Origin of the sequence: Okeania sp. KiyG1, from assembly GCF_014132355.1 — a bacterium.
Classification (GTDB): Bacteria; Cyanobacteriota; Cyanobacteriia; order Cyanobacteriales; family Microcoleaceae; genus Okeania.
In genome coordinates this window covers 1-57,671 of the sequence record NZ_BLZO01000058.1, presented here as the reverse complement: position 1 = coordinate 57,671, position 57,671 = coordinate 1, and the positions used below count along the sequence as shown (strand labels likewise).

General features: G+C 36.5%; 49 protein-coding genes and 7 pseudogenes. 25 read left to right on the top strand and 31 right to left on the bottom strand.

Annotated features, from left to right (window positions below):
- Nucleotides 1–50: 50 nt before the first annotated feature.
- A complete protein-coding gene (gene mraY, locus SAGCYANO_RS11080) occupies nucleotides 51–1,136 on the bottom strand; it encodes a phospho-N-acetylmuramoyl-pentapeptide-transferase (protein WP_202220127.1) in 1,086 nt (361 codons plus the stop codon).
- A 218-nt stretch (nucleotides 1,137–1,354) separates the two neighbouring features.
- Complete coding sequence (locus SAGCYANO_RS44565) at nucleotides 1,355–2,830, bottom strand: DUF3134 family protein (protein ID WP_237396055.1); 1,476 nt, start codon at nucleotides 2,828–2,830, stop codon at nucleotides 1,355–1,357.
- A 742-nt stretch (nucleotides 2,831–3,572) separates the two neighbouring features.
- Between SAGCYANO_RS44565 and SAGCYANO_RS11070 the strand changes: the two genes are divergently transcribed.
- Nucleotides 3,573–4,157 carry a PAP/fibrillin family protein gene (locus SAGCYANO_RS11070; protein ID WP_202220126.1) on the top strand — a complete coding sequence of 195 codons (585 nt, stop codon included), beginning with the start codon at nucleotides 3,573–3,575 and terminating at the stop codon, nucleotides 4,155–4,157.
- Between the two features lie 119 nt (nucleotides 4,158–4,276).
- Here SAGCYANO_RS11070 and SAGCYANO_RS11065 read toward each other — a convergent pair whose 3' ends face one another.
- From SAGCYANO_RS11065 to SAGCYANO_RS11055, 3 genes are all read right to left on the bottom strand, one after another.
- The gene (locus tag SAGCYANO_RS11065) at nucleotides 4,277–4,855 is read right to left on the bottom strand and encodes a hypothetical protein (protein WP_202220125.1); all 579 of its coding nucleotides are present in this window, start codon (nucleotides 4,853–4,855) and stop codon (nucleotides 4,277–4,279) included.
- A gap of 426 nt (nucleotides 4,856–5,281) precedes the next feature.
- Nucleotides 5,282–6,376: a ParM/StbA family protein gene (locus tag SAGCYANO_RS11060; RefSeq protein WP_202220124.1), complete on the bottom strand. Its 1,095-nt coding sequence runs from the start codon at nucleotides 6,374–6,376 to the stop codon at nucleotides 5,282–5,284.
- Between the two features lie 1,055 nt (nucleotides 6,377–7,431).
- The gene (locus tag SAGCYANO_RS11055; protein WP_202220123.1) at nucleotides 7,432–7,617 is read right to left on the bottom strand and encodes a hypothetical protein; all 186 of its coding nucleotides are present in this window, start codon (nucleotides 7,615–7,617) and stop codon (nucleotides 7,432–7,434) included.
- Nucleotides 7,618–8,323: 706 nt separating this feature from the next.
- Here SAGCYANO_RS11055 and ftsH2 point away from each other — a divergent pair.
- From ftsH2 to SAGCYANO_RS11030, 7 genes and pseudogenes are all read left to right on the top strand, one after another.
- Complete coding sequence (gene ftsH2, locus SAGCYANO_RS11050) at nucleotides 8,324–10,210, top strand: ATP-dependent zinc metalloprotease FtsH2 (protein ID WP_202220122.1); 1,887 nt, start codon at nucleotides 8,324–8,326, stop codon at nucleotides 10,208–10,210.
- A gap of 1,546 nt (nucleotides 10,211–11,756) precedes the next feature.
- Nucleotides 11,757–13,067, top strand: a complete 1,311-nt coding sequence (locus SAGCYANO_RS11045; RefSeq protein ID WP_202220121.1) for an aminopeptidase P N-terminal domain-containing protein — start codon at nucleotides 11,757–11,759, stop codon at nucleotides 13,065–13,067.
- A gap of 412 nt (nucleotides 13,068–13,479) precedes the next feature.
- A pseudogene (locus tag SAGCYANO_RS44560) lies at nucleotides 13,480–14,954 on the top strand (GAF domain-containing protein); the annotation flags it as partial.
- 51 nt (nucleotides 14,955–15,005) lie between these two features.
- Nucleotides 15,006–15,410: a histidine kinase dimerization/phospho-acceptor domain-containing protein gene (locus SAGCYANO_RS44555; protein ID WP_375339918.1), complete on the top strand. Its 405-nt coding sequence runs from the start codon at nucleotides 15,006–15,008 to the stop codon at nucleotides 15,408–15,410.
- Nucleotides 15,411–15,492: 82 nt separating this feature from the next.
- Entirely contained in the window at nucleotides 15,493–15,756 is a 264-nt protein-coding gene (locus SAGCYANO_RS44550; RefSeq protein WP_307785870.1) for an ATP-binding protein, read from the top strand.
- Between the two features lie 44 nt (nucleotides 15,757–15,800).
- Nucleotides 15,801–16,220 carry a response regulator gene (locus SAGCYANO_RS11035; RefSeq protein ID WP_237396053.1) on the top strand — a complete coding sequence of 140 codons (420 nt, stop codon included), beginning with the start codon at nucleotides 15,801–15,803 and terminating at the stop codon, nucleotides 16,218–16,220.
- Between the two features lie 1,068 nt (nucleotides 16,221–17,288).
- Nucleotides 17,289–21,683, top strand: coding sequence for a response regulator (locus SAGCYANO_RS11030; RefSeq protein WP_202220120.1), 4,395 nt, complete (start codon nucleotides 17,289–17,291; stop codon nucleotides 21,681–21,683).
- 385 nt (nucleotides 21,684–22,068) lie between these two features.
- Here SAGCYANO_RS11030 and SAGCYANO_RS11025 read toward each other — a convergent pair whose 3' ends face one another.
- From SAGCYANO_RS11025 to SAGCYANO_RS11015, 3 genes are all read right to left on the bottom strand, one after another.
- Nucleotides 22,069–22,260 carry a hypothetical protein gene (locus SAGCYANO_RS11025; RefSeq protein ID WP_202220119.1) on the bottom strand — a complete coding sequence of 64 codons (192 nt, stop codon included), beginning with the start codon at nucleotides 22,258–22,260 and terminating at the stop codon, nucleotides 22,069–22,071.
- Nucleotides 22,261–23,011: 751 nt separating this feature from the next.
- Nucleotides 23,012–23,380 carry a translation initiation factor gene (locus SAGCYANO_RS11020; RefSeq protein ID WP_202220118.1) on the bottom strand — a complete coding sequence of 123 codons (369 nt, stop codon included), beginning with the start codon at nucleotides 23,378–23,380 and terminating at the stop codon, nucleotides 23,012–23,014.
- A gap of 628 nt (nucleotides 23,381–24,008) precedes the next feature.
- A complete protein-coding gene (locus SAGCYANO_RS11015; protein ID WP_237396051.1) occupies nucleotides 24,009–24,233 on the bottom strand; it encodes a hypothetical protein in 225 nt (74 codons plus the stop codon).
- A 149-nt stretch (nucleotides 24,234–24,382) separates the two neighbouring features.
- Between SAGCYANO_RS11015 and SAGCYANO_RS11010 the strand changes: the two genes are divergently transcribed.
- The gene (locus SAGCYANO_RS11010) at nucleotides 24,383–24,718 is read left to right on the top strand and encodes a DUF760 domain-containing protein (protein ID WP_202220116.1); all 336 of its coding nucleotides are present in this window, start codon (nucleotides 24,383–24,385) and stop codon (nucleotides 24,716–24,718) included.
- A 365-nt stretch (nucleotides 24,719–25,083) separates the two neighbouring features.
- Here SAGCYANO_RS11010 and SAGCYANO_RS11005 read toward each other — a convergent pair whose 3' ends face one another.
- The 17 genes and pseudogenes from SAGCYANO_RS11005 to SAGCYANO_RS10925 all read right to left on the bottom strand — a co-directional run bounded on the left by SAGCYANO_RS11005 (nucleotide 25,084) and on the right by SAGCYANO_RS10925 (nucleotide 40,100).
- Nucleotides 25,084–25,788, bottom strand: coding sequence for an ROK family protein (locus tag SAGCYANO_RS11005; protein ID WP_202220115.1), 705 nt, complete (start codon nucleotides 25,786–25,788; stop codon nucleotides 25,084–25,086).
- Between the two features lie 90 nt (nucleotides 25,789–25,878).
- Nucleotides 25,879–26,532, bottom strand: coding sequence for a YqiA/YcfP family alpha/beta fold hydrolase (locus SAGCYANO_RS11000; RefSeq protein ID WP_202220114.1), 654 nt, complete (start codon nucleotides 26,530–26,532; stop codon nucleotides 25,879–25,881).
- A gap of 698 nt (nucleotides 26,533–27,230) precedes the next feature.
- A complete protein-coding gene (locus SAGCYANO_RS10995; RefSeq protein ID WP_202220113.1) occupies nucleotides 27,231–27,695 on the bottom strand; it encodes a Spy/CpxP family protein refolding chaperone in 465 nt (154 codons plus the stop codon).
- Nucleotides 27,696–28,176: 481 nt separating this feature from the next.
- On the bottom strand, nucleotides 28,177–29,520 hold the full coding sequence (gene gor, locus SAGCYANO_RS10990; protein ID WP_202220112.1) for a glutathione-disulfide reductase: 1,344 nt from the start codon (nucleotides 29,518–29,520) through the stop codon (nucleotides 28,177–28,179).
- A 1,037-nt stretch (nucleotides 29,521–30,557) separates the two neighbouring features.
- A complete protein-coding gene (locus tag SAGCYANO_RS10985) occupies nucleotides 30,558–31,514 on the bottom strand; it encodes a class I SAM-dependent methyltransferase (protein WP_202220111.1) in 957 nt (318 codons plus the stop codon).
- Nucleotides 31,515–31,833: 319 nt separating this feature from the next.
- The gene (locus SAGCYANO_RS10980) at nucleotides 31,834–32,118 is read right to left on the bottom strand and encodes a class I SAM-dependent methyltransferase (RefSeq protein ID WP_237396049.1); all 285 of its coding nucleotides are present in this window, start codon (nucleotides 32,116–32,118) and stop codon (nucleotides 31,834–31,836) included.
- Nucleotides 32,119–32,439 carry a class I SAM-dependent methyltransferase gene (locus SAGCYANO_RS10975; protein ID WP_202220109.1) on the bottom strand — a complete coding sequence of 107 codons (321 nt, stop codon included), beginning with the start codon at nucleotides 32,437–32,439 and terminating at the stop codon, nucleotides 32,119–32,121. It abuts the gene before it with no gap.
- Nucleotides 32,440–33,868: 1,429 nt separating this feature from the next.
- The gene (locus SAGCYANO_RS10970) at nucleotides 33,869–34,150 is read right to left on the bottom strand and encodes a ferredoxin (protein ID WP_202220108.1); all 282 of its coding nucleotides are present in this window, start codon (nucleotides 34,148–34,150) and stop codon (nucleotides 33,869–33,871) included.
- A gap of 12 nt (nucleotides 34,151–34,162) precedes the next feature.
- On the bottom strand, nucleotides 34,163–35,143 hold the full coding sequence (locus SAGCYANO_RS10965) for a cysteine synthase A (RefSeq protein ID WP_202220107.1): 981 nt from the start codon (nucleotides 35,141–35,143) through the stop codon (nucleotides 34,163–34,165).
- A gap of 34 nt (nucleotides 35,144–35,177) precedes the next feature.
- Nucleotides 35,178–35,717: a Uma2 family endonuclease gene (locus SAGCYANO_RS10960; protein ID WP_202220106.1), complete on the bottom strand. Its 540-nt coding sequence runs from the start codon at nucleotides 35,715–35,717 to the stop codon at nucleotides 35,178–35,180.
- A gap of 60 nt (nucleotides 35,718–35,777) precedes the next feature.
- A pseudogene (locus tag SAGCYANO_RS10955) lies at nucleotides 35,778–36,321 on the bottom strand (Uma2 family endonuclease).
- Between the two features lie 63 nt (nucleotides 36,322–36,384).
- Nucleotides 36,385–36,969: a Uma2 family endonuclease gene (locus SAGCYANO_RS10950; protein WP_202220105.1), complete on the bottom strand. Its 585-nt coding sequence runs from the start codon at nucleotides 36,967–36,969 to the stop codon at nucleotides 36,385–36,387.
- Nucleotides 36,970–36,984: 15 nt separating this feature from the next.
- A pseudogene (locus SAGCYANO_RS10945) lies at nucleotides 36,985–37,528 on the bottom strand (Uma2 family endonuclease).
- Between the two features lie 63 nt (nucleotides 37,529–37,591).
- Nucleotides 37,592–38,176, bottom strand: coding sequence for a Uma2 family endonuclease (locus SAGCYANO_RS10940; RefSeq protein WP_202220104.1), 585 nt, complete (start codon nucleotides 38,174–38,176; stop codon nucleotides 37,592–37,594).
- Nucleotides 38,177–38,191: 15 nt separating this feature from the next.
- Nucleotides 38,192–38,735: pseudogene (locus tag SAGCYANO_RS10935) on the bottom strand (Uma2 family endonuclease).
- A gap of 63 nt (nucleotides 38,736–38,798) precedes the next feature.
- A pseudogene (locus SAGCYANO_RS10930) lies at nucleotides 38,799–39,342 on the bottom strand (Uma2 family endonuclease).
- 119 nt (nucleotides 39,343–39,461) lie between these two features.
- Complete coding sequence (locus SAGCYANO_RS10925; protein ID WP_202220103.1) at nucleotides 39,462–40,100, bottom strand: peroxiredoxin; 639 nt, start codon at nucleotides 40,098–40,100, stop codon at nucleotides 39,462–39,464.
- A gap of 137 nt (nucleotides 40,101–40,237) precedes the next feature.
- Here SAGCYANO_RS10925 and SAGCYANO_RS10920 point away from each other — a divergent pair, with 137 nt between their 5' ends.
- Complete coding sequence (locus SAGCYANO_RS10920) at nucleotides 40,238–40,540, top strand: hypothetical protein (protein ID WP_202220102.1); 303 nt, start codon at nucleotides 40,238–40,240, stop codon at nucleotides 40,538–40,540.
- Between the two features lie 255 nt (nucleotides 40,541–40,795).
- Here SAGCYANO_RS10920 and SAGCYANO_RS10915 read toward each other — a convergent pair whose 3' ends face one another.
- Nucleotides 40,796–41,755, bottom strand: a complete 960-nt coding sequence (locus SAGCYANO_RS10915; protein WP_202220101.1) for an alcohol dehydrogenase catalytic domain-containing protein — start codon at nucleotides 41,753–41,755, stop codon at nucleotides 40,796–40,798.
- A 461-nt stretch (nucleotides 41,756–42,216) separates the two neighbouring features.
- On the opposite strand from SAGCYANO_RS10915, the gene SAGCYANO_RS10910 reads away from it, so the two are divergent.
- The 4 genes and pseudogenes from SAGCYANO_RS10910 to SAGCYANO_RS10900 all read left to right on the top strand — a co-directional run bounded on the left by SAGCYANO_RS10910 (nucleotide 42,217) and on the right by SAGCYANO_RS10900 (nucleotide 45,791).
- Nucleotides 42,217–42,636 carry a hypothetical protein gene (locus tag SAGCYANO_RS10910; RefSeq protein WP_202220100.1) on the top strand — a complete coding sequence of 140 codons (420 nt, stop codon included), beginning with the start codon at nucleotides 42,217–42,219 and terminating at the stop codon, nucleotides 42,634–42,636.
- A 66-nt stretch (nucleotides 42,637–42,702) separates the two neighbouring features.
- Complete coding sequence (locus SAGCYANO_RS10905) at nucleotides 42,703–44,232, top strand: caspase family protein (protein WP_202220099.1); 1,530 nt, start codon at nucleotides 42,703–42,705, stop codon at nucleotides 44,230–44,232.
- 942 nt (nucleotides 44,233–45,174) lie between these two features.
- Nucleotides 45,175–45,285: pseudogene (locus SAGCYANO_RS44545) on the top strand (Uma2 family endonuclease); the annotation flags it as partial.
- 50 nt (nucleotides 45,286–45,335) lie between these two features.
- Entirely contained in the window at nucleotides 45,336–45,791 is a 456-nt protein-coding gene (locus SAGCYANO_RS10900; RefSeq protein WP_202220098.1) for a pentapeptide repeat-containing protein, read from the top strand.
- 603 nt (nucleotides 45,792–46,394) lie between these two features.
- Here SAGCYANO_RS10900 and SAGCYANO_RS50205 read toward each other — a convergent pair.
- From SAGCYANO_RS50205 to SAGCYANO_RS10880, 4 genes and pseudogenes are all read right to left on the bottom strand, one after another.
- Nucleotides 46,395–47,654 (bottom strand): annotated as a pseudogene (locus tag SAGCYANO_RS50205) (RNA-guided endonuclease InsQ/TnpB family protein).
- 74 nt (nucleotides 47,655–47,728) lie between these two features.
- Nucleotides 47,729–47,884 (bottom strand): hypothetical protein, encoded by a 156-nt coding sequence (locus SAGCYANO_RS10890; RefSeq protein ID WP_202220097.1) that lies wholly within the window; start codon nucleotides 47,882–47,884, stop codon nucleotides 47,729–47,731.
- A gap of 48 nt (nucleotides 47,885–47,932) precedes the next feature.
- Nucleotides 47,933–48,982 carry a mannose-1-phosphate guanylyltransferase gene (locus SAGCYANO_RS10885; RefSeq protein WP_202220096.1) on the bottom strand — a complete coding sequence of 350 codons (1,050 nt, stop codon included), beginning with the start codon at nucleotides 48,980–48,982 and terminating at the stop codon, nucleotides 47,933–47,935.
- A gap of 447 nt (nucleotides 48,983–49,429) precedes the next feature.
- Entirely contained in the window at nucleotides 49,430–50,209 is a 780-nt protein-coding gene (locus SAGCYANO_RS10880; protein WP_202220095.1) for an RNA-guided endonuclease TnpB family protein, read from the bottom strand.
- A gap of 1,926 nt (nucleotides 50,210–52,135) precedes the next feature.
- Between SAGCYANO_RS10880 and SAGCYANO_RS10875 the strand changes: the two genes are divergently transcribed.
- The 11 genes from SAGCYANO_RS10875 to SAGCYANO_RS10825 all read left to right on the top strand — a co-directional run bounded on the left by SAGCYANO_RS10875 (nucleotide 52,136) and on the right by SAGCYANO_RS10825 (nucleotide 56,378).
- Complete coding sequence (locus tag SAGCYANO_RS10875; RefSeq protein WP_202220094.1) at nucleotides 52,136–53,470, top strand: LCP family protein; 1,335 nt, start codon at nucleotides 52,136–52,138, stop codon at nucleotides 53,468–53,470.
- Between the two features lie 422 nt (nucleotides 53,471–53,892).
- Complete coding sequence (locus tag SAGCYANO_RS10870; protein WP_202220093.1) at nucleotides 53,893–54,045, top strand: hypothetical protein; 153 nt, start codon at nucleotides 53,893–53,895, stop codon at nucleotides 54,043–54,045.
- Nucleotides 54,046–54,126: 81 nt separating this feature from the next.
- Nucleotides 54,127–54,279 (top strand): hypothetical protein, encoded by a 153-nt coding sequence (locus tag SAGCYANO_RS10865; protein WP_202220093.1) that lies wholly within the window; start codon nucleotides 54,127–54,129, stop codon nucleotides 54,277–54,279.
- A gap of 81 nt (nucleotides 54,280–54,360) precedes the next feature.
- On the top strand, nucleotides 54,361–54,513 hold the full coding sequence (locus SAGCYANO_RS10860; RefSeq protein ID WP_202220093.1) for a hypothetical protein: 153 nt from the start codon (nucleotides 54,361–54,363) through the stop codon (nucleotides 54,511–54,513).
- Between the two features lie 81 nt (nucleotides 54,514–54,594).
- Nucleotides 54,595–54,747 (top strand): hypothetical protein, encoded by a 153-nt coding sequence (locus SAGCYANO_RS10855; RefSeq protein ID WP_202220093.1) that lies wholly within the window; start codon nucleotides 54,595–54,597, stop codon nucleotides 54,745–54,747.
- Nucleotides 54,748–54,828: 81 nt separating this feature from the next.
- Nucleotides 54,829–54,981 (top strand): hypothetical protein, encoded by a 153-nt coding sequence (locus SAGCYANO_RS10850; protein WP_202220093.1) that lies wholly within the window; start codon nucleotides 54,829–54,831, stop codon nucleotides 54,979–54,981.
- An 81-nt stretch (nucleotides 54,982–55,062) separates the two neighbouring features.
- Nucleotides 55,063–55,215: a hypothetical protein gene (locus SAGCYANO_RS10845; RefSeq protein ID WP_202220093.1), complete on the top strand. Its 153-nt coding sequence runs from the start codon at nucleotides 55,063–55,065 to the stop codon at nucleotides 55,213–55,215.
- A gap of 81 nt (nucleotides 55,216–55,296) precedes the next feature.
- Nucleotides 55,297–55,449, top strand: coding sequence for a hypothetical protein (locus tag SAGCYANO_RS10840; protein ID WP_202220093.1), 153 nt, complete (start codon nucleotides 55,297–55,299; stop codon nucleotides 55,447–55,449).
- Nucleotides 55,450–55,530: 81 nt separating this feature from the next.
- On the top strand, nucleotides 55,531–55,683 hold the full coding sequence (locus tag SAGCYANO_RS10835) for a hypothetical protein (RefSeq protein ID WP_202220093.1): 153 nt from the start codon (nucleotides 55,531–55,533) through the stop codon (nucleotides 55,681–55,683).
- Between the two features lie 81 nt (nucleotides 55,684–55,764).
- Nucleotides 55,765–55,902 (top strand): hypothetical protein, encoded by a 138-nt coding sequence (locus SAGCYANO_RS10830; RefSeq protein ID WP_202220092.1) that lies wholly within the window; start codon nucleotides 55,765–55,767, stop codon nucleotides 55,900–55,902.
- A gap of 5 nt (nucleotides 55,903–55,907) precedes the next feature.
- Nucleotides 55,908–56,378, top strand: coding sequence for a transposase (locus SAGCYANO_RS10825; protein ID WP_202220241.1), 471 nt, complete (start codon nucleotides 55,908–55,910; stop codon nucleotides 56,376–56,378).
- 247 nt (nucleotides 56,379–56,625) lie between these two features.
- Here the strand turns inward: SAGCYANO_RS10825 and SAGCYANO_RS10820 are convergent.
- A partial coding sequence (locus SAGCYANO_RS10820) for a penicillin-binding transpeptidase domain-containing protein (protein ID WP_255502531.1) occupies nucleotides 56,626–57,671 on the bottom strand: 1,046 nt, incomplete at its 5' end.

The window sequence follows — 57,671 nt, the reverse complement described above, 5'->3', positions numbered from 1 at the left end:
AGAATTTAGGAAAACAAAAAAGCTGATAGTTGATAACTGAATACTTATTTCTAAAATAAGCAAAAACTAGCCAAAATTGCACTAACTAAATAAAAACATCCAACCACTTGAGTTTCCGACCAACCAGATAATTCTAAATGATGATGAAAAGGAGCCATTTTAAATAAGCGCTTACCTACACCATCGGGTCCTTTTGTTGCCTTGTAATAACCCACTTGAGCAATAACCGAAAGAGTTTCTATTAAAAAAACCACACTAAGAATTAACAATATCCATAAAGTATTAGTTAGTAGAGCAACTGCAGCTAAACCTCCACCCAAAGCTAACGACCCTGTATCACCCATAAACACCTTAGCAGGATTGCGGTTATGAACAACAAAACCAAGACAACTACCACTCATACAAGCACAAAAAATCATTAACTCCGGAGCAGTAGGACCTAAATAAGCAGCTAACCCGAAAAATGCCACCGCTCCCAAACCTCCCATCAAACCATCAACACCATCCGTAAGATTTGTAGCATTACTTTCTGCAACTAAAACAAAACCTGCCAAAGGCCAAAATAGAAATCCTAAAGATAATTGTAAACCAAATGGTAAAGCAATATTAGTAACCGTGCTAGGTTGACTCCATGCTAGCCATCCACAAAATAGCATTGCAAAACCCACCTGCAAAGCCAATTTCATTTTCGGAGATATTCCCTTATTAGACTTACGTTGCAAAATTTTCCAATCATCCAGCCAACCAATAAAACCATAAGCTAGAGTCATTGCAGATACTGCCATGACATCTGGATGAAATTTCGAGAATAACAGAGCGATCGCTACTCCTACCGGTACAAAAAATATACCTCCCATAGTTGGAGTACCCGCTTTTTGTAGATGTGCTTGGGGGCCATCCTCCCGGATTATTTGTCCAGCTTTAAGTCTTCTAAGTATGGGTATAACCCAATACCCCAAACTTGCAGTTGCTAAACCACATAGAATTAGAGGTAAACTCAGAGATTCTATACCGATATTTCGATTAGCCATGCTATCTAAAATTAGGGCAAAAGAACTTAATCCTAAACCCAGACCCAAGAATAAGTTTTCTCCCGATAAAGTAATAGATTTGTTAACAATGAGCTTATTTTGCATAAAAAAAAATCTCCTCCACACACACTTTTTAATAATTTAGGTTTGATTAAATAATTATCAAATTCAGCTTTTAACTAAATAGCTTTTTGGTAATTACCGAATAATTAAGCTTTAAAGCCTCTCCTTTAAATGAGAAAAAATTTTCCCTACCGCGTCAATCCTATCCGTTTTCAAGGAGAGGTAATAATTAATTATTAATTATTAATTGTTGAAAATATCTATTCACCTGAGTCATCGTCATTTCCTTCCAAAACATCATCATCACTAAAATTGTCATCTACAGCTATCAATTCTGAAATTTCCTCTTCCTCTTCTAGATAATTGTCTGATTCTGAAGGATCTCTAGGTAACATTCTGCCTGATGTTTCTAACCAGTCCACTATAGATGAGTCTCGTTGGGTAGGGATTACATCTGCCGGTTCATGGCGAGGTATTAGAAGCAGGGAGGGGTTGTAAACTAGAACTGGTTGTGACTGAGGTTGGTTATTTCTACGACTAATAACTCCTACTGGTTGTCCTACTGGTTGCTCCACCTGGCCCTCTACCATACTTGGTGACAAAACTACAGGTTGTGGATTTACTGTCTCCTGTACCGTAGTTGGCTGTTGTACTACAGGCTGTGGATTTACTGTTTCCTGTACCGTAGTTGGCTGTTGTACTACAGGTTGTGGATTTACTGTCTCCTGTACCGTAGTTGGTTGTGGCACTACAGGTTGTGGATTTACTGTCTCCTGTACCGTAGTTGGTTGTGGCACTACAGGTTGTGGATTTACTGTCTCCTGTACCGTAGTTGGCTGTTGTACTACAGGTTGTGGATTTACTGTCTCCTGTACCGTAGTTGGTTGTTGTACTACAGGTTGTGGATTTACTGTCTCCTGTACCGTAGTTGGTTGTTGTACTACAGGTTGTGGATTTACTGTCTCCTGTACCGTAGTTGGTTGTTGTACTACAGGTTGTGGATTTACTCTTTCCTGTACCGTAGTTGGTTGTTGTACTACAGGTTGTGGATTTACTGTCTCCTGTACCGTAGTTGGTTGTTGTACTACAGGTTGTGGATTTACTCTTTCCTGTACCGTAGTTGGTTGTGGCACTACAGGTGTTTCCTGTACCGTAGTTGACTGTGGTACTACAGGTTGTGGATTTACTGTTTCCTGTACCGTAGTTGGCTGTTGTACTACAGGTTGTGGATTTACTGTCTCCTGTACCGTAGCTGGTTGTTGTACTACAGGTTGTGGATTTACTGTCTCCTGTACCGTAGTTGGTTGTTGTACTACAGGTTGTGGATTTACTGTCTCCTGTACCGTAGCTGGCTGTTGTACTACAGGTGTTTCCTGTACCGGAGTTGGTTGTGGCACTACAGGTGTTTCCTGTACCGGAGTTGGCTGTGGTACTTGTGGATTTACTGTTTCCTGTACCATAGTTGGCTGTGGTACTACAGGTTGTGGCACTACAGGTGTTTCCTGTACCGTAGTTGGTTGTGGTACTACAGGTTGTGGATTTACTGTTTCCTGTACCGGAGTTGGTTGTGGCACTACAGGTGTTTCCTGTACCGGAGCTGGTTGTGGCACTACAGGTTGTGGATTGACTGTTTCCTGTACCGGAGCTGGTTGTGGCACTACAGGTGTTTCCTGTACCGGAGTTGGTTGTGGCACTACAGGTTGTGATTGGCTGTTTGTTTGTTGTTTTTCTTCCATATATCCTCAGTCAAGGAATTTTAGTAAGTTTATCCTAATATCTTTTAGATTTACTCATCTCCTCTATCCGGTCTATTGGATTTTAGGGGATTTTGTTTGAAATTTGCTAGCAAATAATATATACAAATGTTTTTCCTGTCCTAATTTAAAAGATTAGATGAATACTTGCATCAAATCTTGAAGAAGTAGTCAGTAGTCAAAATGATATAAACTGGGGTATTAAACCCATTAAGGAAAAGAGAATTTCATAGGTTGAGTAAAGAAGCAAGATGGATAATTTTGCACCGAGAAATAATCTAAAATCTAAAATTTTTCAATTAATTCAAACAAAAGACCTCTTGCAAAAGTTTTAATTAAATCTATTCCACCTATGAAATTGTTGATTTCATCAAAATAATTGGGTTGCGCCACCCCGCCTTTTAAGGCGAAATATTTTTTGAGGGGGACTCAAATCCCCGTTACAAAAATAACTTCTAATTTTTGACTTTTGACTTTTGACTTTTGACTTTTGACTTTTGACTTTTGACTTCGTTAACTTCCTATTCCCTGACAACTGCTGCGAAGTCTCAAGTAAAATCAATCCAAGTAGTAAGCCGATCTAAATTTTTTGCTACTGTTAAGGATATCGTTAAAATTGCTTAAGACCCGGATACCCGAAGAATGTTTTTGAAATTTTCTTCTTCTGCAAATAAAGAAAAATTGTCAGCCTAGAATCAACAAAGATTGACAATAAACAAAAATTATGATTTATAAATCCAGATTAATAGAGACACTTACAGGCAAAAATCGTGGTTTACTAGCAAGTAAAAATGACCAACAAGTAATTCTAGCAGCGATCGCTCAAGTAGAAGATTATAATCCCAACCCTAGTCCCTTTGAAGCAAAAGAACTATTAAATGGCAATTGGCGATTACTTTATACTACCAGTCAAGAATTACTACGCATTGATAGCTTTCCTTTCCTGAAACTAGGGGAGATTTATCAATGTATCCGAGTCCAAGATACAGCAGTCTATAATATTGCTGAAGTATCTGGTTTGCCTTTTTTAGAAGGAATAGTTAGTGTTGTTGCTCAGTTTGAAGCTGTGTCAGAAAAGCGAGTAAATGTTAAATTTAATCGTTCAATTTTAGGTTTACAAAGTTTAATAGGTTATCGATCGCCTAATAAATTAATTGCCGAAATAGAATCAGGAAAAAAATTTACTGCTATTGATTTTAATATACAAAACCGAGAACAAAAAGGATGGTTAGATATTACATATTTAGATGAAGATTTACGCATTGGAAGAGGCAATCAAGGCAATGTATTTGTACTAATTAGAGTTTAAGTTCAAGAATGCGCGAATTTAGAATTACCTCTTCTTATCAATAAGAGCATTGGATAAAAGAATTTTTTTTCTTTTTTCTCCATGAATGGAGAGGCTTTATACCTGAATTTTTCGGTAACTTAGAAATCTTCTATTAGAGAACTTAAGCGCTGCAATAAAGGATCTGCATCCGTTGTTGATTCTTTAACAGATAAATCTTCTTCTGCTGTTGATTTAGTAGAAGTTAATTCTTCTGAATCTTCTTGAGCTGATTTAGTAATAGGTATTTCTATCTGTGACAACTCTGTTTTAAAAGTCTCCATAACTTCAATTAATTTAGCATCTAAATTTAATTGAATTTGACTCAACTGTTGATTCAATTGATTCAAGTGTTTTTTTAACTCATTTTCATTTGATTGAACTGTATTATTAGATTTATTCAATTCTTCAGAAACAAACTTTGTTTCTAACTCAGAAAAATGTTTGGTAAGCCTCTCATAAATTCTGTGTTCTAGCCTTTGTAAATTAGATGCAGATTGAGCTAACTCTGTCGATGATGAAGATACATCCAAAAATTGCCATAGAGCTTGTTTACAAAGATTGCTAAAAGTTCGATATTTGTGAGAATTTAACTCTTTTTCTATAGCTGCCAATAATTGCTTATCTGCTGCCTCTTCGGTAAAAAAGACTTCTTTTTTCTGATTTTTTTCCCAAAGCATCAGGTAATATTTTTGTTAATTTAACACGGGGACAGAGAAAATTAATTTTCTACTGTGCCCCCGTTATTTTTTAATTTCAGACCTAGAAAAAACTACACAGGAACTCAGTGCAATACTCAATTATAAACTGGATTTTAGCACCTGGGGCTATGTAAAATTGCTTAGATTATACAACACCAAATATCTTTGTAATGTTAACTAGCTATCAGCTATTAGCTAGCCTCCTGGGTCGGAACTACGTTAACAGCTATTAGCCCAAAAAGGCAGTGCATAGATAATGGTATCTGTTTGCGGAGCATTCCGGAACGTCCAAGCTTGGGTTGCTCATCCCCTTAACGCAAAGCTGTTTGCGTAGCATGACCTAGGAAACGCTGATTGCTGAAATGCTGTTTGCGGAGCATTTGGTAAGGAAATGCTTTTTAAAACTTATCTAGATATTGCTAGTTGAGCCTCTCCATAAATATATTGTCCCAGAGCATTTGCTTCTCTAGATGGTTTAGCTAAATGAGCATTGAGACCTGCCTCTTGTAATAACCTTTCCAAATCTTCCTGAAAAAATTCTGCACCACCGCCAGTCATAACAACATCTGTCACCCTTTCTGGTAGCCACTTAATCAAACGGTCACAGAGTTTAGCTGCAAAAACCTTGCGCAACTCAGGCACAACACCATCAAGATTAATCGGTTTTGTCGCTCCTTTGGGACGATAAGAACGCTGGCCTTCTGGTTTATGGACTGCTTCTAGCAAATACAAAGACTGAGCATCTGCTCCCTCAATCTTAGAAGCCACATCTTCATAAAATTGGCTCATAGCAAAAGGTTCACTCTTAGAAGCAGCTCTAGCAAACCGAAAACGGTCTACCATTAAAAAGTCTGTAGTCTGATGGCCAATATCAACAACAGCAAGAGATAGTTTAGGTAACTCTGGCTTAAATTCCTTGCCATTGTTAGCTTCACACCATAGCAAACTACCATACCCCTCTGGCATGACCCAAACCTTATTAATTCTAATTTCGGCAGGATCGCCACCTCGATAGGACATTTTATGAAGACATTGTAATTGACTAACAATCTGTTCCTTTTCCTTTTCAAATTGCTCTTGGGAATAAAATGGTAAACCCATCACAATTGAAAATTCTCCCTTGATCTGAAAGTAACCAGCACAGGCCAAGATTTTAATTAGAGCATCTTCTACTTTGGACTTGGCAAAAGAGCGTTCATCACCGAATAGATTGGCCCCAAAATCAGCAGCCAACTGACCGACAGCGTATCCAGAGCCTTGATATTCCAACCACATATCTAATAATGGGTCTGTAGGTTTAGACTCAAAATTACCCGATCTGACTTGTTCTAAACTTAATTGCTTGACATTAGCTGGAATAAAAACTACACCATTAGGAGTTCGACTAACACAAGCTTTACTAGCTGTTCGTCCTAAGTCCACACTTAGGATTGTTTTTTTACCGACATTTGCTGGTTTCTGGGTCAGCATTGCTGCTGTTGCTGGCTGTTTAATAACCATTAGGCTGTATTACCTCACTAAACTTTTAAATCAAAATACTGACGTTGTTATAAATCCTAATAAATCCTAAGTTATAGATTAATTAAGACCTACGGCATTAAGCGAATAAAATCGCTGAATAAAATTAACATAGAAAGTAGAAGTAAAGTACTTTCAGAAGTTTCAGTCAACTGGAGAATATACACTCTATAACTTTTACCAAAAAATGAGGTCCATGCGCCTCCCCTTTTAAGGGGATGAAAAGCGGTCGTTAGCGGAGCTTCCCGTAGGGTGGGATGGCGAGGAAACCTGCGCCATATCCAATCGACCAAGAGAATATTCAGTTCAGTATTTCAAGCCTCCGGCTTTAGTCGAAGGTACTGATAACTGATAACTGATAACTGATAACTGATAACTGATAACTGAAATGACCCTTCACTTCTGCAGCAGGAGGAGATTCCCATATCAGGTGTGAGACCTTCCTCCATTTCACACTTGTTTTAACAAGGGAGTATTTTCGACCGCTCGGTTGAAAGGTGGAGATTTTCAGACTTTATCTAGATAGGTTTTTAGTCAAACCTGTTATTTTGAGCCGAGGGCATATAGCTAACTAAATATAATATTAGATATTAGTCCGGTCAAAATTATTATTAAAGCATCGTTTCACGAAACTCCTTCCATTAATTAAAAAGTTAATGATACTTTGCAGGAATTGCGATCGGAATTTCTAAGTTAATGAAAATAACTCTCCATGAATTTAGCATCTTAAGTTAAAAATGTTTAGTACAAATAAAGGAAAAGGAAAAAAGTTGATTTTTTGACTGTGCCTCTCTTCACTTCTTATTCTTAGGTAAGCAAAACATCTAGGCAACTAGAGTAATTCCCTACTTTTAACAAAATGACTTTATATTCATTTAAAGATTTAACCTGAAATTAATATTTCCTTCTTAAATATTCCTAATAATACCCTTCGCTTATTTTTTCATCAAAACCGTAGAATTTCACTATTCCCTCCTCAATAGACATCTCCCAAAATCAAAAATCAAAGCAATTACGATCTATAAATCGTCAATTATTCAATTATTTGGTAGTACTGCATGGTAATGGTAAGAATATATATTTTTTAATTTCTCCCGCACTCCCCATCCCCCCACACTCCCGGCAGGGCTAATTCTTTGTCGCCAGAGAATATTCATCAGAAATACATTTAATTGTGCAAATATACGAATCTCCCCATCCCCCCACACTCCCCATCTCCCCATCTCCCTAATTTAGGGCCTGACCGATCTAATCTAAAAGCATTGACAGATAAAGACAAGTGCCTTTTTGGGGTCGAATTGCAATGCAAATTTTTCAGCTCTTCATGCTCAAATTTGAGGGTATTTTAGGCCATAGTAGGGCAGAAAAATCCCAAATTGACAATTGTTACTCCTACCTCCTCGCTCATTCCCCGTTCCTCCTGTCTCCCCCTCCTGGCTCCCTCCTAGGAGGGGCGGGGGTGGGTTGGGTTAGGGGTAGGTTGTCTCCTGACTCCTGTCCACTGACTCCTGTTTGCTGTCTACTGACTCCTAACTCCTGTCTTCTGTCTCCTACTCCTACTAAAATACTTTTTCAGCAAACCCTAATTTATTTGTGTCAATGCCAGGAGATTTGTTCTGGAAGTCCAAGTAGTTGCCCTAATGTCTATTGTTAAGTTACATTTAGTTAAGATTATGAGTATTTCTTGGTCGCTGAACTAGCGGTGTCAGTGCCAGTAGCTCATGAGCAAACCCCAAGACCGCGCTGACTTACCTGTGAAGCCAACCTTTAGACCTGAAATGGTCTACCCCAAAAAAGGCAGATGCATTCTTAGCCTTTGCCTAACATTCCGTAGGAAAGCTCTCCCAAATCAGGTAGGTAAAGATGTCAAGGGTGTAAAAATTACACTAGCTATTTCAATTCAATTTTACTAAAAGAGGCCAATAATTTATGAAAATTTCTTGGAGAACAATTGTACTTTGGAGTTTACCAGCTCTAGTCATCGGCTTTTTTATCTGGCAAGGAGCATTCTCCCCAACAGTAGCAAACATGGGTAGCAATACCGCCAGTACCCGGATGAGCTATGGTCGATTCTTGGACTACTTACAAGCAGACCGAGTTACAAGCGTAGACCTTTATGAGGGTGGCCGTACAGCTATTGTTGAAGCAGTAGATCCAGAACTAGATAATCGAGTCCAACGATTACGAGTAGATTTACCAGCCAATTCCCCAGACCTAATTTCTCGTCTACGAGAGGCAAATATCAGCTTTGACAGCCATCCCCCACGCAATGAAGGGGCAATATGGGGCTTATTAGGAAATTTGGTTTTCCCAGTTTTATTAATTGTCGGTCTATTTTTCCTCTTCCGTCGCTCCAGTAACGTTCCTGGTGGCCCTGGACAAGCAATGAATTTTGGTAAGTCTAAGGCCCGCTTCTCAATGGAGGCGAAAACAGGTGTACTGTTTGATGATGTGGCTGGAGTTGATGAGGCCAAGGAAGAATTACAAGAAGTTGTGACTTTCCTCAAAAAACCAGAAAGATTTACTGCAGTGGGAGCGCGAATTCCTAAAGGTGTGCTGTTAGTTGGCCCTCCGGGAACTGGTAAAACTTTGTTGGCCAAGGCGATCGCTGGTGAAGCTGGTGTTCCATTTTTCAGTATTTCTGGTTCGGAATTTGTGGAAATGTTTGTGGGTGTGGGTGCTTCCCGCGTTCGTGACCTGTTCAAAAAAGCAAAGGAAAATGCTCCCTGTATTATCTTTATTGATGAAATTGATGCGGTGGGTAGACAACGTGGTGCTGGTATCGGTGGTGGTAATGATGAAAGGGAACAAACTCTTAACCAGTTGTTGACAGAAATGGATGGTTTTGAGGGTAACACTGGTATCATTATTATTGCTGCTACTAACCGCCCTGATGTATTAGATTCTGCATTATTACGTCCAGGTAGGTTTGACCGTCAAGTTGGTGTTGATGCTCCCGACATTAAAGGTCGTTTGTCAATTCTGGAAGTTCACGCTCGCGACAAAAAAATCAGTGAAGAAGTATCCCTAGATGCGATCGCTCGTCGTACTCCTGGTTTTACAGGTGCAGATTTGGCCAACTTGTTGAATGAAGCGGCAATTCTCACTGCTCGTCGTCGTAAAGAAGCAATTACTATGCCGGAAATTGATGATGCTGTAGACCGGGTGGTCGCAGGTATGGAGGGAACTCCACTTATGGATGGTAAGAGCAAGCGGTTAATTGGTTATCACGAGGTTGGTCATGCGATCGTTGGTACTTTGATGAAAGAGCATGACCCCGTGCAAAAAGTTACTTTGATTCCCCGTGGTCAAGCTCGTGGTCTCACCTGGTTTATGCCTAGTGAAGACCAAGGTTTAATCTCGAGGTCACAAATTTTGGCTCGTATTACTGGCGCTCTTGGTGGTCGTGCTGCTGAGAAGGTTATTTTTGGTGATGCTGAGGTGACAACTGGTGCTGGTAATGACCTCCAACAGGTTACAGGGATGGCACGTCAAATGGTGACTCGTTATGGTATGTCCGATCTTGGTCCGATGTCTCTGGAAACTCAACAAAGTGAGGTGTTTTTGGGTCGCGACCTAATGACTCGTTCAGAATATTCTGATGAGATCGCTTCTCGTATTGACGATCAAGTTCGCACTATTGTTGAGCATTGTTATGAGCACGCTTGTAATATAATGCGTGAGAACCGGGTTGTTATAGATCGTTTAGTCGATCTGCTCGTTGAGAAAGAAACTATTGATGGTGATGAGTTCCGACAAATTGTCGCTGAGTACACTAATGTTCCAGAAAAAGAACGTTTTGTTCCCATCATGTAATTAAAGAAGCACTTCAGCGGTTAGCTATCAGCTATCAGCGTAATTGAGGTTTTACACTTCAGTTAATTTAGTAGGTTTATGATGATACATTACCTAATTTACTAATAGTTGAAGTGTGAAATATAGTGTCTTAAAAAAGAACTGAAAGTTAAGTAGTTTTTGTGCTTAATTTTTGGTTCTTTTAATATAGCGGGAAGAAGGAAAAAGGAAGAAGGAAGGTTTTAGTTCTCTAGGAGACAAAGAAGAAGAAAGAAGGAAGAAGGAAGAAGGAAGAAGGAAGAAGGAAGAGGAAAGAAGTAAGTCTTTAGTTATCTAGGAGATAAGGAAGAAAGAATAAGGGGTTGGTGATTAGGTAATGCCCTTCAATATTTATGAACAGTACAACTATGAGTTTTTTTATAGAGATTTAAAACAAAAGCATTACTGAATTATTAATAATTAATAATTAAATAATTCGCGCCTTGAAGCCTCCCCTTTAAGGGAAAAAGCGGTCGAGGGATGGATGGGTTTCCTCGCCATATCCAATCGACCAAGAGAAGAAATAATTTATATTTCCTTATATTCAATTCCGTAACGGTTAAAACCCGAGGTAATTATCAATTATCCATTATCAATTATCAATTAATGAAGCATTCACCAATGCCAGGAATAATACCAGTTTGATAAATCTTTGCTACAAATATTTAGGTGACTGCGATTGAGTCAACCCACCCCTCGCCCCTCCCCTCCCAACCCACCCCTCGCCCCTCCCCTCCCAACCCACCCTCGCCCCTCCTCCCAGGAGGGGAGGGAGGGGAAGATAGGAGGACAGAGTCGTATTCTTATGTAGTAATTTATCTTTTTCGTCCAATAGATATTTCCTACAAATTATTTTAATACTGCTTATTATTTGTAACATTCTTTTTTCACCCTTGGTATAAAAGAAAAAATCTGGTGTTGTCTGAGTTTTAAGCTTTTGAACTTTTCATATCAAATCCGGTGGGGTTGCACATAGAATCCGGTTATATAATAGAGTTGTCGCTAAATAAAGGAAAAAAATCGCTCTAACCTAGACAGAGGAATAATTCCAAGCATTTTTACTCTCCCATAGCTACAATTATTACAGAACAAGGTTTTTGGGGATTTTTTAAGTTATAAAACGACAAGTCTAATATCTGTTTATAATTTCTTAAATTACTTCAATATTAGACATCTCCTTCATGCATAGTAGGGATGCTCTTATGCAACGTCCCTACAGGGAAATAATTTATAATTTCTGTACGATATAGATATTGATTTTTTATTATTGAAGATGTCTATTTAATCTCCCCTACTCCCCCACTCCCTCTTCCCCTCCACGGTCGGGGTTAGGGTGGGTCCCCCACTCTCAACTATATAATAAGTATTCAACCGGATTTGAGCTCATGCCCTTTCCTTCAACCGCTATATGAAATAGAATGTTAATGCTATAGTTTGAAATAGCAAAAATTTGGGTATTTAATATAAATATTTATCCCAAAATCAAAATATTTTCCTTCTTTCTGATTCTTTCTTACTTCTAAAAAATATGGCAATTTCAACAGAATATAAACAAAGACGCAAACAATTAATGACAAAAATTGGCAATGGTACGGCTATATTTAGAAGTGCGCCGATGGCTGTCATGCACAATGATGTAGAATATGCTTATCGTCAAGATAGCGATTTTTTTTATTTAACTGGTTTTAATGAACCGGAAGCTGTGGCAGTTATTGCACCACACCATGAAAAGCATAAATTTGTTCTGTTTGTGCAACCAAAAGACCAATTAAAAGAAACTTGGAGTGGTTATCGCGCTGGTGTGGAAGTTGCTAAGGAAAAGTATGGTGCTGATGCAGCTTTTTCTATTAATGAACTGAATAAAAAGTTACCTGAATATTTGAAAAAGGCAGATAAAATTTATTATCGCTTAGGACGCGATCGCAACTTCAATGAAACAATTCTTCGACATTGGCAAAATTTGATGCGGGTCTATCCGAGAACTGGTACTGGACCGATCGCTATTCAAGATGCGGGTACGGTTTTACATCCGATGCGTTTGCTGAAAAGTACTGCGGAATTAGAACAAATGCGGAAAGCTGCTGATATTGCTGTTGATGCTCATAACCATGCGATGAAGTTTGCTCAAGTGGGGCAGTTTGAATATCAAGTTCAATCTGAAATGGAGTATATTTTTTCTTGTCATGGAGCTACTCCTGCTTATCCTTCTATTGTTGCTTCTGGTGCTAATTCTTGCATTCTTCATTACATAGAAAATAATCGGCAAATGCAAGAAAATGATTTGTTGTTAATTGATGCTGGAGCTGCCTACAATTATTATAATTCTGATATTACTCGGACTTTTCCTATCAGTGGAAAATTTACACCGGAACAAAAGGTTATTTATGAGTTGGTTTTAAGAGCGCAACAAGCAGCAATTGCTGAAGTAAAACCAGGAAACCCTTATAAACAATTTCACGATACAGCAGTACGAGTATTAGTGGAAGGTTTGATTGATTTAAAATTGTTAAAAGGTAATATTGATGAAATAATTGAAAAGGAAAAATATAAGCATTTATATATGCACAGAACCGGACATTGGTTAGGTTTGGATGTACATGATGTGGGTGTTTATCAGTGGGGAGAAGAACCGCAAAATTTACAACCAGGGCAAGTTTTAACTGTGGAACCTGGTATTTATATAGGACCGAATATTAAATCAGTTGAAGGTCAACCGGAAGTGTATGACCGTTGGCGTGGAATTGGAGTTAGAATTGAGGATGATGTTTTAGTTACTGCTGAAGGAAATGAAGTATTAACTGCGGGAGTTCCAAAATTAATTGAGGAATTAGAGGATTAAATAGTCAGGGTGTGGGGAGTGCTGGGAGTGTGGGAGGTGTGGGAGATGAGGTTAAAAGTAGGAAAAATTTAATCTATACTAATCGACTAATAATTGTCAAAAAAAGACTTTGATTCTTGGTAAATATTTGACTGTTGAAGTATAGCATTAATAGATAGAAATTGGTGTCATATCATGTCCGGATAATCAGTGATAAAAAAACCTTACTCCTTTTAACTTTTTCTTCCCTTCTGCCTTCCTTCCTCTAAAGTATAAGTATTTAACCAGACATGATATTACCTAAAAATTGAGGCTTTAAACCAGAATTATTTAATTATTAATTATTAATTATTCGGTAATTCTAAATTCTAAATTCTAAATTCTAAATTCTTGAACTCTCTTCCTTCTTTATACCAACTTAAAACTAGAAGTAATGAGCAATAAAACTGAAATTATAACTGCAGAAACAGTAAATTTAACTAATTGCGACCGCGAACAAATTCATATTCCTGGTTCGATTCAACCTCATGGGGTATTGCTAGTTTTACAAGAACCAGAATTGGATATTATTCAAGTTAGTAGTAACACAGAAAAATGGCTAAATATTCTCCCAGAAAATCTACTAAAACAAAATATAAAATATCTATTAGAAAATCGACAAATAGATTGTATTCGTAATAGTTTAACAGGAGATTTTGAATATTTAAACCCACTAAAATTATCTATAAAATGTGGGAATGAAACCAAAATTTTTAACAGTATTGTACATCGCAATAACGGGGTAGTAATTGTAGAACTTGAACCTTGTAAAATTGAATCAGAACAAGATTTTTTCCAATTTTATAAACTCACTTGCCACACTATTACTCGGATTCAGAAGTCTGCAAACTTACAGGAGCTTTGTTCAATTGTAGTTAGAGAAATTCGTCGATTGACAGGGTTAGACCGGGTGATGATATATAAGTTTCATGCCGATAATTCAGGAGAAGTTATTGCTGAAGATAAACAAGAAGAATTAGAGCCATATTTAGGTTTACATTATCCCGCGACTGATATTCCTCAACCAGCAAGACATCTTTACAATGTTAATTATCTGCGAATTATTCCAGATATTAACTATCAATCTGTGGAGCTGTTGCCTAAAAATAATCCTTTGACCAACCAACCCCTAGATTTAAGCTTTTCTGTGTTGCGGAGTGTTTCCCCAATTCATATAGAATATCTCCAGAATATGGGTGTAAAAGCTTCTATGTCAATCTCTTTATTAAAAGAAGGAAAATTATGGGGATTGATTGCTTGTCATCACTACTCAACTAAATATATTCCCTACAATTTACGAACAGTTTGTGATTTTTTTGGACAAGTAATGTCTGTTCATATTACGACAAAAGAACAACATGATAATTTAGATTATAAAATTCATCTAAAATCCATACAATCTCAAGTAATATCAGCTATTTCTGAGTCTGAAAATTTATTGATGGCCTTCAAAAATATTGGAGAAAAATTATTAACAATAGTAGGGGCAACAGGAGCAATAGTTTATGTAGAAGGAAAAGTGCAAAAAATCGGAGAAACTCTCAAAGATGAAGAAATTGAACCTTTGCTTAATTGGGTTAAACTTCAAATAAAGACTGATGTATATTACACAGATTCTTTGCCGAAAATTTATCCTCCAGCTAATGAATTTAAAGAGATTGCTAGTGGTTTATTAGTGTTAGAAATTACTAAAGTTCAAAAAATTATCTGTTATGGTTTCGCCCAGAAGTAAGTCAAACAGTTAGTTGGGCTGGAAATCCCAAAAAACCTGGTAAAATTGAGTCGGATGGTACAATAACACTTTTGCCTAGGAAATCTTTTGCAAAATGGCTGGAAGCAGTTGAATGTCATTCTTTACCTTGGCAATCTTATGAAATAGAAGCAGTACAAGAACTCAAAAGTACAATTTTGGGAATTGTGATGCGGAGAATGACTGAATTAGCACAAAAGAGAGTAGCTGAATTAGCAGAAATAAATCTTGAACTAGAAGAAAGTAATAGTGATTTAGATTCTTTTACTTATATTGCTTCCCACGATCTAAAAGAGCCGTTGCGGGGTATTCATAATTATTCTACATTTTTGATGGAAGATTATGGAGAAATTCTTGACCAAGATGGTCGAGATAAATTAGAGACATTGGTGCGTTTAAGTCAACGAATGGAGGATTTAATTAACGCTTTATTGTTTCTTTCCCATTTGGGTCGTCAGGAGCTTAATAAATCTCCAATTAATTTGAATGAATTAATTGAAAATGTGGCAGAAGTTATTAGAATGAGTAAACCTAATGAATCTATTGAAATTATAAAAAGAATAATTTGCCAGTGATTTATGGTGATAAAATTCTCATGGAAGAAGTATTTAGCAACTTAATTAATAATGGGATTAAATATAATAAAAAAATCATAAAATTATAGAAGTTGGTTATAAATACACGGAAGAATCTGCCTGTTTTATATACGTCAAAGATAATGGCATAGGTATTCGAGAAAAGCATATAGAGACAATTTTTAAACTTTTTAAAAGATTACATGGAAAAGATAAGTTTGGTGACGGTACAGGGGTAGGTTTAACAATAGTTAAAAAAATTATTGAACGTCATGGTGGTAAAATTTGGCTGGAGTCTAATTATGGAGAAGGAACAACTTTCTATGTCAAATTATCGGAGAATTAATTATTAATGAATGCATTATTAAATAAACAAAAAAAGATTTATCTTTGTTAATAGTTGAAGATAGTGAAGAAGATTATACTACATTGATCCGACTTCTGAAAAAACAAGGTTTTGAACATCCTATATATCGATGTGTAGATGGAGATGACGCATTAGATTTTGTTTTCCAGACAGGAGAGTATTCTCCTGAAATAGCTCCTCGTCCTACACTGATTTTAATAGATTTAGATATGCCAGGAACTGATGGACGAGAAGTAATTAAAATTATCAAGAATCATCAAAAATTAAAAATTATTCCTATAGTTGTATTTTCAACTTCATCAAATACTAAAGATATTCAAATTTGTTATGAACAGGGAGTGAATAGCTATATGGAAAAACCAGTGAATATTAAAACTTTTAGCAAAAACATAGAAGATTTTTTGTCCTATTGGTTTGAAACAGCTATTTTGCCTAATTGTTGAGTTATACAGAATATTTCATCTCAATGACGTACCTCTGTGACGGGCAAGATGCTCGCACTTAATCGTTCATCTTTTTACCTAAAATACCACCGAATCTGTTGTATTTTCAAAATCAGTAATATCATGTCCGGTAGCATCGGTATTGTATAGTGAAGTAAGGAAGAAGGAAGACCGAAGTTGGAAGAAGGAAGAGGGAAGAAGGCTTAAAAGCTTGAAAAAACGTAAATTTTCTGTAGATATTCACCCTTGATTTTACACAAACGCGCCCCAGCGGACATGATATAATACTAAGCGTGATAAATGTTTGTTACAAATGGTAGGGACGTTGCATGCAACGTCCCTACGAAAGAAGGAAGAGGAAAGAAGGAAGAAGGGATAAATATTGAAAAAAAGGGAAAACAATATAAATAACTATCTAAAATGAACTGGATAAGCTATTTTTAAGCATATCCGAGCAAGGTCTACCTTTTTGTAGCATTCTTTTTTCAAATTGATATAAATCATTAACAAGAACTACTTTCTCTGTACGGACATTGCATGCAACGTCCCTACCTACTCCCCCACTCCCCTACTCAAGATACGGTTTGAAAAGCTTTTGAGAAATGGTATAAGTACCTGTGCAAAATTAATTTACAGCGGTTTTCATTTGGGTAGACTACAGTAGGGACGTTCCATGGAACGTCCCTACAAGATTTTGCTTGTGAAGATGTGGTTCATCAATTTGAACAGCGCTGTAATATTTGTCAGCAGTTAGAATATTTGCCGTGCTAGTATAGTAACTATTTATTTATTTTATGCTTAGTATTGCGTGATTATAACTATTAAACTATAATCTACAATATATTTTAGGGTGATGAATACAGTAACAAAAACTTGTTAACTATTTTTCAAATACAGGAGATCGATCAAATCAAGAAGTTTACTTCCAAGACTTACCAATCTAAATATTTAGTATATCTAGCTGTAGTAAGCTTTACCATTAATAATTGTGGCCTGATAGGTTGAATACTCTACCATCACTCGCATTGTTATCACTCCTACTGACTACTTCCTCAAAGAAGCACAAAAATGTCTAACTCAAGCTATAGCAACATTCCCAATGGTGACAGCAATGCTAGCACACCTGAAGCCTTATCACCGACAATAACTATTTTACTTCTAGATGATTCTGAGGTCGATCGCCTTACCTACATTCGTTATCTTAAATCAGATCCAGACCGCACTTACCGCATAATAGAAGCAGAAACCTTAGAAGAAGGAATAGAAATGTGGTACTCGGAACGACCAAATATAGCCTTGGTTGATGTAAATCTACAGGATGGAGATGGCTTGGAGTTCTTAGAAGCAATTGCCACTCACTACCCTAAAGATAGATTACCTGTAATTGTACTGACTGGATTGGGAGATGAGCGAGTTGCAGTACGAGCAATGAAACTAGGAGCAGCAGATTATCTGATCAAGGGAGACCTTACAGCTACCTTTCTATGCAACTGTGTTAGTCAAGTTTCTGTTCGCACCACAGTGCTTACTCAGCTAGACCTAAAATCTGCAATCATTAGGAATCCCCTGATTGTAAATCCGGAGACAACAGTCAGAGATGCCATTACCTTAATGAATAAATGGCGATCGCTCACCAGGGATGCAAAAATTGCAGATGGACCAGAAAAAGATCGTCATCAAGGGGCAAGGTCAAGTTGCGTATTAGTAGTTGAGGAAGGGCGGGTCGTAGGTATTATGACTGAGAGGGATGTAGTCCACTTAAGTGCCCAGCAACAACCCCTCCAACACTTGGTAATAGGTCAGATTATGGTACGTTCTGTCATTACCCTACCTGAGGATGATTTTACCGATTTGTTTTTTGTAATTAACCTGCTTCAGCAGCATCAGATTCGTCACTTGCCGATTCTAGATAGAGATGGGCATCTGGTTGGGTTAGTTACCCACGATAGTTTGCGACAAATTTGCCAACCAACTGACCTGCTACGACTACGTCTAGTGCGCGAAGTTATGAACCATAAGGTGATTTGTGCTACACCGGAGACATCCCTGTTAACAATTGCCCAAATGATGAGCGATCGCCATATTAGTTCCATCGTAATTGTAGCACCTGATACAGAATCACTGCAAATTCCGGTGGGGATGCTGACTGAGCGAGATATGGTTAGATTTCAGGCATTGGGTCTAAATCTAGACAATTTCATAGCAGAAGCAATGATGAGTAAACCGATCCTGACAGTTAAACCAGAAGCTTCACTCTGGACTGTGCAACAGATTATGGAAGAGCACAACATTCGTCGGTTAATGGTGACAGGAGAGCAAGGAGAACTTATAGGCATTGTGACACAGACAAGTGTATTGCAAGCTATCAATCCCCAGGAAGTTCGCAAGTTGACGGAAGTTTTGGAACAACGGGTGGTGCGTCTAGAAGCAGAGCGAATCAAACTACTGGAAAATCGCACTGTTGAACTAGAAAGATTGGTGGAAGCTAGAACTAATACTCTCAAAGCTAAGGCAGAACGCGAAAAATTAATGATGACTGTAGCAGACCAGATCAGGTCGTCGCTGGATTTGCAGAAAATTCTTGATACAGCAGTACAAGAGATTCCCTCCCTGTTGCACTGCCATCGGGCGATGGTTTACCAATTCCATCCTAACTCTTCTGATACTGTGGTTGCTGAGTCAATTGCTGAAGGTGAGCGATCGCTATTGGATGCAGAATTTGCCCATATCTGGGTGACACCTGAATGGATGGAGCAGTATCGCCATGGTCATATTCGGGTAGTAAATAACGTATACGAATCAGGTATCAGTCCAGAAAATCAAGAAATCCTTGTACGTTCTGGTCTTCGTGCTACTCTGGTTGTGCCAATTATAGTAGAAAAGGAACTGTGGGGTCTGATTCTTGCCAGCCACGATCGTGCCTATGCTTGGGAAAAAGATGGTATCGACTTACTACAACGATTATCTATTCACATTGCCATTGCTATCCAACAGGGAAAAGCTTATGAGCAAATAAAGGTTGAACTGGAAGAACGACGACGAGCAGAATCTGCCTTGAATAATATCGAAACTCGTTACTCAACATTAGCTGCAACTGTTCCAGTGGGAATTTTTCGTACTGACTTGACAGGCAATTGTATCTATGTTAATGACCGCTGGAGTCAGATTGCTGGGATATCTGTAGAGGCAGCAACTGGAACTGGATGGCAACAGGCGTTACATCCCGACGATCGAGTTATGGTTGCCACAGTCTGGGAGCAATTTCTCCAAGGTAAGCATTCTGGCCAAATGGAATATCGCTTGCAACATCCTGACGGTACTGTGAAGTGGGTGTATGCACAAGCAGTGGCAGAATGGAATCCTGAGAGGCAGAAAATCGGTTATGTTGGCACAATTACTGATATTAGCAGTCGTAAACAAGTTGAAGAAACTCTACGCAAAAGTGAAGCTCATTTAAAAGCAGCACAAAGAATAGGTAAACTGGGCAGTTGGGAATTCGATCTAACAACTGGCGTAGTTGCTTGGTCGGAGGAAACTTTCCGCATTTTTGGACAGTCGCCAGCAGTGAAAACTCTAACTTATGAAGGCTTCCTAGAACTTGTTCATCCTGAAGACCGCAAAGGTATAGATAGTGCAGTTCAGACTACCATAGCAACCGCTCAACCCTACAAAATCGAATGTCGCATCTACCGACCAGATGGCTGTTTAGTTTATGTATCGGCTCGTGGCAGACCTTTGTGGGATATCTCCGGCAAAGTAACGCATCTTGTAGGTACGGTACAGGATATCACAGAGCGCAAATTAGCCGAACAGCAGTTGCGAGAAGCAAAAGAAACTGCCGAATATGCTAACCGTGCCAAGAGCGAATTTTTAGCCCTGATGAGTCATGAAATTCGTACACCAATGAATGGTATTCTGGGACTCACTCACTTGGCTTTACAAACCGATCTTACCCACTACCAGCAAGACTATCTCGCCAAAATCCAGAGTTCTGCCCAATCATTATTGGAAATCATCAACGATATCCTGGACTTTTCCAAAATCGAAGTCGGGAAACTGGAACTGGAATCTATCCCATTTGAATTAGTTCAAATCCTGAATCAAATCAACAATGTTCTTGGTCTAAAAGCTTCTGAAAAAGGGCTGGAACTATTATTTCAGCTTGAGGAAGGGATTCCCCAGTATTTAATTGGAGACTCACTACGCTTAACTCAAATTTTGATGAATCTAGCGAGCAATGCTATCAAGTTCACTGAAACAGGTAGCGTTACCATTAGAATTGAACTACTCACTTATAGCCAGGAAACTGTTTGCCTGAAATTTCAGGTGCAAGATACAGGAATTGGTATTAGTCCTTGTGATCTGGAAAAACTATTTCAGTCCTTTACCCAGGTGGATGCTTCTACCAGTCGCAAGTACGGTGGTACAGGACTCGGATTAGCAATTTGCAAGGGTCTTGTGAACGTGATGGGCGGCAACATTAGTGTTGAGAGCGAACTCGGTAAAGGTAGTATATTCTACTTTGAACTAGAACTGGGCTACCTCTGGGAGCCTGACGATAATTTTAGTTATCCGGTACTCAGTGATTCTAGAGAGACTCGATTTTCCTGCATGGCAGAACTGGAAGAATTTCAGGGGGCTAATATTCTACTTGTAGAAGACAATGCAGTGAACCAACAAATAGCCAGGGAATTACTGCAAAAGGTGGGGTTGACAGTAGATTGCGCAACTAATGGAAAAGAGGCGATCGCTAAAGTTATGGAGCAGGTTTACGACCTAATCTTGATGGATATTCGGATGCCAGGAATGGATGGACTAGAAGCCACTCGCCATATCCGTTCTCTGGCAGAGGAAGACAACAGCAGAACACAATGGTTTGCCACAGTGCCAATTATTGCTATGACAGCTAATGCTATGGATATAGATAAAGCTAAAAGTTCGGCAGCGGGGATGAATTATCATCTATCCAAACCTGTTAACCCTCAAGAGTTATATGAGACTCTTCTGAAGTGGATTATTCCAACTAACAGTTCTTCTGTACCCAGGAACAATATCCCTAGTGTTCTTCCAGAAAATACTTCTGTTCCAGATACTGATAAATTATATCTGCCTGGTCTGAATGTCAATTTGGGTTTAGAGTTTACGGGTGGTGAGTGGAGTGATTATAAGGACATTCTGAGAATCTTTCAAACCTCTCAACAAAAGTATGATGCTGAAATCCTAACAGCATTAAACTGTGGAGATTTGAAGAATGCGTTATATTTGGTTCACTCCCTCAAAGGAGCAGCAGGTAACATTGGAGCAGAGACCCTCTACAAGTCTGCTGCCTCTCTACATCAGGATCTACGAAGTGAAACTCCCGATCTGGAAGTTTTATCTACCAAAGCTTTAATCTTAGCCCAACAGTTTCAGCAAGTATTAGAGAGCATTGATATACTTCTAGATAAATTCACGAGTCAGTAGTTATATCAAATCTGGGTCATTTCAGTTATCAGTTAGCCTCATAAGGTCGGAGCTACGCTAGCCTCTTATCAAAGGAACTGCGTTATCAATTAGCCTCCTCCGGAGGAGCTACGCTAACAGTACCTCTTGCAATAAGGAGGCTTGACCTTGGCGAATATTATCTTTTTTTATCCTCTGAAAATGGGAGGCTTTAGACCACAATTTTTCAGTAGTGAGAATTATTGAGGAAATGAATTATTGAGGAAATCGAAATAACTACATAGTAGAACGTTTTATATTTAATTAAGTAGAGCTAGTTATGAGAATTCAAAAGGAAAGATAAAATATAGCTTTTCTCAACGTACTGAGGAATTATGTGTAATTCAAATTGGACTTGAGAGCAAGTCTAATATCTCGGCTCCAAGAATTCTTCGTTAATAGAAGAGTTATTAGAAGTATCCTCAGGTAACCAACGACATTCTAATTTTCCTGCTTCTATTTGAGGTACTTTAATAGCAAACCCGTTACCATTACCTACCATAGAAAATCCAAAACCAACAGAAGTTCCTAGTAATACTAAAGCAACTGTTCTAAACATTGATATATCTCCACTAATATAAGTTTAATTACTTCTTATTTAAAACTACAAAGCCAAAATCAAAATTCCGCAACAATTATCGATCTTAATATTAGCTATATAAATCTTGTTGGCACATTTATAGCAGGGAACTGGGAACAGGCAAAAGTGGGAAAATATTTCCCCTTCTTTAGTATCTCTGTTATATTTTCCTGATTTTATAAAGCAGTTTTTGTATTATATAGACTAGAGATTAAAGCAAATTACAGTAGGGAAGAAGAGTTAAAATTCATGGGAAATATAACTCATATATTCTTGACTCCCTACTGCTTCGATCTGTCTACTTTAACTGCTTTAATTAGGGTTTGCTGATTAAATCTAAAAGCATTTACAGATAAAGCTTTTAGCCTTTTTGGGTCTAGAAATTGTGCGCCTGTTTTAGCTCTTCATGCTCATGCATGGAGCGGATTTTGGGGTGACTATAGTAGAACAATCACTCTTGCTGTCATTAACGATCACCTTCTCTATAACTCCCATTCCTCCTGACTTTTAACTATTCCCTATTCCCTATTCCCTATTCCCTATTCCCTGCCTCAGGAAAAAGATTTTTCAGCAAACCCTAATTACAGTTTGTTGAAATTTATCATCCTGATACTAAATCAGGTTATGAAAAGGTACTTTTTCCAAATCTTCTTTAACCCTTCTACCTTCTGCCTTCTGCCTTAGTTCCCTAATAAAGCTCCGTTCTAAACCGGATTTAGTATTAAATACCTTAACCACCGCTAATTTTAGCTTTGTAACCTAATTTCGTTAAAATCTCCAGTAACTTTTGCTTATGTTCCCCCTGAATTTCAATTTCATTATCCTTAAGAGTACCACCAGCACCACATTGATTTTTAAGTTGTTTCAGTAAAGCTGTCAAAATTTCCTGGTTCGACTGAAACCCACTAATAATTGTAACTGTTTTTCCTTTGCGACCTTTGCGGGATGCTTGTACTTTTAAATTTTGTTGATTTGGCGGTAAATTTGGTACTGCTCTTTCTGTTGCTGGGGAGGTGGCATTATTACCAAACTCTGAGTAAACTACGCGATCGCCTTTAGCAGATTTCATATTAGAGGAATTATTTTTTGAACTACCCATACCTTCAAAGGAATATTATTTTAGATTACTACATAGTCAGTATATCAGGACTTATATCATGTCTACTTGAATACTTATACTTTAGTGGAAGGAAGCCAGCGGGAGCTGTTTGCGTAGCATGACCTAGGAAAGGGTTTCTTACAATTGTGACTTACAGTGCATTAGATTATTGGTGCGGGGGCGGGTTTACCAGGTCCTGGGTAAAACCGGGGCGGGTTCACCAGGTCCTGGGTAAAACCATTCAGTTAACGCGGAACCCGCCCCTACCGCGGAACCCGCCCCTACCCGATGCACCATTTTAGGCGTGTCACGCCACTACTCCCTACTCCCTACTCCCTACTCCCTACAGTCCTAAAATTTTGTACTTCATCAACTCGAAAACTGCTGTAATTCTATACACACTCCGATGCTACCGGACATGATATCAATTCTTCCGAGGGCCATCCTACCGTTCGGAAGCTGGGGATTTTTACCCAGAGCTGCGCTCAAGCTGAAGCACTGAAGTGCTAAAAGCTGATAGCTAGTTAACTGGGAAGTTTACAGTGCTTTTCAAATTGATGAACCACATCGCCATAACCAAAATATTGTAGGGATATTGCATGCAACGTCTAAGGGCGAATGCCATTTGCTAACGCAAAGCTCCGCTAACGCCCCTACTGTGGTCTACCGTGCAGGAAAACCGCTGTAAATTATAGCAGTCGAAGTAAAGGTTAGGACAGGTCAAAAGCTTAAAACTCAGACAACGTAATACTTTTCCTTCTTCCTTCTTCCTTCTTCCTTCTTTACTTCTGCTATAAATAGCGATCGCTATTCCCGAGCTATAATTTTTAACAGCTTCTTTTAACAAAATCAATCGGCAAGTTGTACAACGTCAAATATGATTTAGCTATTCTAGAGTAGAAAAAACCGGATCGAAAAGTTCGGTAACACTTAATAGAGTAGCTCGAAAATATTGCTAATATGTAACTAAATACTAAATTCTATTAATTTCAGATAAGCACTATGAATAACCTTCCAAGTAATCCCTCTGAATATTCTGCTGATCAATCTAGTATTGATAACTTATTATGGCAATATGTTCAATCTTTGAATCCTGATACTGTAGCTCAACTTTCTAAACCAGAACCAAAAGTTGCTCAAATTATGGAACAAAATTTAAGAGGAATGTTAGGAAATTTACCACCAGAGCATTTTGGCATGACTATAACTACTAGCAGAGAAAATTTTGGTCAAATGTTGGCTTCTGCGATGATGAGTGGTTACTTTTTACATCAAGCTAAACAAAGAATGGAACTTGACAAATCTATCCAAACCCTACATTCTAGTCGAGATAGCTAAACATTTACTTGGTTATAGCAGAAGGAAGAAGGAAGAAGGCGTTTAATTATCTACCAGAGAAGGGAAAATTTGGCGTTGTCTAAGTTTTAAGCTTTTGATGTGTTCCTGGCTTTTCCTTCGACTGCTATAATCCAAAAATAGTACAACAAGTTAAGCAAAAGCTTTTAAAATTAGTCAATCCTAATTAAATAGAGAAATATTAAAATTATGACTCCTAATATCATGTCCGGTTGAATACTTATAATTAAGATAGTAGGGGAGCGGGGGAGTAGGGGAGTAGGGGAGTAGGGAAAATAGAAAGATTTACTGTTGAAGCACTCATGATAAGTTTTTTCCAGAGCGCTCTTATCCGGACATGATATAAATTATTCCTTCCATAAAGCAATTCCTCCTAATAAACCATTGACATTCGGCACTATTTTTACATTCGTTGGTAATTCAAATTCAATTTTTTTTGCATTGCCACCACCAAGATAAATACAATCGCAATTAAATAAATGTTGTAGAGTTGCGATCGCCTTTTCTAAGCGCTTATTCCATTTCTTTTTACCAACATCATCTAATGCTGCTCTTCCTAACTGTTCCTCATAAGTGTCTTTTTTACGAAATGGATGATGACCCATTTCCAAATTTGGCACTAGCTTTCCTTCTACAAACAATGCGGAACCGAAACCAGTTCCTAAAGTAACTACCAACTCTACTCCTTTGCCTTCAATTGTTCCTAGTCCTTGAATATCGGCATCATTAGCAACTCGCACTGGTTTCCCCAACCGTTCTGAAAGCATTGTTGCCAAATTAAACTCTGTCCAGTCAGAATCTAAATTTACTGCTGTTTTAATTACACCATCCATAACTACACCAGGGAAACCTACCGATACTCTATCAAATTCTCCTTGTTCTGCTGCTAAAGAGACAATCTCTTTTAATATTGGGTCTGGTTTTGCTGGGTCTGGTGTTTCTACACGACTACGTTTTGTGGTAGGTTCTCCTGTTTCATCTAAGACTATTACTTTAATCCCGCTGCCACCAATATCAACTGCTAAAGTTTGTATAGTTTTAAATTCATTCATTCGTTTACGTCTTTTTTTTATGACATCCTATTATCATAATTAATTTTGTTTTACTAATACAATATTTATAACCTTATCTTAATTATTTATCTAACTAAAGTCTTGGTTTAAAAATTGATAAATTTCCTGCCAAACTTTTGTTATTACATTCCCTAAAGTATGGTCAGTATCAAGTTCTATTAACTCTACCCAGGAGCGTTTGGCAACAAATTCTCGACTAACTTGAATGGGAATCACGTTATCATTTAAACCATGGATAATTAAAGTTGGTAAAGTACGTTTTAAATTTTTATCTTCATACTCGTTCAAATCAACTATAAAATCATAACTCAGTAGTGAATATTTTTTTTCTCCATAATGGTATATCCAATAATTTCCCCTTTTCTGCCATTTTTGTAATTTTTCTTCTCCTAAATTTTGTTGCCAATGGGATAAAAATTTAAAGGCTGGTGCCAGTAAAATTATTGCTTTAATATTTGGATTTCGTTCTGCTAAAAAAGTAGATGTTAATCCTCCAAAGCTAGAGCCAATTAATATTGTTGGTGTAGATTTTTTTGTTATTTCTGACTCTACTTGATGAATTTGTCTTGTCAAAGTTAGGTTGTAAAAATCATTTTGGTTTAAGTCAAGAACATTAAGATTGAGGTTGATTTCGGCGAAGCGATCGCGCAAATATATGGCTTTATTAGATTTGGGACTAGAGGCAAACCCATGTAAATAAATATAAGTGTAGTTATTCAGCATTTTTTTGTTCAAAGTTAATAATAAGAAATAGTAATTCGTAGCAATTTTTTATCCAAATGGTATTAATTTATTTGGCTACAATACTATGTTTAAAGCTTGTATTGAAGAAGGAAAAATCTTGTATTTTCTGAGTTTTAATCTTAAGACATCTCCTCCAAAAGATGGAGTAGGAAGTAGGCAGTAGGGGGAAATAATTGATAATTTATGTGTGATAATTGATTTTATTTTTTATTATCACCAGATGTCTTTCTTCCTTATTCCTCCCCCCTTTCAAAGCTATGCTTTATAAACATCTTTCTTAACATAAAATTTGACAAAATAGACAAGTTATGTATAAGTCTTTGAAAGGCTTTTTCTTGAGAAAAGTGTATAAAAAAAATACATTTTTTTGAGAACTGTAGACAAGATTCTTACTCCCCACACCTCCCACATCTCCCACACTCCCTACAGGGTTTTCAGGAGTTCCTTATAAGGGATAGCGCATCATCGGGGGGCAAGGGGGGATGCATTCTTGCTTCTTGCTTCTTGCTTCTTGCTTCTTGCTTCTTGCTTCTTGCTTCTTGCTTCTTGCTTCTTCCTTCCCTCCTGACTCCTGAATCCTACATGGTTTATTTATAAGTATTCAAAATGAGAGGTAATTATTAATTATTAATTATTAATTATTAATTGTTAAATGCTAGTTTTTAAAGTTAATTTTACTAGGGATTTTTGAGAGATTCCCGGCGTTGCTGCATTAACTTTGACCACTGTTGTAATTGTTCGGGAGTTAGCACTTCTCTAATTTTGAGAATAGTATTAAATTGTAATTCTGCCAACTCTCTTCTCAACTGTAAAACTTCGCCATGTTTTTGTCGTAGTTGATTATCAGTATTAGTAGCAATTATCATTTGATTTAATTCTTCCTGAGCGCCCCGCAATTTTTCTAAACTTTGAATAATTTTCTGTTGATGTTGCTGACGAATTTCCACAATTTTATCAGCTTGCTCTTGTGTAAGATTTAGTTGTTGAAATACACTTTCTCCTGTTGATTGTGACTTCTGTAATTTTGTTGTTTGAGTGATTTTTTGACCATCGTTATTGTAGTTAGGAGTTGCAATAACAGAACTAATAGTTAAGGGTATAATAAACAATCCTAATACAGTAGAAATAAAAGCCTGGGACATAAAAATTTACCTTTTGATATTTTGCTGGGTATGAATTAACTGGAAAAAAAAATTAAGAAGGTGAACTAACTTTTTTTACTAAAATTCTCTCTTCCAACTCATGTTTTACTTTAAAAACGCTAAAGCGCTTCTTTTTAGTTATAACGCTTTAGCGCAACTCTCACCAAGGTAACTTTATCTTATATCATGTCCGGTAGCATCGGTATTGTATAGTGAAGGTAGGGAATAGGGAATAGGAAATAGACAGAAAAACTTAAGAAAGAGCAAGAAAAAAACTTAAATTCCCTGTAGATATTTACGCTAACTTTTACACAAACGATTACCTTCGGACATGATATTAGTTACTCTCAAAAGGTGTTACATTAGGTCTTTTAACCTACCAGTAACCACTTACCGAATAATTAAGGTAAAAATCCTCTCCTTTAAAGGAGAGGTAATTATTAATTATTAATTATTAATTATTAATTGTTGAACACCTTTTTCAACGTAAAGTTACTAACTCTTCTGATGTGGAGGGGTGAATACCAATAGTGCGGTCAAAGTCTGCTTTGGTTGCACCCATATTAACAGCGATCGCCATTCCTTGGATAATTTCTCCTGCATCTTTACCGACCATGTGTACTCCTAAAACGCGGTCGGTATTACCCTCAACTACTAATTTCACCATTACTTTCTCATCTGCACCTGTGAAACTGTGGAACATTGGGCGAAACTTGGCGCGGTAACATTTGATGGAGTCACCAAATTTTTCTTTAGCTTCTGCTTCTGTTAAACCTACTGTTGAACCTTCTGGTTCTGAGAAAACTGCTGTGGGAATATTTTCTAGAGAAATTGATCTAGGAATATTACCAAATTCTGTATCAGCAAAAGCACGACCTTGGGCAATAGCAACAGGAGTTAAATTTGCTTTATCTATACAGTCTCCCACTGCATAAATATTTGGTTGAGTGGTACGACAGTTTCTACTAACGGCAACTGCACCACGGACTGTTTCTACTCCAGCGTTTTCTAAGTTCAAACCTTCTAAGTTTGGTTTGCGACCAGTTGCACAGAGGAATGTATCGACAATTAGAGGTTCGGTGTTTTCTCCAGTTAAGTGAATTTTTAACCCTTCTTCGACTTTCTCAATTTTTTCTACATTTGTATTGATGCGGAAGTCTACTCCATGTTTTGTCATTCCTTCTTGAATATTGCTGCGGATGTCTTGGTCAAAACCTCGCAAAATTAAATCCCGGCGAATAATTTGAGTAACTTCGGTACCGACACCATTTAAAATTCCGGCAAATTCTACACCGATATAACCACCTCCCCAAACTGCCATTCTTTTTGGTTGTTCTTTAAGGTGGAACATTTCGCGGGAAGTAATACTATGTTCAATTCCAGGAATGTTTATTTTTTCTGCTTTCCCACCGACAGCGATTAAGATTTTATCTGCTGTGATTTTACGATCGCCTACTTCTACGGTATGGGGGTCGATAAATTTGGCATATCCTTCTATTAGTTCCACTCCTGCTTTTTCTAGGAAACTGATGTGTAGTTTATTCAAACGTAGAACTTCTGTATTTACAGCATCTATTAATTTATGCCAATCAAAACTAGGTTCTACTTGACTCCAACCATAACCTACTGCATCTTGATACAAGTGGGAAAATCTGGAACCGTAAACCATCAGTTTTTTTGGGACACATCCTCTAATGACGCAAGTACCTCCTACTAAATCATTTTCAGCGATCGCTACTTTTGCCCCATAAGATGCTGCTCTTTTTGAAGATGCTAACCCTCCTGAACCTGCACCTATCACAAATAGATCGTAATCGTATGCCATAATTTGATATCCTTAAATTGATATTTTTACTATTCTATTGTTTCTGTTTTTTAATTATAACTGTTATGGCTTCTCATTTCATTAATTGATAATTGATAATTGATAATTGATAATTACCTCGGGTTTTAACCGCTACGGAATTGAATATAAGGAAATAGTATTAATGGATAATGGATAGTGGATAATGGATAATGAAATAATTCTCGCGCCTCTCTAACTCTTTAATTATCAATTATCAATTGTCAATTATCCATTGGTAAAGGGAGACTTCAAGGCGCGAATTATTTAATTATTAATTATTAATTATTAATTATTAATTATTCGGTAATTCTGTCATTAGGCATATCGGTTAAATTAGGACAATAATTTAGATATATCCAACTACTACTTTACAAACATAATGTAATTATATACCATAGTTTTATATGCTTTTCACTATATTTTTACTATTTTTTTATTTCTATATTTTCTAGAATAACAGTTGTTAATTTAGTTGATTTTCTCAATTATTGTAGTAGTTTTATGGTGTCTTTATATAGCAATAAATAAGTTTTTTAGGACATAGATTGATGATGAACTAAAGACAGAGAAAAGCTTTTGCCAATGTTCCCTATTCGTTGCTATATAAATTTTCTTGAAATTAGGGAGCAGGGTTCATTAATGGATAATGGATAATTGATAATTACCTCTGGTTAAAACCGCTACGGAATTGAATATCAGGAGATATTATTTCTTCTCTTGGTCGATTGGATATGGCGAGGGGACCATTCCCTCCGGGACGCTTTCCGTTTCGGAATGCTACCGCAAACGCGTTAACGTAGTTGTGCATTAGCAAACGCCATCCCACCCTACGGGAAGCTCCGCTACGACCGCTTTTTTCCCTTTAAAAGGGGAGGCTTCAAGGCGCGAATTATTTAATTATTAATTATTAATTATTAATTATTAATTATTCGGTAATACTTTTCATTTTTAATCTATAATTATTGATTTTTGACAAATCATTTATTCTACGTCAAATCAAAAAAATCTCTACATTATTATTTAGGCTTTCTCGCTACTACCGTGGGATATATTCTAGCATTATCCCAAATAAATTCTATTTCATCAAACCCAACAGTTTGTAATTGTAATTTTGTTGTTGATGAACTCCTAAAGGCTGTAAATTTAACATCTAATACATCAAAAAATATAATTTTTGAAAGTAATAAATCTTCTGAATTAATCTGACTCATATCCCATTCTGAATTAGGGTCAACATTTGGGGATTTGGTTGTAAAGCTGGTTACTAATATGCCTCCTGGGATTAATGCTTTGAAAAACTGTTGATATAACTTGGTGACTTTTCCATCATTAGGTTCATAAATATGTAAACCATGGCAAGTTAATAGTGTAAATTCATCTTGAAAAGGCAGATTCCAAGCATCTTCCTGATGAAATTCTACTTTTTCTGATAACCCATATTCTACTGCTATTTTTTTTGCCTGCTCTAAACTTTCAGAGTCAATATCAATTCCCACTAAACGAAAATTTTCTACTCCGGTAAAATCCAACTTCAACAAATCTCTCATTACCCCAGAAGGTAAGGAAGCAAAAACTATATTATCTTGTACATAATTCTGAATTATTTTATTGAAATTGATATATCTTTGTTGCGTAGCAATAACACGAGGATTTCTCTCCAAAATAAATTTTTCTAATTCTGTTAAAGTACGACCTTGTGCATCAATACCAGTAAACTTTCCTTTATACTGGTGTTCCATTACATAATCTGTCCAATAGCCATTAAACCCTCCATTTTGTAATAAAAATTTCCCTAAAGGAAAACCTGTTAACTCATTAAGAAGTTCTAATTGTTTAGCCACAGTAACGTGGGGTTGATCTCCAGTTTGGATAATTCTTTGTTTAATCCTTTCTATAGTTTCTTCGAGACTTTCATTTTGATTTCCATGAGAGAGAATACCTTGTTCGTTAAATTCTTGAGATTGTTTAGTCATTGACTTATTTTTCATTAAATTATGCTGTTTAACTATATTTCAGGCAGCGATCGCCTCCCCAAAACTAATATTTTCAACACTTCTGACAGACAAAATATAACCCACTAAGATTTCGAGCAATACTATAATTATCAACCTCACATAAAAGTTGTTTAATTAACTCTGTTTATAACATTTATTCATGCACTTTTTTTCACCCACTATCCTCATTATAAAACCAATGTTTGCAGTAGGAAAAACAAAGTATTCCTGCTGATTTTGTCACCCGAATTATTTCCGGCAAACTCTCCGATGGCGCATTTCCAGGAGTGCAGGAACTTTATGCACTAATTACAATATCAAAGGTATTATCAGCATAGGGAATTTCTGGCAGAATAGACTGTTTAAGTTCTTTATATAATCCCTTACTTTTAGCAGATTCTAACATTCCTGGTGACATATCTATTCCATAAAAGAAACCTTTTACCGAAAAATTGTGGTATAAAGTCTCCCCTTTTAAGGGGATAAAAAGCGGTCGTAGCGCAGCTTCCCGTAGGGTGGGATGGCGAGGTCTCCTCGCCATATCCAATCGACCAAGAGAAGAAAAAATTTCATGATTAGTCAATCAATTCCGTTTTAAAGGAGAGGTAATTCTAAATTCGTGCATTCTAAATTCTAAATTCTTGAACCCCATTTCACTCAAAATACGACCTTGGTCTCCAGTACCACATCCTAAATCTAGAATAGCTAAGTTAGAAGAGTTACCAATATATTGATGTAGAAGTTGGCAGCATTTTTTTGCAGCATAAGTACCACCCTCAAAAATTTCATGGTTTTGGTCATACCATTCTATTAACGGTTGATATTGACCTGTTTTTTCTACCTCTTGAGAAATAGTTTTATACTTGGAAAACCATTGTCTTTGATTTGATTGTGATTGTGCCATACATAAATATAAAATAAATTACCGAATAATTTTTGCTTGAATATCTTTCCTTTTCAGTTTAAGTAGAAAAAATTCCTAAATTTGCCTTTTAGCCAATCTTTTCTGGAAGACAAGAGGTAATTATCACTCATCAGTTAACAGTTAATATTTTTAGTATTGCTTTTAATACCATGTCCGTTTAATTAATGATAAAAAACTTTCTTCTTCTCTCTTGACTCCTAACCCGTTCGTCTTTATTGAGAGCTTGCTGATTAATTATAAAAGTATTGACTGATATTGGTTTTAGCGTTTTAGAGTAGAAAAAAGTACTAGCTTTTCAGTGAAAAGAGCTGCATAAAGTTAGTATTTTGGGATGATTATGGCAGAAAAATTGAGAGACAAAACTTATACCATTTCTCTGTAACAATGCGCTTAATAATTCTTACCCAAATCTGAATCTTACTAATAGCTGCTGTCTTTTATTAAGCGCAACATCAGGTCGAAATGGTATTAGCTCCTACCTCCACTACATTCCCCGTTCCTCCTCTCTCCTACCCCAGCAAAAAGACTTTTTCAGCAAACCCTATTTATTTATAACCTACATTCCGCACTTCAAGAGCGTAACATGAAAATTAGTATAAAATCCTGAGGTTGCTTAAGTATTTATACTATATAAATTATCTTCATTTACCTTGATCGGGAGTCAAATTCTCAGATTACTTATGCCAGCATAAATACTTACTAAATCGTTGATTCCGATTGACCACTATAATTTACTTCTTACTTCTTACTTCTTACTTTTGACTTATATTTTTATGCTACATTTTGTGGTGCGGAATGTGGGTTATAACCTACATTTTGTAATATTAAAGTAGTATATAAATCCGTAGTTTGGTAGGTATTTATACTATGTAAATCATCTCAATAGACCTCTTGCAAAAGTGTTAATTAAATCAATTCAAGACTATGAAATAAACAATTTCATCTCTCTATTCCCTATTCTCTGACTTCTGCAAGAAGTCCAATTACTTTTTTCGTTCATTAAATTCCAAGTAAATAATTAAGCATAAATATTTACTTGATTGATTACTCAATCACAGCAGCTATGATTTTCTCCAGAATTGCTGTCCCCTTACTCCTGAGGACTAATACCAATTTGATAAATGTTTGCTACAAATAATTTTCTAGGTGGCGCGGTGGTAGGTGGTAGGTGTTAGGTGCTAGGTGCTAGGTTTTAGGTTTTAGGTAGATTATTAGTTATTTACCGAATAATTAAGGTAAAAATCCTCTCCTTTAAAGGAGAAACAATGAATTAATTTTCATTATTAGTCAATTCTATCCGTTTTCCAGGAGAGGTAATAATTAATAGTTATTAATTTTTGAATAGCCAGTTTATTTGTAACATTCTTTTTTAAATTTGGTATGACTCCTTCTTCTCAGACAATAAAACTTAGGAATAAAGCATTTTTTTCACAGGTACTCCACCTAGTAAATGTTTTTCCACCACTGCCGAAACCTTATCAATATGAACATGACTATACCAAATTTCCTCCGGCAAAACTAACACCATCGGTCCATTGCCACATTGCCCCAAACATCCGCTTTTTTCAACAGCAATATTAGGAGTATCAAATGCTTGAAAAGCAGCTAATATTTTTGCCGAACCTTGTTTCCGACAAGTACGATTTTGACAGACTAATAAACGTCTCTCAACTTGACTATTTTCCACCATAATTTCTCCCGGTTATACTTCATCCGGCAATAAATTTTTAGCAGCTAACCACTCACTATTAAATAATTTTGATTGATAACGAGCGCCACTATCACATAATACAGTCACAATAGTATGACCAGGACCCATTTCTTTTGCTAAAGCTACTGCTGCACCAACATTAATTCCTACAGAACCTCCCATAAATAAACCGTCTTTTCTTAATAGTTGATAAACTACTCTTACCGCCTCTTTATCATCAACCCTAATTGCATCATCAATAGGAACATTTTCCATATTTTTCGTAATCCTACTATTACCAATACCCTCAGTAATAGAATTACCTTCTGTAGAAGTTTCCCCAGTTTTCACATAACTATAAATCCCACTTCCCATGGGGTCAGCTACTACAGTTTTAATTTGCGGATTTTTTTCTTTTAAAAATAATGAAACACCAGCAAAAGTTCCACCAGTACCAGTAGCAGCTACCCAAGCATCTACTTTTCCATCTGTTTGTTCCCAAATTTCCGGTCCGGTTGTTTCATAATGAGCAATTCTATTTGCCAAATTATCAAACTGATTTGCCCAGATAGAATTTTCCATTTCCGAAGCTAATCTACCTGACATTTTTACATAGTTATTCGGGTTTTTATAGGGAACTGCAGGAACGGGGCGAACCTCTGCACCTAAAGTTCTCAAAGCATCCATTTTTTCAATAGATTGAGTTTCAGGAATAATAATCAAACACTTATAACCTTTAGCATTACAAATATGTGCCAAACCAATTCCTGTATTACCAGCAGTTCCTTCCACAACTGTTCCACCAGGTTTCAGTAAACCTTTTTCTTCTGCATCTTTAATAATATAAAGAGCAGCTCGGTCCTTCACCGAACCCCCTGGATTCAAAAATTCTGCTTTGCCTAAAATTTCACATCCAGTTTCCTCACTGAAGCTATTTAATCTAATTAATGGAGTATTGCCAACTGTGCCAATAAAACCTTGTTTAATATCCATTTTTTGACCAATATTTTATTTACAGAATAATATTTTACCAAATTTTGGTCATCTTTAAAACAAATCCAGGTAATACTGGGTCTCCACTCACACTATCAGGATTTTCTAAACATTCGGTAGGCATTCCTGAGCGATAAATATAAACTTTCTGTTGTTTTCTATCGATTAACCAACCCAGTTTTACTCCCGGTTCTTCCATATATTCTGTCATTTTTGCTTGAAGAGTGTTTAAGCTATCTGAAAGTGACATTAATTCCACCACAAAATCTGGGCAAACCGGAGCAAACTTTTCTTTTTGTTCTTGGGATAAACTATTCCATCTTTCTAATTTTATCCAGGAAGCATCAGGAGATTTTTTTGCACCTGTAGAAAGAGTAAATCCTGTACTGGAACTAAAAGCTAAACCCGTACCATCTTGTTCTGACCAAAAATATAATTGTGCTGCTATACCAAGATTACGATTTCCTGTTTCTGAACCAGTAGGAGACATAATTAATAACTCTCCAAATTTATTAGTTTCTATCCGTAAATCTCGGTTAATTTGACAGAATTCCAAAAATTGTTCATCTGTCATTTATAAATCTGGATGCATTTGCAAAATAATCTGGTCCTCAAGCATAATTTTCTCTCCTATTTACCAAACTTTCTGCATATTTAACACAAATCCAGGTAATATTGGGTCTCCACTCACACTGTCAGGATTTTCTAAACATTTGGTCGGCATTTCTGGGCGATAAATATAAACTTTTCTCCCCTTCCTATCAATTAACCAACCCAGTTTTACTCCCGGTTCTTCCATATATTCTGTCATTTTTACTTGGAGAGTTTTTAAGCTATCTGAAAGTGACATTAATTCCACCACAAAATCTGGGCAAACCGGAGCAAACTTTTCTTTTTGTTCTTGGGATAAACTATTCCATCTTTCTAATTTTATCCAGGAAGCATCAGGAGATTTTTTTGCACCTGTAGGTAGAAAGAGTAAATCCTGTACTGGAACTAAAAGCTAAACCCGTACCATCTTGTTCTGACCAAAAATATAATTGTGCTGCTATACCAAGATTACGATTTCCTGTTTCAGAACCAGTAGGAGACATAATTAATAACTCTCCAAATTTATTAGTTTCTATCCGTAAATCTCGGTTAATTTGACAGAATTCCAAAAATTGTTCATCTGTCATTTATAAATCTGGAGGCATTTGCAAAATAATTGGGTCGTCAAGCATAATTTATTTCCCTCTCATTTACCAAACTTTCTGCATATTTAAAACAAATCCAGGTAATACTGGGTCTCCACTCACGTTGTCAGAATTTTCTAAACATTCTGTAGGTAAATTTGGGCGATAAATATAAACTTTCTGTTGTTTTCTATCAATTAACCAACCCAGTTTTACTCCCGGTTCTTCCATATATTCTGTCATTTTTGCTTGGAGAGTTTTTAAGCTATCTGAAAGTGACATTAATTCCACCACAAAATCTGGGCAAACCGGAGCAAACTTTTCTTTTTGTTCTTGGGATAAACTATTCCATCTTTCTAATTTTATCCAGGAAGCATCAGGAGATTTTTTTGCACCTGTAGAAAGAGTAAATCCTGTACTGGAACTAAAAGCTAAACCCGTACCATCTTGTTCTGACCAAAAATATAATTGTGCTGCTATACCAAGATTACGATTTCCTGTTTCAGAACCAGTAGGAGACATAATTAATAACTCTCCAAATTTATTAGTTTCTATCCGTAAATCTCGGTTAATTTGACAGAATTTAAAAAACTGTTCATCTGTCATTTGTAAATCTGGAGGCATTTGCAAAATAATTTGGTTTTCAAGCATTATTTCTTCTCCTATTTACCAAACTTTCTGCATATTTAACACAAATCCAGGTAATATTGGGTCTCCACTCACACTGTCAGGATTTTCTAAACATTTGGTCGGCATTTCTGGGCGATAAATATAAACTTTTCTCCCCTTCCTATCAATTAACCAACCCAGTTTTACTCCCGGTTCTTCCATATATTCTGTCATTTTTACTTGGAGAGTTTTTAAGCTATCTGAAAGTGACATTAATTCCACCACAAAATCTGGGCAAACCGGAGCAAACTTTTCTTTTTGTTCTTGGGATAAACTATTCCATCTTTCTAATTTTATCCAGGAAGCATCAGGAGATTTTTTTGCACCTGTAGGTAGAAAGAGTAAATCCTGTACTGGAACTAAAAGCTAAACCCGTACCATCTTGTTCTGACCAAAAATATAATTGTGCTGCTATACCAAGATTACGATTTCCTGTTTCAGAACCAGTAGGAGACATAATTAATAACTCTCCAAATTTATTAGTTTCTATCCGTAAATCTCGGTTAATTTGACAGAATTCCAAAAATTGTTCATCTGTCATTTATAAATCTGGAGGCATTTGCAAAATAATTGGGTCGTCAAGCATAATTTATTTCCCTCTCATTTACCAAACTTTCTGCATATTTAAAACAAATCCAGGTAATACTGGGTCTCCACTCACGTTGTCAGAATTTTCTAAACATTCTGTAGGTAAATTTGGGCGATAAATATAAACTTTCTGTTGTTTTCTATCAATTAACCAACCCAGTTTTACTCCCGGTTCTTCCATATATTCTGTCATTTTTGCTTGGAGAGTTTTTAAGCTATCTGAAAGTGACATTAATTCCACCACAAAATCTGGGCAAACCGGAGCAAACTTTTCTTTTTGTTCTTGGGATAAACTATTCCATCTTTCTAATTTTATCCAGGAAGCATCAGGAGATTTTTTTGCACCTGTAGAAAGAGTAAATCCTGTACTGGAACTAAAAGCTAAACCCGTACCATCTTGTTCTGACCAAAAATATAATTGTGCTGCTATACCAAGATTACGATTTCCTGTTTCAGAACCAGTAGGAGACATAATTAATAACTCTCCAAATTTATTAGTTTCTATCCGTAAATCTCGGTTAATTTGACAGAATTCAAAAAACTGTTCATCTGTCATTTGTAAATCTGGAGGCATTTGCAAAATAATTTGGTTTTCAAGCATTATTTCTTCTCCTATTTACCAAACTTTCTGCATATTTAACACAAATCCAGGTAATATTGGGTCTCCACTCACACTGTCAGGATTTTCTAAACATTTGGTCGGCATTTCTGGGCGATAAATATAAACTTTTCTCCCCTTCCTATCAATTAACCAACCCAGTTTTACTCCCGGTTCTTCCATATATTCTGTCATTTTTACTTGGAGAGTTTTTAAGCTATCTGAAAGTGACATTAATTCCACCACAAAATCTGGGCAAACCGGAGCAAACTTTTCTTTTTGTTCTTGGGATAAACTATTCCATCTTTCTAATTTTATCCAGGAAGCATCAGGAGATTTTTTTGCACCTGTAGGTAGAAAGAGTAAATCCTGTACTGGAACTAAAAGCTAAACCCGTACCATCTTGTTCTGACCAAAAATATAATTGTGCTGCTATACCAAGATTACGATTTCCTGTTTCAGAACCAGTAGGAGACATAATTAATAACTCTCCAAATTTATTAGTTTCTATCCGTAAATCTCGGTTAATTTGACAGAATTCCAAAAATTGTTCATCTGTCATTTATAAATCTGGAGGCATTTGCAAAATAATTGTGTCGTCAAGCATAATTTATTTCCCTCTCATTTACCAAACTTTCTGCATATTTAACACAAATCCAGGTAATATTGGGTCTCCACTCACACTGTCAGGATTTTCTAAACATTTGGTCGGCATTCCTGAGCGATAAATATAAACTTTCTGTTGTTTTCTATCGATTAACCAACCCAGTTTTACTCCCGGTTCTTCCATATATTCTGTCATTTTTGCTTGAAGAGTGTTTAAGCTATCTGAAAGTGACATTAATTCCACCACAAAATCTGGGCAAACCGGAGCAAACTTTTCTTTTTGTTCTTGGGATAAACTATTCCATCTTTCTAATTTTATCCAGGAAGCATCAGGAGATTTTTTTGCACCTGTAGGTAGAAAGAGTAAATCCTGTACTGGAACTAAAAGCTAAACCCGTACCATCTTGTTCTGACCAAAAATATAATTGTGCTGCTATACCAAGATTACGATTTCCTGTTTCTGAACCAGTAGGAGACATAATTAATAACTCTCCAAATTTATTAGTTTCTATCCGTAAATCTCGGTTAATTTGACAGAATTCCAAAAATTGTTCATCTGTCATTTATAAATCTGGAGGCATTTGGAGAATAATTGGGTCGTCAAGCATAATTTTTCCTTCCTAAAAATTATTAAGGATTAAGAATCTAACAAAAACTCTTAATCCTCAATTCAATTATAATTTTACTTATTTGGTTGAGGAGTCATCCGCAAATATGGTTTAACTTCTGTGTAACCTTTGGGGAATTTTTCTTTCAATACTTCAGGGTCTTTTAGAGAAGGAACTATCACACAATCATCACCATCTTTCCAATTTACAGGAGTAGCAACTTGATAATTATCTGTTAGTTGCAAAGAATCAATTACTCTGAGAATTTCCTCAAAATTACGACCTGTACTAGCAGGATAAGTAATAGAAAGACGGAGTTTCTTTTGGGGGTCGATAATAAAAACAGTACGAATTGTCAGATTATTTAAGGAATTAGGATGAATCATATCGTACAAATCAGAAACCTTTTTATCCACATCTGCCAAAATAGGATAATTAACAGTTGTACTCTGGGTTTCATTAATATCTCCAATCCAACCTTTGTGGGAGTCTGCATCATCCACACTTAGGGCTAAAACCTTAGCACCTCTTTTGTCAAATTCTGGTTTGAGTTTGGCAACTGTCCCTAACTCTGTTGTACAAACTGGCGTGTAATCAGCAGGGTGGGAAAATAGCACTACCCAACTATCTCCAGCCCAGTCATAAAAGTTGATTTCCCCTTCAGAAGAATTTTGGGTAAAATTGGGTACCGTATCGCCTAATCTAAGGGCCATAGCTTAACTTCCTATATTGTTTATAGTGAACAATTCTCTATGTTTTCATCCTATAATGATTTAAGCTTTTAACTTTATATAATCTTAAAAATTGGATTAAGTTTAAAGTTATGTAATTATGTTATGAATTAGTAACCATGTTTCAGCTTATCTATTTTGTAGTTCATGCCATACAACCATTTTTGGTTCCTATCTGTTTTGTCTTTGCTTGGGGATTGATAATTTTAACGGTCTGGAGTATAATCGGCGCCCTAGTTGATTCTGTCCGTAGAGCAAAACAAATGCACGAAATTCCCTGTGCTAATTGTCTATTTTTTACTGGAGATTATCATCTCAAATGTCCTGTACAACCTAAAGTTGCTCTTTCAGAAAAAGCAATTAATTGTATTGACTATAAACCTAAATCTGTGAGTTGGTACGACCGGATTAATTCCTATTGAAGAAGGATTCAACAATTAATAATTAATAATTAATAATTAATAATTAGGATTTGCTGATTAAATCTAAAACCAATGACAGATAAAGGATTCAGCCTTTAAAGGAGCGAAAAAAGTGCCTGGTTCTCTGTTGAAAACCCTCAAAAACTTAGGATAAAAGATAGGGGGGATAGCAGAAAAATCACGATCGACAATTGTTCCAGCTATCTTTTCTATAATTCCTTGTTTTTCCTAACTACTCTCTACTCCCCTACTCCCCTACTCCTGCTCAATATCCACTAATACTTTTAATACTCCCTTCTTCTGAGCATGAGCAAAAGCATCAATTCCTGCTTCTAGAGGATAATGAGCTTGGATTAATGGCCTAACATTAACCTTGTGTTGTGATAAAAGTTCCAGTGCAGGTTTAAAAGGTCCACAACGAGAACCCACCAAAGTAATTTCATCCACCACCAACGACGAAATATCCAAACTCAGATTTCCAGCATAAGTACTTTTGAGGACCAAAATACCACAAGGACGAAGGGCACGACGAGCGATCGCAAATCCTTCTGGGTTGCCTGTACATTCCACTGCCACATCAAAAGCTCCTGTAATAACCGCATCAGCAAACCCAGTTTTAATTCCCCGCTCCTCTAAATTTGCCAGTTTTTCCCGATGACGACCAATAACCAATAACTGACAATCAGTTAAAGCTAAAGTTTGTGCCACCAATTGTCCAAGTTTGCCATCCCCCACAACTAAAACTTTATCTACCGGACAAATTTGTATCTGTTGTTGAATTTCTAATGCTGCTGCTACTGGCTCAGTAAATGTAGCTTCATCGGTTGAGACATTTTCAGGTACTGGATGGAGATTTTTTGCTGGCAAAGTGAGATATTCGGCAAAAGCTCCATCGCGGTTAACTATTCCCAAGACTGTCCGATTTTCACAATGGGTGGGTTGGTTGCTTAAGCAAAAGCGACAATAACCACAAGCGGCATTAATTTCTCCGACCACTCGTCGATTGAGTAAATTTTCAGGTCCTTGTTCGACCACACCGACAAACTCATGGCCCAGGATACCTTTGTAGGGATAGTAACCTCTAAGAAGTTCTAGGTCTGTATTGCAGATGCCGGCACGCAAGACCCGGACGAGTGCTTCTCCTTCTGGGGGTTCGGGTGTGGGGAGGTTGGTGCGGAGTTGGAGTTGTTGGTTTTCTAGCCAGATTCCTTTCATTATTTCTATTGTCTTTTTTGAGTAGGTTTGCTTAATTTGATTTTAGCGAGTAGTTTCTTTCGGGCATAGTTGAATTTTTGATAGATTATTCCAAAAATTATAATTATAGACTTTTGCTAGATTATGACTAAGGAATAAGAATTCAATAAAGTCCAGAATTTTTTTAAGAACTCACATGATAGGGAGCTTAGGTAGTTCCACTTGTGTAGATAATCAAATCCTCATTCCTGAATGGTAAGTATTCAGCTATCTCCAATTCAGCGTTTAACTTTTGAACTTAATAGCTTACTAAAGTTAGCTGACGGTTGAATGCTTACCCTATTATCTAAAAATTTTACAAGTCAATAATTTTCCCTATTTTTGTGAGTATATTTGCCTGTAGAAAAGATTATATGTCAGATGTTAGGGTTTAATTAATAGACTCAGGAATATCTCATTAATATAGTTTTGGAGATTAACTAATGCCAGATTTTAATTCTGATTTAGAACCTAAGCTTTGGATGATTACCAATATCTCACAAGAAAGTTTAACTGGAGGAGAAAAATGGGGTGGAGGTTTTGCAGGTGGAGTTATGGATTTTGATGAGGATTCTTCTGAGGATTCTTCTCAAAAATCACATAATAATTCTGCCAAAGGTTTAGTATCAGTTCCTGTCAGGAAGCTTCAGGAAAATTTGCAGGGATTTATGAAAGTTGTGGGAGATTTATTTATTCAAGCTGAAAAACAAGCAGCAACAAAAGAAAAACCTGGAATGCAGCTTGACCAAATTGAAGTTTCTGTAGGAGTTAATGCAGAAGGAGAAGTAGGTTTTTGGGGGCTAACAAAAGGAAAAGTCGGGGGTATTACAGAAATTAAACTTACCTTTAAGCGACAGGAATAATAGAAAGGTAAGAGGCAGAAAATTATTTTTTCTCTACCGATAATTTAATTTAGATTAGCGAAGCAAATGAATACTAATAATTGGGCAATTTTAATTGGCATTAATCAATATAACTTTTTACAACCCCTTCAATTTGCTAAGGCAGATGCTGAGGCAATGCACAGTTTGTTAAAAGAAGAAGATTTGGAGTTCAAAAATGTATTTTTATTTACCGAAGATTCACCACCTATACAAAAAGCTAATCCTCCAATTCCAACTCAACCAACTTTCGGTATTTTAGATGCTTTTTTTGATGTTCAATTCGATAGACCTCCAAAAAATCCACCAGATAATCTTTGGTTTTTCTTTTCAGGACATGGAATGCCTGGAGCAGATGGGGATTATTTGATGCTTTCAGATAGTAATCCTGGAAGGTTAGATAGAACGGCGATCGCTGTTAACTACATTACTGAAAGATTGCGTAACTGGAGGGCAAAAAATGTGGTGATGTTTATTGATGCTTGTCGTAATGAAGCAGCTAGTAAAGGTGAACAAATACAAACTAAAGATTATCAGGGAATAATTACATTTTATTCTTGTGATGCAAAAGAGCGGTCTTATGAAATTCAAACCTTTAAGAAAGGAGCATTTACTCATGTTTTGCTTGAAGCATTAAAGTTGAGAAAAAATCAATGTTTTACGGTAGGAGCTTTGGAAAAATATTTGATGGAAAAAGTTCCACGCTTAAATAATATGCAACATCCTTTAGCAAAAGTAGAACCTACTTATAAGCGCGATTTTATTCTATTTGGTATACCTCAAGAAGCACAGCTTGAAGAAATTAAGCGAAAAATTAAGCTTAAAGCCTTTGATTTAGAACATATAGATCCACAATTAGCTTGGGAAAGTTGGTGGGAAATTTGGCATTATGACAATTCAGATCGAGATATGAAGAATGCTCTAATCAGAGTTGCTTCAAAACTTGACCAAATTGTATTTGCTAATTATGCCAATCGAACGGATACTAAATTACCTTCTGAGGTTGAAGAAATTAAACTCCGAGCCTATCAGAAAGAATATACAGATCCACAATGGGCTGTTGAACTTTTTTTAGAGGTTTTATCTTATGACATTTGGAATATAAATCTGATAAATGCTTTAATTAGAGTTGCAGAGCTAGCGAATAATCAGTTAATATCCTCCAAGTCTTCAGTAGATAAAAACGAAGTTTTAGCTGAAGTTCTTAATAATCCTGATAATTATCTAGTTAAACCAAACAAAAAATCACCTTTACCTAAGGAAATAATCCCTTTTGGAACACCTCTGCCAGACTTGAAACTGCCTCAAGTTTACAATCCATTGCAAGACCCTAATGTGGAGATAATTTATAGTCATAGTTCAAAACTAGAAGCTAATTTCCGGGTTCAAGCTGACAATTCAAACGAATCTTCTAATGCCCCAATTACACCAGACAAAACACCACCTTCAAACAACCAAAAAACTGCTGAAAGAAACAGTTCAAAAAACAAACAAGCAGATAATTACGATCCAGCTATACACAATCTAGATGGTACGCTCCGAAGTCGTCCAATACCAACTCATAAGTGGGAAATTTAATTTATTAATACGGCACTTTCCTTTCCATCAACGTAAAACTCAGAAACTTTCTTAAAGGCAAAAAAAGCTGAAACCAATATCAGTCAATGCCTTGAGATTTAATCAGCAAACCCTAATTAGACCTACCTACTTAACTCTGAAAAGATAAAAAATCAAAAATAGAGCGATCGCTCCAACCACCTTAGAGTATGACAAAGTAATCAGAAAGTTATCATTACCTTCTGTTTTACTTTATCCCAGGGAGGGCAAAATTAATTTCAAAAACAAAACTAAATTTTCACCCTTCAATATAAATTATACTAATCAAATTAATTTTTAAGATTATTTCTTCCAATCAAAATATGCTCATTTTTCGCTAATTATTACAAAATATTTCACGAACTTGCGTTATTTCAGCGATTTGTATCATACTCTGTACATTGAGATACGATGCCAATTTTATAATTAAATTCAAAAAAAGACCTTTTCAAGAAAGCTATAACCTTGTATTTACGTTAATTGCAGATCAAATCTGCTAATTTTCAGCAAAGTTAGATAACCTCAAAAAAACAAATTTTGAATAAGTATAGATGCCTAAGCAATTCTAGCTATTGACAAATGGTAGATAATAAGTTGTAGATTCCTGGTGCTCAATATCAGAATGTTTTTAGTGCAGAAAAACAAACCTGATTTTTCCAAAGCAACAAAAAGTTATTTCAAATCAAATTTAATACTTCCATAGATTAAGCAAAACTTTTCTAAATTTCTCTAGAGCTAATATAAAGAATGGCAATTGAAAAGATTAGGCGATCGCTCACTTTAATAACAATGATGTTCTGAAAAATGCTTTGGGAGCTGAGTTAGTTCAAGGGTTTATTGCTGTGGGTCAAACTGAGTGGGAGGTGATAAAAGATATGGAAATATAACAGGAAGGTGTTGTCGCGATATTAGCTTTGAAATTAGCAGGTAGAAATTTATCGCCCTCATCAAACTGTGAAAATTATCAAAAATCCAGCAACTTTATCTGGGGAAGATATTCTGCCTGGATTTGTTTTAGATTTATTAGATTTATAGGATATTTTTTAGATAACTTTAAGGAAATAAATAGGTTTTTTAGAGGAGTTATGAACAAACAAGAATTTCTCAAATATTATATGGCAGGACAGAGAGTGTTTAATGGAATAGTCTTGCGAGGGGTAGACTTAAGTGGAGCTAATTTGGAAAGGATTATTTTGAACGATGTTAACCTTAGTAATACCAATTTAGTAAATGCAAACTTAGAGTCGGCTGACTTTAGTTATACTGATTTTACTAATGCTAATTTGAGTGGCGCTAATTTAGATTACACCAAATGGTGTGGTTCTAACTTAACAAACGCGAACCTAACTAATGCTAGTTTAACTTCTATTATTTTCGATGGTGCTAATCTCACTGGTACTAATATGACAAATGCTGATAACCTGACTGGTAGTATGAAAGATGCTGTATTTTATAATACGATTATGCCTGATGGCTCTGTTTTCACAGATCCCCATCATGCCTTTCTGATAGAAATGTGGGAGTGGGAGCTAAAAGATTAAGTAAATATCATTCTTCCATTAAGATTTCATAACCGAAGAACCATAACAAAGAAAATTATTAAAATTTTGACAACAATTATATCAATCAGGGAAAAATTTTTTGTCGGAACTTGTTTTAGATTTGTCAGATATTTTGTAGGAGCAGTAATGATGAATAAGTGATATAAAAAACTTCAGAACGTAAATTAAATAAGACCAGAAATTTCTGGTTTGTGCCTTAGAAAAATCTTGAGGATAATTAATTTTATCGTGCTTTATTTTATTCTTATTCCTTTACAGCAACAGAATGAAAAAAAAAGTAAGAAATAAAGCTTTGAAATACCTATTTATTACCAATACTTCAATAGTCGATTTAAGCTTAAGTAGGAATTTATATAGTATCCGGAAATTAGTTGTCGTATGATTTATACCAAATTGAGTAGATAGAGATAGATCGATGTGATGTAATGAATTTCATCATTCTATGCAACCTCATATAAAACTGGTATAAGGAGTCGGGAAAAAAAGAAGGATAAGAGTGGGAATTATCTGGGGATATTCCAGCATTTTATGTCTGCATTGAATGGAAGTAGAAAGTACGATAATTGTTTGACACTCCCCACTCTAAAGAGATGGGGATTCTTGGCTCAATGACTCACCATTACCTAGCAGGATATCTCCAACTAAGCCAGAGGGCGTGTCTCCCCAAGCGTAAGTTCCGGTGTGCCCCACCGTACATAGTGCTTTTTGTAGGATGTTTCTTGCAGCATTTACATCTCTATCTGCTTCATACCCACAGTGAGGACAAACATGGGTTCTTACAGACAGAGACTTTTTGACAACTTACCCACAGTTAGAACAATTCTGACTTGTATAGTTAGGTGGTACTGCTACTGTAGCCTTGCCATACTTAAAAGCAAAATATTCTAGCCAAAGTCGAAAAGTTGACCAAGCAACATCATTGATTGATTTAGCTAGCCTTCGATTTTTTACCATACCTTTTACATTCAAATCTGCCTTCGGCACGCCGCTCCGCGTCTACATAAGCTATCAAATCGTGTTTATTGAACTACGCAATATGCAACTCTCTTTACATATTCTTTACGTTGCCTACTTACTCTCAAATGCTTCCGTGCATATCTATTTCTAGCTTTATGGTAGTTGTTTGACTGGGGTTTTGCTCCTTTCTTGTACTTCTTAGATTTTTGACGATTTGCTCTATTTAGCTGCTTTTCAGACTTTCTGTAAAACTGAGGGTTTTCTATAGTCTTGGCATTACTATCAGCCAAGAAATATTTAATTCCGACATCTAAACCTAATGCTTTTCCTGTTGGTAGGGGCGAATGGCCATTCGCCCCTACAATTTTTAAATCTATTTGAATAGCAAATTGAGCATAATAACCGCAACTCACGTTTAACTAACCTTACTCGTTTGATTTGGTTCAGTTGATAGTAGTTTAAATCATAAGTACCTTTTAATTTCAAAGTACCTGTGTTTTTCTTGTCTGAAAAAGTAATTGCTTTTCTATGTTCTGATAACTTCCATCCAGAAGTTTTATATTCTACAGAACGACAATGCTTTTTAAATTTAGGATAACTCTTTTTACCTTGGATTTTTTTCTTGCAGTTATCGTAAAATCTAGATATAGCAGACCAAGCTCTTTCCGCAGCCGATTGTCGAGCCATTGAGTTGAGTTCTGAGGCAAATTCAAACTCTTGAGCCAATACTTTGCAATATTTATTTAGGTCGTATTTACTCACACCTTTATTATCCATCCAATATCTTAAACACTTGTTTTGAATGAATTGAGATGTCCTAATGGCCTCATTTATTGCTTGATATTGCTCAGGTTTAGCTTTGACTTTAAACTCGTAAATTATCATTTTGGCTCGACCTACCCTTTATATTTATGCTATTATGTATAGCATAATTAACTCACGAAAATGTCTTGAGAAAATTAGATATTTTCTACAGGCGACTGAAGTTGCCCGGAGAGCTTTTCATCCATGCGCTGAAGCGACATGGTTTTCAAGAAGAGCGAATTCGCCCGATAACCAGATTTCATATTAGTCCCTAAACCCGTACAACTAAAAATACTTCCTCCTTCTTGCATCTCCCTTCTCCCTTCTTCCCTCTTTCTTCCTCCTTCTTCCTTCTTCCCCTACAATAAATCCTTAAATTTAGGATTATTAGCCAAACTCTTCAAAACTTGCTTAATATCCTGAGACCGCTCCTTTTTCACAATCAAAGTCACATTCCCATCCCTAACAACAACCACATCCTCCAAACCAATAGTCACAATAGCATCATCATCACTAGAGGAATAAAAAATCGACCCCTCCGTATCTAACCCCAAATGATTAGCCAACTCCACATTAACCCCATCACCCTTAACCAAACGTTCCAAAGCATTCCAGTCACCCAAATCATCCCAACCAAAAGCCACAGGTAACACAAAAGCCTTATCAGTCTTCTCCATCACAGCATAATCAATACTCTTCTTCTCCAACTGAGAATAACCCTCAGCACCCATCGCCTCCAAAATAGTCATCATCGTCGGGGCATATTTTCGTAACTCAGCCAACATAACCCCCACCCGAAACACAAAAATACCCCCATTCCAACTAAAACGACCCGTTGCTAAAAACTCCTCAGCCTTTTCCCGGTCAGGCTTTTCCGTAAACCGCGCCACTCGGTAAGCATCAAACCCACCAAAATTTCCTGCTTTTTCTCCCTGTTCAATGTATCCATAACCAGTAGAAGGGAAAGAGGGCTTCACACCTAGAGTGACAATAGCCTCCTGGTTCATTGCCAACTCAGCTGCTGCCTCCAAGGTCTTCTGGAATACTTCAGGTTCCCCGATCCAATGGTCAGCAGGGAAAAACCCCACTACTGCATCTTCCCCATAACGGCGTGCAGTCTCTATTGCTGTCCAGGCAACAGCAGGAGCTGTATCCCTTCCTTCTGGTTCTGCCAATATATTTTCCTTTGGCATCTGGGGTAACTGTTGTGCTACACCTTCGGCCAACATTGCGGATGTTACAACCCATAAACCATCCCAATTGTTAGATAATGAGAGTAATCTCTGTGCTGTTGTTTGTAACAAACTTTTACCACTGCCATCCAGAGAAAGAAACTGTTTGGGTCGATGCTTTCGACTTAAGGGCCAAAAACGTTCTCCTTTACCACCAGCAAGAATTACAGGTATCATCAGATTTTAGATTAATTAATAGATTAGACTATATCAATTGTGAACTACCCCAACTTGCTACGCTGAAGTTGGAGCTTCTGAACCCACAGGGGAATGCCTCAAGACGGACTTACCAATGGATAATTGATAATTGATAATTAATCCCCAAAGGTTTAAAGCCTCTCCTTTTTTTTAAGGAGAAAAAAGCGGTCGAGGGATGGATGGGTTTCCTAAGCATATCCAATCGACCAAGAGGAGAAATCATATTTCCTTAGAGACTGTTTGTAAAGCTTTGTAATATACAATGATTGACCTTTAAACTGTAACAACTTGGTTATTTATCCCAGATTTATAGGCTGAAATACCCAATTTGCCAGGGGTAAAAACACTTCATAATTCTTTACAAACAACCTCTTATATTCAATTCCGTAACGGTTAAAACCCGAGGTAATTATCCATTATTCATTATCAATTAATCAAGCCCACCTTTTGCTCTGACTTCCCCTCCTTCCCTACGGGACGCTGCACGAACAGCAGCAGTCCTTCCAAGACCGATAGTTGTCTGATGTCTTCTGCTCTAATATTCTTGCCGACATTTTCATCCCTATCATGGTGTGTGCCACAATTCGGAGAAGTCCACTCTCTCATTTCTAATGGCATTTCTGACATTTGGTAGAGACAATTACAGCAAGTTTTAGAACTAGGGAACCATCTGTCAATTTCTATTAACAAACTTCCTTTTTGTTGTAGTTTATAGTCAAGGAAATTGACAAACATCCCCCATCCGACATCAGATATTGCTTTAGCTAGCTTATGATTATAAACCATACTCTTGATGTTGAGGTTCTCAACGACCACTACTTGATTATCATTGACGATTTTTCTGGATAATTTATGTAGAAAGTCTTGACGGGCATTGCTAATACGTTCGTAAATTCTTGCCACTAGCTGGGGTGCTTTTTGTCTTGAAATACTTCCTTTTTTCTTACGAGCTAATAAAGCTAGTTTTCTGGCTAAGTTTTTCTGATGTTTCTTGAGGTGTCTAGGATGATTATATTTTAGATGTTTTTCTCCATCATGGGTAATACAAAAATCTTTTAATCCCAGATCGATACCAATAACCTTACCAGTTAACACCACTTCCGGAGTTTCTTGTTTAGTGTCGAATAATAATGAAGCATAATACTTTCGAGTAGGTGTTTTAGTTATAGTTACCGAAAAATTCAGGTATAAAGCCTCTCCATTCATGGAGAAAAAGCGGTCGAGGGATGGCGAGGTCTCCTCGCTGGCCGACCATCGACTAAGAGAAGAAAAAAAATCCTTTTAACCAATCCTCTTAAATTTATAAGAAGAGGTAATTCTAAATTCGCGCATTCTTAATTCTAAATTCTTGAAAGTTTTTAATTGACCATCAAATAATCTATGAATTGAGGCTTTAATTATTCCGACTTGAGGGATTTTCACTCCATTGTCAACTACTTGAGTGTTTTAAGAATATTGGCAGGATTGTTTCCCACGATCAGATTTGAATCTCGGGTAGTTAGCCCTTTTTTCAAAAAAGTTCTTAAATGCCTTGGTTAGTTTCAGGGTTGTTGACTGCAAAACTTGAGAATAACATTCTTTCAACCATGCAGTTTCTTCAGATTTTTTGAGCTTGGGCAAAACTGGATTGAGAGCAACTTGGCTTAATCCCTTGCCTGTTTGTTGATAAGTTTCATTGCACAGGTTTAAGGCATAATTCCACCACTATCTAGCACACCCCATGACTTGAGGATCGTTTTTGGGATTGTTCAGGTGATGGATAGATTCTGACTTTGATGGCTCTGTACAAGGATTTGAGGAAAACTCTAGTTAAGTGTAAATCATATTACCATAAATTTTCAGACAATGTGGACGCTTCGCGGTTTGATATTTTGGTCTGGTATTCATCCTCACCGCAATAGAAGGTAATAGAAGGATGGGGAATTCTGCCCGACATTTGGTTAAATTCTCATTGCCCGTTTTTCCCAAGTTACCCAACTATGGAATTTGCTGATTTTTTGAGGAGATGCTAAAAGCTTTAATTTTATAGCAGTTTGATCGGAATTCTTGTAGAAGTCAGGGAATAGGGAATAGGGAATAGGGGATAGGGGGATGAAATTGTTTATTTAATACTTCTTGAAGTCAAAAATTATTCTACTTATGTTAATTACTTAATAACTGAAGTGTCACCTAAGTAGGGCTTGCTGAATAAAATTGTAATCAATACCAGTTCAGACTTCCAAGGTTAAATATTGCTGAGGGGGTGCAAGGTTTTTGGCTCAATTAGTCTCAAAATGTTAATATTTTTCCCCTGACAATGCCGAAAATTGTACCGTAGCAGATAGTCTAGACTGTTGCCTGTTGCTTTCCGGAGCTGTTGCCTATCATCACCATCAGACTTTTTCAGCAAACCCTAAGTATAGCATGACTTTTGGTAATTGGTATCAGACACACTTCATTACAGTCAGAAGTTAGATTTTATAGGCTAAAAACTTTGACAATAAAATAGCTTCAGGCAATTAATTGGAATTTAAAGAAGCGAAACTATTTGTAATATCCTGAAAGTGAATTGGTATAAATATTTAGCATTTAAACTCAGTTATTAATTATTACCAATTCAGAAGCGGTCTATATCTATCCTTATTTGTTCCATTTCTATACCAAAGAAAGAGTTGGTGTTTGACTTATGCGGATGATAAACCTTAGACAGAGAAATGTTTTTCCTGCTATTCCCTGTTCTCTGTTCACTATTACCGAATAATTAAGGTAAAAATCCTCTCCTTTAAAGGAGAAACAATGAATTAATTTTCCTTTTATTCAATCCTATTCGTTTTATGGAGAGGTAATTATCAATTATCAATTATCCATTATCAATTATCAATTATTGAACTGCTATAACCATTAACTTCTATAGAACCTATTTGGTATCTTTACAAAGATAGGGGTTTTTGGCTACCGGAGGACCGACTCAGGAGTTCGAGAAATAGAATAGAAGAAAGGTGGAAATTTACCCCCCTATTCTCTACTCCCTACTCCCTCTTTTCTGAATCAATTATTTCCCTCTGTCCCTCCTTTGGAGGAGATGCCTACATAGATCCCATAAGATTTCTATAGCTACAGCAATAATCTTACTTTTAAATATTAACTTTTATTATGAATAATACTTCTCCTACTGAGTCCCGGTCTATTTTGCAGAAATTGTGGTTCTGGATACTTGTATTAGTTTTGAGTGGAACTACAACTACTTCTTTTGGGGCAATAACTGCTCTATTTGCTCCGGTTGAACCACAGTTTTTCAGCGAACTACTCCAGAAATTTACCTCAGATGTCTTGTGGCGTAAGCGTCTGCCTTACCAACTATCAAAACCTATGAATATTCTAGTTATGGGAATTGACCAAGTTTCAGGAGTGGCAGAAAATTCTCCAGATGTGTTTGAGGGTCGTAGCGATACTTTACTATTAGTACAAGCTAATCCTACTACTCAGACTGTGAGTTTACTTTCAGTACCACGAGATACTCAAGTCCTAATTCCCAAAATTGGTATTGCTAAAATTAATGAAGCTAATATTTATGGTGGGCCAGAACTGGTAGAAAGTGTTTTAGAGAATACTTTAAGTGGTTTTGAGATTGACCGATATGTGCGAGTTAGTAAGGGAGGGTTTCGAGAATTAGTTGAACAACTAGGTGGGGTAGAAATTTTTGTCCCTCAACCTATGTCTTATACTGATAATACTCAGCAGCTAAAAATAGATTTAAAGCCTGGTTGGCAAACTCTCAATGGAGAACAAGCAGAACAATTTGCTCGTTTCCGAGATGAAGTTCATGGAGATATTGGTCGTATTCAACGACAACAAGTTTTGCTCAAGGCGCTCCGAAACCGCGTTACTAATGTGGCAGTTTTACCTCGGTTGCCTCATATTATTCAGGTAATGCTGAAGTATGTTGATACTAATTTAAGTTTTCCAGAAATGTTGGCTTTGGTGAGTTTTAGTCTTGATTTAGAACGAGATGATTTGAGAATGGTAATGTTGCCAGGAAGAGCTAGTTCTAGTAATGAGTATTTGACTAGCTATTGGATTATAGACCAACCTGGTCGAGACCGAATTCTTGAACAATATTTTAATTTCAAGTTAGAAGATTTTAATTATAACGATCTATTTCATCCGAAAAAAGTTAATGAAACTTTGTCTTTTGAGGCTAAAATAGCAGTTCAAAATGCCTCTAGTAATTCTCAAGCAGCGACAAATTTTGCTCAGTATTTGCGCGATAAAGGATTCTACAATGTTTATGTAGTTTCTGATTGGCCTGACAAAGAACCTTTGACTCAAATTATTGTTCAAGGAGGTTATTTGGAGTCTGCTGAAGTTGTGAAAAATGCTTTGGGTTTTGGTAAGATTGAGCCTGCTTCTATTGGTGAAATAGGTTCTGATTTTACTGTTCGATTAGGGGAAGATTCGGTCGATATCATTAATAGTTTCCAGGAATAGGATAAATTACCTTAGTTTTATACCAAATTCAAAAAAGGTCGCTACAGTATTAATCTCAAAACTCCTACCAACAGAATAAAGCACTGTAACAGTATTTTTTAAAAATGGTATTAGTTAAGTTAATAGTTTTTATTTTCTGATTTATCTGACAAAGAACCTTTGATTTAAATTCTTGTTCAAGGGGATTATTTGGAGTCTGCTGAAGTTGTGAAAAATGCTTTGGGTTTTGGTAAGATTGAGCCTACTTCTATTGGTGAAATAGGTTCTGATTTTACTGTTCGATTAGGGAAGATTCCGTTGATATAATTAATAGTTTCCAGGAACAGGATAAATTACCTTAGTTTTAGTTAAGTTAATAGTTTTTATTTTCTGATTTATCTGACAAAGAACCTTTGATTTAAATTCTTGTTCAAGGGGATTATTTGGAGTCTGCTGAAGTTGTGAAAAATGCTTTGGGTTTTGGTAAGATTGAGCCTACTTCTATTGGTGAAATAGGTTCTGATTTTACTGTTCGATTAGGGGAAGATTCCGTTGATATAATTAATAGTTTCCAGGAACAGGATAAATTACCTTAGTTTTAGTTAAGTTAATAGTTTTTATTTTCTGATTTATCTGACAAAGAACCTTTGATTTAAATTCTTGTTCAAGGGGATTATTTGGAGTCTGCTGAAGTTGTGAAAAATGCTTTGGGTTTTGGTAAGATTGAGCCTACTTCTATTGGTGAAATAGGTTCTGATTTTACTGTTCGATTAGGGGAAGATTCCGTTGATATAATTAATAGTTTCCAGGAACAGGATAAATTACCTTAGTTTTAGTTAAGTTAATAGTTTTTATTTTCTGATTTATCTGACAAAGAACCTTTGATTTAAATTCTTGTTCAAGGGGATTATTTGGAGTCTGCTGAAGTTGTGAAAAATGCTTTGGGTTTTGGTAAGATTGAGCCTACTTCTATTGGTGAAATAGGTTCTGATTTTACTGTTCGATTAGGGGAAGATTCCGTTGATATAATTAATAGTTTCCAGGAACAGGATAAATTACCTTAGTTTTAGTTAAGTTAATAGTTTTTATTTTCTGATTTATCTGACAAAGAACCTTTGATTTAAATTCTTGTTCAAGGGGATTATTTGGAGTCTGCTGAAGTTGTGAAAAATGCTTTGGGTTTTGGTAAGATTGAGCCTACTTCTATTGGTGAAATAGGTTCTGATTTTACTGTTCGATTAGGGGAAGATTCCGTTGATATAATTAATAGTTTCCAGGAACAGGATAAATTACCTTAGTTTTAGTTAAGTTAATAGTTTTTATTTTCTGATTTATCTGACAAAGAACCTTTGATTTAAATTCTTGTTCAAGGGGATTATTTGGAGTCTGCTGAAGTTGTGAAAAATGCTTTGGGTTTTGGTAAGATTGAGCCTACTTCTATTGGTGAAATAGGTTCTGATTTTACTGTTCGATTAGGGGAAGATTCCGTTGATATAATTAATAGTTTCCAGGAACAGGATAAATTACCTTAGTTTTAGTTAAGTTAATAGTTTTTATTTTCTGATTTATCTGACAAAGAACCTTTGATTTAAATTCTTGTTCAAGGGGATTATTTGGAGTCTGCTGAAGTTGTGAAAAATGCTTTGGGTTTTGGTAAGATTGAGCCTACTTCTATTGGTGAAATAGGTTCTGATTTTACTGTTCGATTAGGGGAAGATTCCGTTGATATAATTAATAGTTTCCAGGAACAGGATAAATTACCTTAGTTTTAGTTAAGTTAATAGTTTTTATTTTCTGATTTATCTGACAAAGAACCTTTGATTTAAATTCTTGTTCAAGGGGATTATTTGGAGTCTGCTGAAGTTGTGAAAAATGCTTTGGGTTTTGGTAAGATTGAGCCTACTTCTATTGGTGAAATAGGTTCTGATTTTACTGTTCGATTAGGGGAAGATTCCGTTGATATAATTAATAGTTTCCAGGAACAGGATAAATTACCTTAGTTTTAGTTAAGTTAATAGTTTTTATTTTCTGATTTATCTGACAAAGAACCTTTGATTTAAATTCTTGTTCAAGGGGATTATTTGGAGTCTGCTGAAGTTGTGAAAAATGCTTTGGGTTTTGGTAAGATTGAGCCTACTTCTATTGGTGAAATAGGTTCTGATTTTACTGTTCGATTAGGGGAAGATTCCGTTGATATAATTAATAGTTTCCAGGAACAGGATAAATTACCTTAGTTTTAGTTAAGTTAATAGTTTTTATTTTCTGATTTATCTGACAAAGAACCTTTGATTTAAATTCTTGTTCAAGGGGATTATTTGGAGTCTGCTGAAGTTGTGAAAAATGCTTTGGGTTTTGGTAAGATTGAGCCTACTTCTATTGGTGAAATAGGTTCTGATTTTACTGTTCGATTAGGGGAAGATTCCGTTGATATAATTAATAGTTTCCAGGAATAGGATAAATTAACTTAGTTTTATACCAAATTCAAAAAGGTCGCTACAGTATTAATCTCAAAACTCCTACCAACAGAATAAAGCTTGGTATTAACTTAGGAATTAGTAGTTTACTAACTACAAGTGATGGTAAAAAAGTAGCTAACCCTAAAAATCTCAAAAAGTTACACAAAAAACTGAGGTTAGCGGGGAAGTCTATGACGAGAAAAACTAAGGGGTCTCATAACTATCAGAAAGCTAGGTTGAAAGTAGCCTGGATACACACAAAAATTAAAGACTCAAGACTTGATTACACCCATAAGTTAACATACGTCGCCAATCCGACGGCTCCCCTACAGCTAATCAAAAGATACCAAACGATAGTAGTTGAGGATTTAGCCGTAAAAAACATGGTCAAGAATCATAACCCACCCCCATCCCCTCCCGGGAGGGGAGCAAGAGGGGTGGGTAGTGACGCTAACTGGTTCATTAATGGATAATGGATAATTACCTCTGGTTAAAACCGTTACGGAATTGAATATAAGGAAATATCCTAGCACTTTTCTCTTGGTCGATTGGATATGGCGAGGAAACCCGCTCTTGAGGTGAGCCGCTCCGAATTGCGCCATCCCTCGACCGCTTTTTCCCCTTGTAGAGCGACAGCTCGCGGCGCAGCCAAGGGGAGGCTAATCAAGCTGAATTATTTAATTATTAATTATTAATTATTAATTATTAATTGTTGAATATCTACTTTGATTGAGCTTGAGCATACTTGCCAAAATAAGTTTGAAAAACCTGTTTAGCAATAGGAGCAGCAGCAACAGAACCATAACCTCCATTCTCCACAATCACAGCGATCGCAATTTTTGACTGATAAGCTGGCCCAAAACCCACATATAAAGAGTGAGACCTTTGTCCAATTACTTCTGAGGTTCCTGTTTTCCCTCCTGTCAGAGGAATAGTACCATCATTAAGAGATTGTGCCGTACCATAATAAACCGCATCAATCATCCCTTCCCTAATCATCTTTATCTGTTCGGGTTTCAACCCTGTGGGAGTAGGCTTCATTTTTGGACTATTAGTTTCATTGGCCAACAAATGAGGCTTAACCTGTTTACCACCATTAGCGATCGCTGCTACTGCTGCTGCCAACTCTAATGGTGTCACCAAAACCAGACCCTGGCCAATTGCCATAGTTACTGTATCACCCAAATACCAATCATCGTTATAAATCCTACGTTTATCTTCCTCCGTAGGGATTAAACCATTATATGTAGCAGGTATACCCAGAAGGTTTAAATTTTCACCACCCAAACCAAGCTGATGTGCCCATTTAATTATTTCTTGAGGACCAATAGCCATACCTATTCGATAAAAGAAAGTATTACTACTGTAGGCTAATGCACTTCTAAAACCAATTGAACCATATCCTCCACTATGCTCATTGAAACTAATACCTCCAACATAAATTGAGTCAGAGGTATATACAAGGGAGTATGGTGAAAATTTTCCAGACCCCATAGCTGCTGAAGAAGTAACTATTTTAAAAGTACTGCCTGGAGGATAACCCTGGAGAGACCGATTTAAAAAAGATTGCTCCTGACTATGAATATTTTGCCATTTGCTTTGAGGCATAGGTTTTGTAAACACATTGGGGTTAAATCTGGGGTAACTTGCCATTGCTAAAATTTCCCCCGTATTCACATCCAGAGCAACTACTGCTCCCTTGCGAAAACCCAGAGCTTTTTCTGCTGTTTTCTGAAGGTCTATATCAAGAGTTAACTTGACTGTCT

Excerpts from the sequence above, each read along its gene's own strand:
- SAGCYANO_RS10880 (WP_202220095.1), bottom strand. The coding sequence starts at position 50,209 with ATGAATGGAGAGGCTTTATACCTGAATTTTTCGGTAACTATAACTAAA.
- SAGCYANO_RS10970 (WP_202220108.1), bottom strand. The coding sequence starts at position 34,150 with ATGGTGGAAAATAGTCAAGTTGAGAGACGTTTATTAGTCTGTCAAAAT.
- SAGCYANO_RS10995 (WP_202220113.1), bottom strand. The coding sequence starts at position 27,695 with ATGTCCCAGGCTTTTATTTCTACTGTATTAGGATTGTTTATTATACCC.
- SAGCYANO_RS44555 (WP_375339918.1), top strand. The coding sequence starts at position 15,006 with ATGCGGAGAATGACTGAATTAGCACAAAAGAGAGTAGCTGAATTAGCA.
- SAGCYANO_RS10885 (WP_202220096.1), bottom strand. The coding sequence starts at position 48,982 with ATGATACCTGTAATTCTTGCTGGTGGTAAAGGAGAACGTTTTTGGCCC.
- SAGCYANO_RS10965 (WP_202220107.1), bottom strand. The coding sequence starts at position 35,143 with ATGGATATTAAACAAGGTTTTATTGGCACAGTTGGCAATACTCCATTA.
- SAGCYANO_RS11055 (WP_202220123.1), bottom strand. The coding sequence starts at position 7,617 with ATGGGGAGATGGGGAGTGTGGGGGGATGGGGAGATTCGTATATTTGCA.
- SAGCYANO_RS10910 (WP_202220100.1), top strand. The coding sequence starts at position 42,217 with ATGCCAGATTTTAATTCTGATTTAGAACCTAAGCTTTGGATGATTACC.
- SAGCYANO_RS10915 (WP_202220101.1), bottom strand. The coding sequence starts at position 41,755 with ATGAAAGGAATCTGGCTAGAAAACCAACAACTCCAACTCCGCACCAAC.
- SAGCYANO_RS11000 (WP_202220114.1), bottom strand. The coding sequence starts at position 26,532 with ATGCTGAATAACTACACTTATATTTATTTACATGGGTTTGCCTCTAGT.
- SAGCYANO_RS10950 (WP_202220105.1), bottom strand. The coding sequence starts at position 36,969 with ATGCTTGAAAACCAAATTATTTTGCAAATGCCTCCAGATTTACAAATG.
- SAGCYANO_RS10925 (WP_202220103.1), bottom strand. The coding sequence starts at position 40,100 with ATGGCCCTTAGATTAGGCGATACGGTACCCAATTTTACCCAAAATTCT.
- SAGCYANO_RS11005 (WP_202220115.1), bottom strand. The coding sequence starts at position 25,788 with ATGAATGAATTTAAAACTATACAAACTTTAGCAGTTGATATTGGTGGC.
- SAGCYANO_RS11060 (WP_202220124.1), bottom strand. The coding sequence starts at position 6,376 with ATGGTTATTAAACAGCCAGCAACAGCAGCAATGCTGACCCAGAAACCA.
- SAGCYANO_RS10940 (WP_202220104.1), bottom strand. The coding sequence starts at position 38,176 with ATGCTTGAAAACCAAATTATTTTGCAAATGCCTCCAGATTTACAAATG.
- SAGCYANO_RS11045 (WP_202220121.1), top strand. The coding sequence starts at position 11,757 with ATGGCAATTTCAACAGAATATAAACAAAGACGCAAACAATTAATGACA.
- SAGCYANO_RS10975 (WP_202220109.1), bottom strand. The coding sequence starts at position 32,439 with ATGGCACAATCACAATCAAATCAAAGACAATGGTTTTCCAAGTATAAA.
- mraY (WP_202220127.1), bottom strand. The coding sequence starts at position 1,136 with ATGCAAAATAAGCTCATTGTTAACAAATCTATTACTTTATCGGGAGAA.
- SAGCYANO_RS10875 (WP_202220094.1), top strand. The coding sequence starts at position 52,136 with ATGAATAATACTTCTCCTACTGAGTCCCGGTCTATTTTGCAGAAATTG.
- SAGCYANO_RS11070 (WP_202220126.1), top strand. The coding sequence starts at position 3,573 with ATGATTTATAAATCCAGATTAATAGAGACACTTACAGGCAAAAATCGT.
- ftsH2 (WP_202220122.1), top strand. The coding sequence starts at position 8,324 with ATGAAAATTTCTTGGAGAACAATTGTACTTTGGAGTTTACCAGCTCTA.
- SAGCYANO_RS44565 (WP_237396055.1), bottom strand. The coding sequence starts at position 2,830 with ATGGAAGAAAAACAACAAACAAACAGCCAATCACAACCTGTAGTGCCA.
- SAGCYANO_RS10985 (WP_202220111.1), bottom strand. The coding sequence starts at position 31,514 with ATGACTAAACAATCTCAAGAATTTAACGAACAAGGTATTCTCTCTCAT.
- gor (WP_202220112.1), bottom strand. The coding sequence starts at position 29,520 with ATGGCATACGATTACGATCTATTTGTGATAGGTGCAGGTTCAGGAGGG.
- SAGCYANO_RS11030 (WP_202220120.1), top strand. The coding sequence starts at position 17,289 with ATGTCTAACTCAAGCTATAGCAACATTCCCAATGGTGACAGCAATGCT.
- SAGCYANO_RS11025 (WP_202220119.1), bottom strand. The coding sequence starts at position 22,260 with ATGTTTAGAACAGTTGCTTTAGTATTACTAGGAACTTCTGTTGGTTTT.
- SAGCYANO_RS11065 (WP_202220125.1), bottom strand. The coding sequence starts at position 4,855 with ATGCTTTGGGAAAAAAATCAGAAAAAAGAAGTCTTTTTTACCGAAGAG.
- SAGCYANO_RS10905 (WP_202220099.1), top strand. The coding sequence starts at position 42,703 with ATGAATACTAATAATTGGGCAATTTTAATTGGCATTAATCAATATAAC.
- SAGCYANO_RS11020 (WP_202220118.1), bottom strand. The coding sequence starts at position 23,380 with ATGGGTAGTTCAAAAAATAATTCCTCTAATATGAAATCTGCTAAAGGC.
- SAGCYANO_RS10890 (WP_202220097.1), bottom strand. The coding sequence starts at position 47,884 with ATGCAAGAAGGAGGAAGTATTTTTAGTTGTACGGGTTTAGGGACTAAT.
- SAGCYANO_RS10900 (WP_202220098.1), top strand. The coding sequence starts at position 45,336 with ATGAACAAACAAGAATTTCTCAAATATTATATGGCAGGACAGAGAGTG.
- SAGCYANO_RS10920 (WP_202220102.1), top strand. The coding sequence starts at position 40,238 with ATGTTTCAGCTTATCTATTTTGTAGTTCATGCCATACAACCATTTTTG.
- SAGCYANO_RS10960 (WP_202220106.1), bottom strand. The coding sequence starts at position 35,717 with ATGACAGATGAACAATTTTTGGAATTCTGTCAAATTAACCGAGATTTA.
- SAGCYANO_RS11010 (WP_202220116.1), top strand. The coding sequence starts at position 24,383 with ATGAATAACCTTCCAAGTAATCCCTCTGAATATTCTGCTGATCAATCT.